A 57,671-nucleotide genomic window follows, 5' to 3' on the forward strand; every position below is an offset into this window, starting at 1 on the left:
AATTCACTATGCCACTTCAACGGTTATGAGATCTGTTAACTCGCATGTTAAGGGCAGCACACTAATCGAAATGATGGTGGCTTCAGTTATTGGAATCATCGCAATCGGGTCTATAGGTTCTGTATTCATTACTAATCAACGAATCTCTTCAGAAAATAGCTTAGAGCTTTTGTTATCACAAAACTTATTTTCCGCCACTCAAATGATGAAGGAGGAAATTTGGCGCGCTGGTTATGACTCAGATTCGGGGATATCGATTAAGTTATCGGGAGCTACAAATACAATTTATGTTAATCAGGTAAGCGTTGATGAGGCGTATATTGGTTTTGCTTATTTGAAGGATGGTGCATCGTCAGCGTATCGAAACATTGTCTATCAATTCAAAGAAAATAAGCTCAACTATTGCTTGGGAGAGTCTGGTGAGCTCTTGGCAATTAATGAAAAACCATTTGGGACGGCTAGTGGCGCAGTTTCAATGAAGTGTGAAAGCGTGTTCTTTGATCGTCAAATTCAAGTTGATGCTTTATTTGTTGAGGCTAAAGAGCTTTCAACAGGATCTTCGGTTTCTCAAAAAGTAGACATTGAGTTAAAGGCGTCTTTGGTAAATGCCGATGTTAGTCATGAAGTGAGAACTTCCGTTGTTCAGAGGAATTGGCAATGAAGCGATGTAAGCAGGGAGGATTTATCACTCTGTTGTTGGTTAGCGTTCTTCTTGTTGGAACATTAATCGCTTCTTTCGGGAATGTTAAAGTTCTCTTTTATCAAATCAAGCGAGCACAAAATGAAGTTCAGGCACGTAAAGCTCATTGGTTAGCAGAAGGTGGTTTAGAGTGTGGTTTCACTTACATCGCTGAAAATGATCTGACGGCTATTCCCAATGATTTAATGGATTATTGTCAGCAATCGAAAGTCGTTACGTTGGAATCAGAAGCCCTCACACCGAATGTATTGGTATCGAGCTCTGAGTCTTTATCGTTGAACAAAGAGATTAGCTTTGAAGACGCTTCGGGATTAGGAGTAATGCAAACCAATTCGAGTTTAGAATTTATTTCTGATCACAACATTGACATTAATCCTGATATTGCTCTTACTGCTGTTGATGGTATTAACGAGTGTGTCTCTGTTCGATTTTTAGATAGTGTCATCTACAAGCAAAAGGGAGGAGGACGTTTAAAGACCATAACTCCAGAGTCACCTCCTTTTCCTTCCTTCAAGTCTTGTCAACAAACCACCAATATTAGTAGTGATGCAATTATCGATTCTTCGGGTTCATTACCTTCAAACTCATTTCAATCAGATTTCAAATTCGATCCGGATATCGATACTTTCTCTAACTACTTTGGAGTGCCAAAAACTTCAGAGAACATTGACCAAATTAAGCTTGATTATCATGTTATCGACCTTATTGACCGGACTACATCTCCTCCTAAACACACAGACTTGGTTGGTGGGAAATATGAAGGTAAGAAATGTAGTAAAGCTATTAATGATGCCTTTTCAAGTGGGGAGAATAAGGTCTGGGTTATAGGTGATTGCGTCGTTTACTCACCTGCTATCAATGTGGTCGAACCTATCCCTGGTGTTATTACGCCACGTTCATTAGTGATTCAAGACGGTATCGTTGCGAACGGCAACGCAAGCGTATTTGATGGGTCTTTTTATCATTTAAATGATATGAGTATATTTGATAATCCTAATTCTCCCGATGTCGATACCGACCTATTAAGTGGTTTGTGGACTAAAGTTCCAGATACAATTCCTATCACTGATTTAGTACAGAGCAATTCGGTTTATATTGGATTTGCTTCTTTTTTTCCTAAAGGCGGGATGTTTTTTGATTCAGCTGGGGGATTATCGACAATTCAAGGTTCAATCAATTTAGATTATACCGGTGAATACAATCCTCATAGTGCTCCTTTGAAAGCGAAATGGAAGCGAGGCTCATGGAATGACTTCTAAACAACAAGGTTTCAGCTTGATAGAGGTGCTTATCTCTTTTCTGCTCATCGGTGTTGCTTCGTTAGGGTTGGTTAAGTTGCAGGTCTACGCGGAACAAAAATCGGATTTTGCTCTCCATAGTGTTGAGGCTCTTCATTTTGCAGAAAGGCAGATGGAATATTATCGGACTCGTGTGTCGGATGTGAGTGGGGCGGTTGGGTTAATTCCTTTTTCGGAACTTAATCAGGCGAACCATTGTCTCAACACCGCAAGTTCAGATCCCTTATCCGGTTTATCAAGCTCTGCCTATGCGATGACTTGTGAGGTGTCCAATGCCAGTGGTGCTTTGTCTGGCGCTTTGAAAAACATTACGGTGACTGTTGCATGGCAAGATCGTATGAACAAATCGCAAAGCATTTATCTAGAAACTATGCTCTCCAAATACAGTGAGTTTGACTGATCCCTAAGCAAACGTTTACTGCATGCCAAGGCTCCCGCTACTCCTTTTACTGATAATTTTCACTCCTCGGACATTGTTTACGTACAGGTTAAATGACTGTATATGGAATGGTGTTTTTTGTGTTTTTATATTGTTGCTGTTGTATGGTATTTTTGCAAAATATGTCTCCATTTATGGAAAATAAGGTGGAACCTTGTGCTTTTTAATGGCGACTTTAATAGAATATGTGCTGCACCAATAGGCCATGGTCCAAACTTATATTAGGCCTAAACAAACAACATCACATATGGAGTTACCATGAGTAACCAAGCCGTAAAAAAAGCACCATCGACTGAGAAGATCAGTGGGATGGACCGCTTTCTAAACTTCATTGAACGCGCCGGCAACAAAATTCCAGACCCAGCAATTCTGTTCTTCTGGGCTCTAGTTATCGTATGGGTAGCATCTGCACTTTTGTCGAACCTTTCATTCGACCTAATCAACCCTCAAACGGGTGCTGCTCTAGAAGTTAACAACCTACTAACTGGTGAAGCGCTTGCTAGCTTCCTAGCGAATATGGTAACCACATTCACAGGCTTCGCACCTCTAGGCATCGTACTTGTTGCTATGCTAGGTGTTGGCGTTGCTGACTCTTCAGGCTTCATTACGACTGGCCTTAAGAAGATGCTTAACTTCACGCCAGCTAAGCTACTAACGCCAATGTTAATCTTGGTTGCTATCGTGTCTCACACAGCAGCTGATGCAGGTTACGTTCTAGTAATTCCTCTTGGCGGTATCATCTTCCACGCTGCGGGTCGTCACCCTCTAGCGGGTATTGCAGCAGCGTTTGCTGGTGTATCAGGTGGTTTCTCAGCGAACTTCATTCCTTCAGGTATTGATCCGCTACTAGCAGGTTTCACTCAAACAGCGGCAAACGTTCTTGACCCTGCATACGTGGTTAACCCTCTAGCGAATATCTTCTTTACTGGTCTATCTTCAGTTCTAATCGTTGGTATCGGTTGGTACGTAACAGAGAAAGTTATCGAGCCTCGTCTTGCTAACACTCCTGTTGATGAAGATGCAGAACAAGCACCTGACCTAGGTACGTTCACGGCGATTGAATCTAAAGCATTCAAATTTGCTGGTTGGGCAATGGTTGCGGGTATTGGTCTGCTTATCGCAGCTTTGGTTCCTGAAAACTCAGCACTTCGTTCGCCTGAAGGTGAGCTAACTGCGTTCTCAGCACCAGTGATGAAGTCTATCGTTCCTCTGATCTTCATCCTGTTTATTATTCCGGGTATCGTCTACGGCCGTGTAGCGGGTACATTCAAGAATAGTAATGATGTTATCAAAGCAATGTCTGAGACGATGGCAACGATGGGCGCATACATTGTAATGTCGTTCTTCTGTGCTCAGTTCCTATCTGCATTCGCTCAATCAAACATTGGTACTATGCTGGCACTTTACGGTGCTGAAGGCTTGAAAGCGATGGACCTTCCAGGTGAAGCAACGGTTGTTGGTATGATTCTACTAACGGCTGCAGTTAACCTTCTTGTTGGTTCTGCTTCAGCTAAGTGGGCACTGATTGGTCCAATCCTAGTTCCTATGCTGATGGTTGTGGGTATCTCTCCAGAGCTATCTCAAGCGGCTTACCGTGTAGGCGATTCAGTGTCTAACATCATCTCTCCATTAATGGTGTTCTTCCCACTGGTTGTTGTTTACTGTCAACGTTACGTTAAGTCGACAGGTATCGGTACTCTAGCTTCTCTAATGATGCCATTCTCGATTGCTATGCTAATCGGTTGGTCAATCTTCTTGCTAGCTTACTGGGCTCTTGGTATCCCACTAGGTATCCAAGCTCCTTACACTTACACAATGTAAGATAAGTAACGCTAAGTAATAAAAGCAAAAGTTAGTAAGATAAAATCATCGAAGCCCGCACCGAAATGTGCGGGCTTTTTTTCGCTGTTTTTTCGTTATTTTTTCTACTTTTTTATATCCAAAACTTTTTATATCCAAAATAAAGGCTCTCAGCTTATACTCCGGATTACGGCTAATTGTTGGCCGGTAAAATTAGGAAATCCAATCCACATGAAAATTCTGCTTTTAGTAGGGTTAATTGTTTTAAATGGTCTGTTTGCCATGTCAGAGATTGCACTGGTAGCAGCAAAGAATAGTCGGCTGAAACGCTTAGCCGAAAAACATCGCTCCGCTCAGGTTGCACTTGAGCTCAAAGAAAATCCAACCCGCTTCCTTTCAACCATTCAAATCGGTATTACGGTAATCGGCTTACTCAGCGGTATTGTGGGCGAGGCGACGCTATCTGCGCCATTGGCCGTTCAACTTGAGCTGTGGGGATTCGACCCAACCCAAGCGAATATCTTATCTACTGCGGTCGTCGTTGTTGGTATTACTTATTTCGCAATTGTTGTCGGTGAGTTGGCGCCAAAGCGTTTTGCTCAATCTCAAGCTGAAAACATTGCTGTGTTAGTCGCGCTGCCAATCTTCTGGTTATCTAAAATCGCGACGCCATTTGTGTTTGCGTTGTCTGCTTCTACCGAAGGTATTCTTAAGTTAATGGGACGTGGTGGCGAAGAAGACAGCGTGACCGAGGACGATATTCATGCACTCGTGAAAGAGGGCTCTGAATCCGGTGTGATAGAGCGTGGTGAGCAAGAGATGATTCGTAATATCTTGCAGCTTGATGATCGCCTTGTGAGCTCGTTGATGACGCCACGTCGAGACGTCAACTTTTTGGATATTGACCAACCGGTTGAGCACATATTCAAAAAATTACGATCGTCAAAGCACAGTGTGTTTCCATTGTGTCAGGATCACCTCAATAAAGTGGTTGGTACGGTGTCGGCCAAAGCCTTGCTGAATCAAGCGGGCAATTTAAGTATTCAAGTGATCATGGGGCTGTCTAAGTCTCCAATCTATGTTCCTGAGTCTATGAAGGCGCTGCGTTTACTTAGCTATTTCAAAGAGTCAGGCACAGAGATGGCATTCATTGTCGATGAATATGGCGATGTGCAAGGTCTGGTGACTCATTACGATATTCTTGAAGCGATTGCAGGTGAGTTATCCAATAACCCGAATGACTTGTGGACAGAGCAAGTTGAAGACGGGTTGCTGGTGGATGGATTAATCCCTATCAGTGAGCTCAAGAACCGCTTAGAGCTGTCAGAGTTAGAAGGGGAAAGCGAAGGCTTCCAAACATTGAATGGCCTTGTAACTTGGCTTATTGGACGTTTACCCGATACGGGAGAAGTCGTTCAGTGTCAGCAATGGCAGTTTGAAATCATCTCGGTCGAGAACAATCGTATCGTGAGTGTTAAAGCGACAAAATTAGTCAATGAGCTAGGCGGTGATGTTAGTTAGATAAGCCGCTAGCGAGAGATTAAACGAACAAGCCCGCGCTTGTTGTTCATTATCTCTTTATTGTTCATAATCACTAAGATTAGGTATGCTTCCCCGCATACCTTTTTTGTTCTTATCCTTTGTTTCTGGAGTTCCCTTTGTCAGACCATCAATTCACCCCTCAAGATGAAATCTTCATGCGACGCGCCATCGAGGTTGCTAAGCAAGCAGAGAAAGAGGGAGAGGTTCCCGTTGGTGCTGTGCTGGTTAAAGAGGGGGAGATTATTTCTGAAGGTTGGAACCGTTCGATTGGTAGCCACGATGCCACGGCACATGCAGAAATCGAAACCTTGCGTAAAGCGGGCCAAGCTTTGGAAAACTATCGCTTACTTGATACCACCTTATACGTCACGCTTGAACCGTGTCCAATGTGTGCGGGTGCCTTGTTACATAGCCGAGTAAAGCGGATTGTCTTTGGTGCACCTGACTTAAAAGCGGGTGCTGCGGGTACGGTATTGAACCTCTTTGAAAGCCAAGCCTCATACCACTATGCCGATGTTGAGCATGGTTTGTTAGAAGAAGAGTGCCGTGAACAGCTACAGGCGTTTTTTAAACGTCGTAGAAAAGAGATAAAAGAGAAGCGAAAGCTTGAGCGTTTGCAGGAAGAGCAGCGTTTAGCAGCCGATAAGACAAGTAACAAGAGTAAGGTCAGCAACAAGAACAAGGTCTGTAACAAAAAATAGAAGCAAGCTTCGGCACTCTCTATCGTAAGAGTGCCACAGAAAACTTACTCGGTACATCTACTCAGAAAGTATCTGCATGAAAGCACGGTTGCGCCAAATGATCTTTTTCTTATTATTTGAAAGCATACGCTTACGACGGTTTGCAGCAACGGTCTTATCAAGGCGTTTCGATTTCAGTTTGTTCTTCATCATTTCAACGATTTCCTATTTGTCGTCTGGCTTTGTAATTATGACTTCAGTTTTAATTATAGTGGTTATTTGTTTATGAGCTCTGTCGCGAACTTAGCGATACCTTTTGAGTAACTATCGCGATGGCCAGTGTCTGAATACAACAGAACATCATGGCGCTTATGGTGTGTCGTTATAAAGTTCGATTGTTACTGCAATATGACACCTCAAGTTTAACGGCCACTTTGTTTGTTTAGTTTCTCAATGCGAACCGGCCGTTACGAACCAGTGGCTCATGTATAAAAAAAGAGCAACGCTATATAGCATTGCTCTTTTTATTTATTTGGAAGACTCAGCTTCATCGACAGCGGATTCAGCCGCACTGATTGTCGATTCAGCGCCCGAGATCTCCAAAGGTGGGATAACCACCAAACCTTCAAGGCTCGCTTCTTCTTCTTTATTTCGCTTGTTCACATGGCCAATAATGCTTTGGTAATAACGGCGAATGTTCTCAACGTAATTCCTTGCTTCATCACCACGAGCATAACCGTAACGAGTTTTACTGTAGTACTTCTTCTGTCTTAGAAGAGGCAGCCTGTCTTTCACATCACCCCAAGCGTCAGGATCTCCGCCTTGTGCTTTGGTTAAGCGACGTGCATCCATCATGTGACCGTAACCTACGTTATATGACGCGAGGGCAAACCAGATCTTTTCATGTTGAGTAATAGAGTCAGGAACTCGATTCACGATACGACGTAAGTATTCCACGCCACCTTGTACCGATTGTTTCGGATCAAGACGATTGGTTACACCTACGCTCTTCGCGGTTGGCAGCGTCAACATCATCATGCCACGAACACCGGTTGGAGAACGCGCGACTGGGTTCCAGTGTGATTCTTGGTATGCCAACGCGGCGATTAAGCGCCAATCAAATTCTTGCGAGTATTGCTGAAATAGTGGTGACCATTTTGGTAGCTTGCTATCCAATGCTCGGATAAAGGCACGAGTATCAACGTAGTCAAAGGTACCAATGTGGCCGATGTATTTCTCTTCCAGTGAAGCCAGTTCACCAGACTGTTTAAGGTTACCGAAGAACTCAATCAGTAACGCATAAAGGCTTTCATCTTCTGAACGCTCTAAGTACCAAGAGATAGGTTGGTCTTCAGTAAGTTCGAAAGCAAGAGCCACATCAGGGTATAAACGCTGAGCCAATGAAAGCTCAATGGAGTCTGCAACGGTAAACAGTCGCTCTCCGGTTGATACTTCTTTTAGCAGGTCATTGATGTCTGCATTACCGACCGCATCGTAGATAAAGTCATCGTGTGTGTTCTGAAGTTGTTTTAATGTTGGTTCAAAGTGTGAGTCTTTCACCACAACTAAAGATGGCGTCAGTGTTTCATTTGATGCTGTTTCTTCTGATTCAGATTGTTCTTTTACAAACTCGGCCTGACGATCGTTTTCAAACTTGATCAGTTGACCGAGGTTTCTTGGTCGCCATTGACCTTTCTTGTACACGACTTGTTGGCTTACATAGTAATAAGCAGGTGCAGCGCGATACGCACGTGTCAGGTTGTTGTTTTGTGTTAATCCGGTCGCGATAAGATCGATTTCGCCTTTCTTCAACGCAGGGAATAGGCCGGATAAGCGGTATGCAGGTTTAACCTCAAGCTTTACACCAAGCTCTTCAGCAAACTCACGAGCCAGTTCGTAATCTAAGCCAGCAGGGCCATCTGGACCAATGTAATAAGAGAGTTGGTTATTCAGTGTGCCGACACGCAGAACGCCGCGATCTCGTATCTGTTCAAGAACACTTTTAGGTTCAGACTCAATCTGACATCCAGTTATCCCGAACAGAGCGATAGCGAGCAAAAGGAATTTAGACGAAAAGATCAGCGTAATTTTATGCATCAAAATGAAATCTCGAAAAGTGGAAGCCCCTTTATACCAAACCCCGCAAGGCTGGCAAAGCAGGTTTATTTAAACAGTTGTAAAAGTGCTGATAAATGCAGCAAAACTGTCATTTATATCGTTAGATGAAAAAAATAACGCAAACGGTTGCTTTTGGTGTTACGTCACAAAAAGAAATGCTTTATAATGCGCTCGCATTGAAGAGGTGGAATCGGCATAGGTTTGTTAACCTTCGGGAATAGCTTCGAAGAAAACAGTTAGGTTGTTCCTATAACCCACTGAATTTATTCCAATATCACCTTAATCAACTGCATAAGAGACCTAAGCACATGAGAATTTTGCGTGGCTCCCCAGCTCTATCTGAGTTTCGTGTTAACAAGCTTTTAGAGCTTTGTCGTGAATTAAGCTTACCTGTAACAGGTATTTACGCTGAGTTTGCCCACTTTGCTGATTTAACGGCAGACCTAGATGCGTCTGAAGTTGAGAAGCTAGAAAAGCTACTGACTTACGGTCCAACGATTGAAGAGCATGAACCTGAAGGTTTATTGCTGCTTGCAACGCCACGTCCAGGCACTATCTCGCCTTGGTCTTCAAAATCAACTGATATCGCACATAACTGTGGACTGGCTAAAGTGTCACGTCTAGAGCGCGGTACAGCTTTCTACATTGAAACTTCTTCTGAACTTTCTGAGCTTCAACTTGTTGAGCTGAAAGCAATCCTGCACGACCGTATGATGGAAGTGGTTTTCACTGACTTCGAATCGGCAGCGGCACTATTTACTGTTGCTGAGCCTGCTCCTTATGCGGAAGTTGACCTATTAACTGGCGGACGTAAAGCGCTTGAACAAGCAAACGTTACCCTAGGTCTTGCGCTTGCAGAAGATGAAATTGATTACCTTCTTGAAAGCTTCACTGAAAAGCTAGGTCGTAACCCGACTGACATTGAGCTAATGATGTTTGCACAAGCGAACTCAGAGCACTGTCGTCACAAGATCTTTAACGCTGATTGGACTATCGATGGCGTTAAGCAAGAAAAATCATTGTTCAAGATGATTAAGAATACTTTTGAAACGACACCAGAACACGTTCTGTCTGCTTATAAAGATAACGCAGCAGTAATGACAGGTTCTGAAGTGGGTCGTTTCTTCCCAGATCCAGAAACTCGTCAGTACAACTATCACCAAGAGAAAACACACATCTTGATGAAAGTTGAAACGCACAACCACCCAACGGCAATCTCTCCATGGCCGGGCGCATCAACAGGTTCAGGCGGTGAAATCCGTGATGAAGGCGCAACTGGTATTGGTGGTAAGCCAAAAGCGGGTCTAGTTGCTTTCTCAGTATCTAACCTTAAGATCCCGAACTTCGTTCAACCTTGGGAAACTGACTTTGGTAAGCCGAGCCGTATCGTTACTGCTCTGGATATCATGCTTGAAGGTCCTCTTGGTGGCGCAGCGTTCAACAACGAATTTGGTCGTCCAAACCTATTAGGTTACTTCCGTACTTACGAAGAGAAAGTAAACTCTCACGCAGGTGAAGAAGTACGTGGTTACCACAAGCCAATCATGCTGGCTGGTGGTCTAGGTAACATTCGTGATGATCATGTTCAGAAGAAAGAGATCCCAGTAGGTGCAAGCCTAATCGTTCTTGGCGGTCCTGCAATGAACATCGGCCTTGGTGGCGGTGCTGCATCTTCAATGGATTCGGGTTCTTCTTCTGAAGACTTAGATTTTGCTTCTGTACAACGTGAAAACCCAGAGATGGAACGTCGTTGTCAGGAAGTTATCGACCGTTGTTGGCAGCTTGGTGATGCGAACCCAATCGCATTCATCCACGATGTGGGCGCGGGCGGTATCTCGAATGCACTTCCTGAGCTAGTAGACGATGGCGAGCGTGGCGGCATCTTTAACCTACGTGACGTACCAAACGATGAGCTGGGCATGAGCCCACTTGAGATCTGGTGTAATGAATCTCAAGAGCGTTACGTAATGGCGGTTGCTGATAAAGACATGGCAACATTCGACGCGATTTGTAAGCGTGAGCGTGCTCCATACGCGGTAGTTGGTAAAGCAACAGAAGAACGTGATCTTAAATTAGAAGATTCTCACTTCGACAACACGCCAATCGACATGCCAATGGACATCCTATTAGGTAAAACACCTAAGATGCACCGTGACGCGAAGACGCTAAAAGCGAACAATCCTGCGATTGACCGTTCTGGTATCGAACTAAACGAAGCGGTTGACCGTATTCTTCGCCTACCAACAGTGGCAGAGAAAACATTCCTTATCACTATCGGTGACCGCTCGGTAACAGGCCTTGTAGCTCGTGACCAAATGGTTGGCCCATGGCAGGTTCCAGTTGCTAACTGCGCAGTAACTGCAGCAAGTTACGACTCTTACCACGGTGAGGCGATGTCTCTTGGTGAGCGCACGCCAGTAGCACTTCTAGACTTTGGCGCGTCAGCTCGTCTAGCGGTTGGTGAAGCAATCACTAACATCGCAGCGACCAACATCGGCGATATCAAACACATTAAATTGTCAGCTAACTGGATGTCTCCAGCAGGTCACCCTGGTGAAGATGCTGGTCTTTACGAAGCGGTTAAAGCCGTCGGTGAAGAACTATGTCCGGCACTGGGTCTTACTATCCCAGTAGGTAAAGACTCAATGTCGATGAAGACCAAGTGGGAAGAGAACGGCGAGCAGAAAGAAGTCACATCTCCGCTATCTCTTGTTATCACTGCGTTTGCACGTGTTGAAGATGTTCGTAAGACGATTACGCCTCAGCTTCGTACAGACAAAGGCAACACGTCACTGGTACTTATCGACCTTGGTAACGGCCAAAACCGCATGGGCGCAACAGCACTTGCTCAGGTTTACAAGCAGCTTGGTGATAAGCCAGCAGACGTAGACAACGCGGCACAGCTAAAAGGCTTCTACGAAGGCATTCAAGCACTTGTAGCGAACGACCAAGTTGTGGCTTACCACGATAAAGGCGATGGCGGTCTATTCGTAACGCTAGCTGAAATGGCGTTCGCAGGTCACTGTGGTGTTAATGCTGATATTGCGACGCTTTTAGCTGCATCAGAGAACAGCGAAGATACGCTAGCAGCACTCTTCAACGAAGAGCTAGGTGCGGTAATCCAAGTTCGTAACGACGACCTAGACGCAGTGCTTTCTACTCTTGCAGCAAATGGCCTAGAAGCGTGTTCACACGTAATTGGTAGCGTTGTTGGTGAAGGGGAAGCATCAGACGAAGTAGTGATTAAGTCAGGCGCAGACGTTGTAATCCAACGTAACCGTACTGAATTACGTACTATCTGGGCTGAAACTACGCACAAGATGCAAGGTCTACGTGATAACCCAATCTGTGCAGACCAAGAGCACGAAGCGAAGAAAGACAATTCAGACCCTGGTCTGAACGTGAAACTAAGCTTTGACGTAAACGAAGACATCGCAGCACCGTTCATCAACACGGGCGCTAAGCCTAAGATGGCGATTCTACGTGAGCAGGGTGTTAACTCTCACGTTGAAATGGCAGCAGCATTTGACCGTGCAGGTTTTGAAGCAACTGATATTCACATGAGCGACATCCTAACGGGTCAAGCGGTACTAGAAGAATACAACGGCCTTGTGGCTTGTGGTGGCTTCTCTTACGGTGATGTACTGGGCGCTGGTGAAGGTTGGGCTAAGTCGGTTCTGTTTAACGACTCTACGCGTGACCAATTTGAAAACTTCTTCAAGCGTGAAGATACTTTCTCTCTAGGTGTGTGTAACGGTTGTCAGATGTTGTCTAACCTGCGTGAACTTATCCCGGGAGCTGAGTACTGGCCACGTTTCGTTCGTAACGAATCAGAACGTTTTGAAGCTCGTTTCAGCCTAGTTGAAGTTCAGAAGTCTGATTCTGTATTCTTCAACGGCATGGAAGGTTCTCGTATGCCAATCGCTGTTTCTCACGGAGAAGGCCGCGTAGAAGTGCGTGATAACGACCACCTAAACGCGATTGAAAACTCAGGTACAGTTGCCCTACGTTACGTTGATAACAACGGTAACCAAACTCAGCAATACCCGAACAACCCGAATGGTTCACCAAACGCTATCACAGGTCTAACAACGACGGATGGCCGCGTGACTATCATGATGCCTCACCCAGAGCGTGTATTCCGTACGGTTGCTAACTCTTGGTCTCCAGAAGGCTGGGGCGAGAACGGTGCTTGGATGCGTATGTTCCAAAACGCTCGTAAGAATGTAGGTTAATCACTTTCTTACAGGTCGCATTAATCTAGACTAGGTTAATCAAAAATGAAAAGCGCAGATCGAAAGGTCTGCGCTTTTTTATTTCCTAAGATTTAGGAACCAGTGCGAAACAATTGAGGTTTGCAGTTTGCTGTTCTAAAAATCTCCACTACGCTAAATGTTATGGAATCAATTTGTTAGGCGAATAATTCTTGCTATCGAGTAAGGAAAGGTTCGTTCGGCTATGCAAAAACTGAATCAATCATCGTGGCATAAGAGGGAACTATGAAAACAACAATTACAAAAGCCGTTGCAGTGGCAGCGATTGTCATGTCGTTAGCAGGGTGTGTGGGTAGTAACGCGGTTACTGGGAAATTAATGAAGTTCAACGTCGAGGTTGTAGATAACCGTTACGCTCGTGCGGGCGTCAACTTCTTGCTTGCTCCGGTTTACGCACTAACCACCGCAGCCGATTACATTGTCTTTAACTCAATCGAATTCTGGGCCGGTAAAAACCCACTCACAGGCGCACCTCATATCTTTGATAGTAAAGTCGACACTATGATTGATGTGAACGATAGCCTGGATGACTCATTGAAAGATGCACCACTTGGTTTCAACAATCGTCAGATTGAATGGGGTGAGATGCAACAGATCGATGAGAACACCATTCAAATGGACATCACCTATAACGATGGCCAAAAGGCTGTTCTGACGGGAGTTCGTGATGGCGACAAAGTCAGCTACTACATGGATGGCACATTGGTTTCAGAGACTTCGATTCAAGCTCTTGAACAGCTAGCCGCAGAAAAAGCATAACCTTCACTGCTTTACCGCTATAAAAGAAAAGCCGCTGGATTTAACCCTAGCGGCTTCGTATTTTTTAGCATCTAGCATCTAGCATCTAGCATCTAGCATCTAGCGCGTAGATTAGTTGTTGCTGTGCAGCTCGCTGTTCAGTTCAACAGCTGACTTGTTCGCAAGACATTCAATTTGGCCTGTAATCGAGTTACGACGGAATAGAAGATCAGAAACACCAGCAAGGTCACGAGCTTTAATGATTTCTACTTCGTTGCCTTCTTTATCTAACATGCGAACCTTAGTACCCGCAGTCACGTATAGACCAGACTCAACCGTACAACGGTCGCCCATTGGGAAGCCAAGACCCGCGTTTGCGCCTAGTAGGCAGTTTTCGCCGATAGAGATAACCATAGTACCGCCACCAGACAGAGTACCCATGATAGAAGCGCCGCCGCCGATGTCAGAACCGTTACCCACAACAACACCCGCAGAGATACGACCTTCAACCATGCTTACGCCAGTAGTACCTGCATTGAAGTTGATGAAACCTTCGTGCATAACCGTTGTGCCTTCGCCCACATGTGCGCCAAGACGAACACGAGAAGTATCAGCAATACGAATACCTGTTGGTACCACGTAATCCACCATTTTAGGGAACTTGTCTACGCAATCTACAGATAGAGCGCGACCCGCAAGGCGAGCTTCGATTTGACGCTCAGCGAGCTCAGGAAGATCGATAGGGCCTTCGTTTGTCCATGCGATGTTGTGCAGTAGACCGAAGATACCGTCTAGTACCGTACCGTGTGGCTGTACTAGGCGGTTAGAGATAAGTTGTAGCTTTAGGAAGCCTTCAGCAACAGATGCTGGCTTCTCGTCAGCCGCAAGAACAACAAGAACAAGTGGCTGTTCAGACGCTGCTGCTTTTTCAGCGAAAGATGCATTTGCTGCATCGTCGTTTGCTGCGAATGCTTTCGCCAGTTCTGCGCTTTGTGCTGCAGAGATTTCGATAGCTTGGTTGCCTTCAGTGTAACCTGCAACTTCACCAACAGCTGCTACTAGAGCTTCGCTTGGGTTTAGAAGTGGGTTAGGGAAGAACGCTTCAATGATTTTATTGTCGCGGTTTTTGGTTGCCGTACCGAAGGCTAGTGAAAAGTAAGCCATGTTGAATCTCCATGTGTTGAGTCTTGATTTTGCTATTCAATAACAGCGGCTCGAATAACAAGCGCTGCCGTTAGCAAAGTTAATTTAATTGCGTTCATCATAAAGAGAGCGCTCTCGTTATGAAAGGGCGTATCGGGATAAAGTCTGTAAAATGATATTGCTTGTCTTTTTAGCGATAGTTTTCATTATCCGGATATTACTCTTAGCGCTTAATGTTTCGTTGATCGGTTGAGTTGCGCCGCGTAGCCTCATTTTCATCTTCGATACTGCTCTATAGCTGCCACTCTTGTTCTCCGTATCAATAGAGTCAGTCACATTTCCTTTATAAATCTATGTTTATTATCACAATTGATCGAGTTCTGTTGATTTATCGTTTGTGCTTACAGTCCGAGTAAATACTCAAGTTTTCAGCTGTGTAATTAAGATAACGATCACTAAAACCCTTCAATATATAAGTATATTTCCAGCCATAACGACATTAAAACGATTAATAAAGGATCTTCTATGAATTTTACTAAGTCTTTACTGGTGCTCTCTATCGGCGTAGCGATGGTTGGCTGTGGCTCAGACAATGACGACAATATTATTGCTCCCGATATGACATTGCGCATAGCACATGTGAATGACACCCACTCAAATTTTGATCCTGTAAAATCCAGTTTTACCATGGGTGCTGATGGCAAGAAGGTCTATAACGAATTTGGCGGTTATCCTCGCCTATTGAAAGCCGCTGATGATATCAAAGCGGATGCGAAAGCCGACAAAGAGCCTTTGTTATTCTTGCATGGTGGTGATGCATGGCAAGGTACTGCTTACTTTAAGCTAAATGAAGGTGCTGCAAACGCAGACTTGTTGTCACAGATGGGGTTAGATGCAATGGTACTTGGGAACCATGAATTCGACTTAGATACCGACAAGCTCGCATCGTTCATCAATACAGTTAGTTTTCCTGTATTAGCAAATAATATGGATGTATCAAAAGATCAGTCTTTAAGTAATGTAGATAATTTATATCCGTATCAACTATTTGCATTTGAAGGCTCAGAAAAAAGAGCAATTACCTCTGTTTCTGATGCAAGTGATGATGAGAAAGTTGTTGCGGTAACAGGTGTTGTTTTGGGTGATATGCCAACGATAGCTACCGGAACTGGTGATGTGACATTTAGTGACCAAATTACAGCAACTCAGGCAACTATAAATGATTTAAAAACCAAGGGTGTAAATAAAATCGTTGTTCTATCACACATAGGAAATGCTGCCGATAAGGATCTGGTTGCCAATACAACGGGTATCGATATCATTGTTGGCGGTCACTCTCATACTTTACTTGGTGATTTTACCGACCTTGATCAAGGTAATAATGGTATTTACGCAGAAATGATCCCACAAAAAGACAAGGTACAAAATACTTGTGTGGTTCAAGCTGGCCAATATGCGGAAGCTATCGGAGACGTTGATGTATCATTTGACATAGACGGCAATCTCATCTCATGTGTTGGGAACAATACTTTATTATCAAATGATGAGTTTTATCACGATTCTCATCGAGAACATCAAATGATTAGTACTGATAAAGATGATGTAACGTCGTTTATTGATAATAATGAAAAAATCACGATAAAAGATGAAGATATTGATTTAAGAACCCGTATCGACGCAACTTATAAGCCAGCTCTCGATGCTGCGTATGGTGATGTTGTTGCAGCTGCACCGACTGAAATCAGTCATGAGCGCCGTCCTGGTGATGCTGGAACTGATAAGCATGGTTCAGATGTTGCTCCTATGATTGCTCAAGGTATGATTTATTGGGCAAATCAGCCGTCGGTAACAACGGTTACCGGTAAAAATGTTCAGATTGGTTTGGTCGGAGCTGGTGGTGTTCGAACGGATATTGCGTCTGGTGATTTCAGGGAAGGCAATGCTACGTTAGAACTATTACCATTCTCGAACTACTTGTCTATCTTAACCGTTAAAGGCGAAGTGATTCGAAATCTTATTGACAGCACTATTGAGCCGACGCTTGCGGAAGGTGCTCATGCTGGTAAGTTCCCTTACGTATCAGGCATGCGATACACGTTTACAGAAGATGTGAAAGGTGTATCAGGCACAGTGACAACTCTTGAGGTAAATACTGGAACAGAAGATAATCCAGTGTGGGCGACAATGAGCGATGTTACTAACTACACTGTTATCGTTAATAACTATAATGCAAGTGGTAGTGATGGTTGGAATGTATTAGGTGATGCTCAATTAACATCTACAGATCGTCAAGACATTGTCATTTCAGGCAGTGGTTTTAAAACTTACAAAGTTAATAACCTGACATACGATGGAAGTACCGAGAAATATAGTGTCAACTATGATGGTGGTATTAAACCATGTGCGGAAGGCTCAAGTGACGTATGTAATACTGATGCAGAATCATTTATTTCTTGGGCTGAGCATAAGAAAGTATTAGAGCCACTAGGGTTTGAAACAACAACGATGGAATATAAATAGTATTGATACGCTCTTATCGGAGCGTCATGTATTGTTAATGAAAGCTTTCAAATACAAGGCCATAGATTAACAATAAAATAAAAATAGCCAGCAAGTAGCTGGCTATTTTTGTATAAAATTTAGTGGAGTTTGACCCTAGATAAACAGCGCTTTATAAGCCTGCTCAATCCCTTCAATTAACATCTGCATACCGATAACTGCGAGTATCAAACCCATCATTCGAGTAATCACGTTCAGTGCACTTGGTCCTACGGCTTTAACGAAGCGTTCGCCGAATACAAATAAGACGTAGGTTAGGGTGCAGAGGAGGCCAAATGCCACGATGGTTATGATGGTCTCGTAAATCCCCTCGGTACTGGCAAAGTTCATTGCGGTGGCTATGGTGCCGGGGCCGGCCAGTATTGGCATGGCTAAAGGTGATACGGCGATACTTAGAGCAGCGTCTCGCTGGGCGTCTGAGTTTACTTTCTCTTTCGCTTTTGAATGTGTTGAATCACCTTGCAGCATGTGGAAGCCAATCAAAAAGACCAGAATACCGCCTGTGATGCGCAGCGCGTACAGCGTGATACCAAAGAGGTCAAAGATCAGTTTGCCAGAGATCGCAAAAGTACTGACGATAACGAAGGCAATGAGTACCGATCGGAATGCGATAGATTTAACCGTTTCCCTGTCATTGTCACCGGTTAATCCAAGAAAGATTGGGGTATTAGCGATAGGGTTCATAATGGCAAAAAAGCCCATGAACACGGTAATGGTATGAATGATGAGCTCTTTCATATTATTCCTTTGAAAAGATGCAGTTAAATACGAATGGTTTGTGTATTTAATCTTAGATACAAATAATTATTAGAAATAGATAGTAGAGCAAGTGTGAATAAAAAACAGCCAGCATAAGGCTGGCTGTTTGGTTTTAGTGATAGGTGTAGAGTTTTGGTTGTCTGTTATTACTTGTTTCTCAGTTAACGGACTCTACTCTATGGATAAACCGTGGCGCCCAACGTTGTCGTTATGCGTTTTGAGATTCGCTCACTGCCACAGCCAATGCAACCGTCGCACCGACCATTGGGTTGTTGCCCATACCGATGAAGCCCATCATTGCCACGTGAGCAGGGACTGAAGAGCTCCCTGCAAACTGAGCGTCAGCGTGCATTCTGCCCATGGTATCTGTCATGCCGTAAGACGCTGGGCCTGCTGCCACGTTATCTGGGTGTAATGTTCTACCTGTACCGCCGCCTGAAGCAACTGAGAAGTAAGGTAAACCTTGGCGAGTTCGTTCTGCTTTGTAGATACCTGCAACAGGGTGTTGGAAGCGCGTTGGGTTAGTTGAGTTACCCGTAATACTTACATCCACTTCTTCTCTGTGCATGATTGCCACGCCTTCACGTACATCATCAGCGCCGTAACACAAGATCTCTCCGCGAGGGCCTTGTGAGAAGCGGCGACGTTCTGTTTCAACAAGTTCACCGGTTTGGTAATCGTATTGAGTGCGAACATAGGTAAAACCATTGATGCGAGAGATTAAGTAAGCCGCATCTTTACCTAGACCATTTAGGATTACCTTCAATGGGTTGTGACGTGATTTGTTGACGTTTAGAGCAATTTTAATCGCACCTTCTGCAGCTGCAAAAGATTCATGGCCCGCAAGGAAAGCAAAACAGTGACTTTCTTCATTTAGAAGACGCGCTGCCAGTGCACCGTGGCCGATACCCACTTGACGTTGTTCCGCAACACTGCCGGGTTTAGTAAATGCTTGAAGGCCTTCACCAATGATATTAGCGGCTTGTTCAGCGTTGCTTGCTTTGCGGAATAGAGCCAGTGCTGAACCAAGGATATAAGCATCGGCAGCGCTTTCAAAAGCAATAGGTTGGGTGTCCATCACCATGGCTTTTGGATCAACGTTGTGGGCTTTACAGTATTGGTTCGCTTGCTCTAAAGAGTCGAAGTTCATTTCTGCCAATACGCGAGTTACTGATTCATTAAATTGAGTGTTCATCATATCTTTCCTCTAAATTGGCAAAAATTATTGTTGGCGTGGGTTAATGGTGGTTACGGCTTCATCGAAGCGACCGTAAGTCCCCGTCGCAAGGTCAGCAGCTTCATTGGCTGGTACACCTTGATTAATCGCCTTCATCATTTTGCCGAGATTGAGATACTCGTAGCCAATCACTTCGCTGTGGTCATCAAGTGCAAGCTTGGTCACGTAACCTTCGGCTAATTCAAGGTAACGAACGCCTTTCGCTGAGGTTGAATAGCTGGTACCGACTTGGCTGCGCTGTGTTTGACCTAGGTCCTCTAATGCAGCACCAATTTCTAGGCCGCCTTCTGAGAATGCAGACTGAGTTCGACCGTAAACGAATTGCAGAAAGATTTCGCGCATGGCTACGTTAATAGCGTCACACACCAAGTCAGTATTCAGGGCTTCAAGAATGGTTCTTCCAGTGAGGATTTCGGCTGCCATCGCGGCTGATTGAGTCATGCCTGAACAACCAATCGTTTCGATTAGCGCTTCTTCGATGATGCCGTTTTTTACGTTTAGCGTCAGTTTGGCTGCACCTTGTTGTGGTGCACAAGTGCCGACACCATGGCTTAAGCCAGAAATAGCGATGACATCTTTTGGGCTAACCATAGCGCCTTCAACTGGAATTGGAGCTGAAGTGTGAAGATCACCCCTTTGAATAGGGCACATTGATTGAATTTCTGAAGAGTAGTGCATAATGTTTTCTCACTTATAGAGCCATTTAGACCTAGGGCGTTGAGAAAACAGGACGTGTTGGAAGAGGTGCGGCTAATTCACTACAGATCTTGAGTATCGATAATCCAAAGGTGTCACGGAGCTTTGTCTTAATAGACTAAGTCCATTTCAAAATGGAGGAATAGCGATACATCCAACAGTATTACCTGTTTTCGATTCTGTAGGAGTCATTAGCACTGTTCGAAAAGAACGGGCGGTTGAAGCAAAAGCTTAGGTGGAACCCCATCACCTGATGACTATAGATTAGATCTTCATCACACTTTTGTGCAAGCGAATGTTTAGAGCGATTTCGACTATAAACAAGCTTCATTATATTTCAATAAGTATAAAAAAACGCCAATAATGGACTCTTATTAGAGGCATTATTGACGTTTTTTAGAAAGGTATCAGCTAGTTATGCTGCATCTTCTTCTGCGTCTTCAACAGCTTCAAGTTTCTTTTCTTTTTTCGGAGCTGGTTTGCGCTTAGCACCTAGTGCGTAAAGAACTTCTTCTTTATTCTTCGCTAGGTACATTGCAAGTTCTTCTTGCTTGCCTTCATCTTCAACTAAATCGCTTTTGCTTAACAGTTCAAAAAGCTCATCAGCCATATCCAGCATTTTGTCGTATGCGTCAGCTTCGGCTTTAGAGGTAAAAGTCATTTTCTCTTCTCCGTTGCGTTCGACCACGTACTTGACGATAACAGCCATGGTTAATCCTCTAAGTTTGATAAATTTCACTGGCTTTTTATACAGTTTCTGATGCAAAAAGTCCAGTTGATGACCTAACTATGCGGCCTCAATCTTGATGTGTAGCCCAGTCTTCACAATAACCCATGAAAGATTTCAGCAGTGGGCTCTGATATTTGTCTTTGTGCACCAGCATCCAGAATCGGCGTTTCATGTCGAGCGGGACATCGAGTGTTTTAACTCGACCGGAATCAATCGCTCGTTGTGCTGCCAACCGTGATAGACAGGCAAGTCCCAGCCCTGCAGAAACCGAATTGATGATGGCCTCGGTGGTGTTGAGCTCAAAGGATTCATACCAATGTTCGATACGCGGTGCGACGGCACGCAGGAAAAACTCGCGAGTTCCTGAGCCTGACTCTCTGAGTATCCAGTGGCTGCCTTCTAAATCTTGCAATGCAACTTTGTCTTGAGAAAGGAGAGGGTGTTGATTACTAACGATAATACACATTTCATCGCTACTGAACTGGCTAGAGATCAACTCCGGATGGAGTGTTTTTCCTTCAATTAACGCGATATCCAGTTCATAATCCACCAACTTTTGGCAGATCAGCGCACTGTTTGAAATGAACAAGCTCTGATCTTGATGCTGAGTTAGCTCGCGAAAACCAGACAGAATAAAGGGTGCGACCTGATTACCAATCGTGTCACTGGCGCCAACCTTGAGATTGCCACTTAATGGTTGGTCATCTCGGAACAAAACATCGATGCCTGCGGATCTGTGAAGAATCTCGTCAGCCAAAGGAAGCAGCTTTTGTCCTTCTTGATTGAGAATTAATCGGTTGTTGACCCGGTCAAATAGAGAGTGACCCAATTGTTTCTCCATTTCGCCCAGCGCCATGCTGACAGCTGCCTTGGATAAAAACAGTGCTTCCGATGCGGCGGTAAGCGTCGAATGCTGGGTAATGGTGACAAACACTTTGAGTTGTTTGATTGAAATATTAGCCATCAGGTTCCTAGTTTTACGCTGCTGGTGGAAAAAGGTTTCGTTCAATATTGATGAACACTTGTTATATATAATTGGATATTGTTTAACGAAGCGCAAGCGTATTATGGCTTCAACAAGCTGATGAGTTCACAAGTTTAGTGAATTAAGTTTAAGAGAGGCTGACATGATTCAACGTATTAAATATAGATTAACAGGAGCTCCAACACCCATGGCAGGGTTAGCACTCGCAATTGCAAGCTTAGGCTGGTGTTGGGATGGTGTTCTAGTCGCACAAGGTATTTTACACACACCGAGTTTGGTGCAGTGGGTCAGTGCTGGTATTGCTGCGGTATTACTTCTTGTTTTAGCGGTGAAATTTTTGATTCACGGTCACTTATTACGTGCAGATCTTGCTCACCCAGTCGTGGGAAGTGTTGTTCCCACATTCGCGATGGGTTGTATGGTGGTGTCTGCTTCGTTGGCTCCAATCTCTCAATTCTTACAAGAAGCTGTATGGCTCGCTTCGGTAGCGTTACATGTCGTGTTCTTGGTGAGCTTCTTATACCACAGAGCTAAAAACTTTGAGATTCACCACATGGTGCCAAGTTGGTTTGTGCCACCAATCGGTATTATCGTGGAAGACGTTTCTTTTTCAGGTAACCCAATCTTAGAACCCGTAGCTCACGCAACTTTAGTCTTTGGCTTATTGGTTTATGCCGTAATGCTACCTCTCATGATCTACCGTTTGATCTTCTCTCATGAAGTGCCTGACGCAGCAAAACCAACCATTGCGATTATGGCGGCTCCAGCAAGTCTATCTTTAGCAGGCTACCTAACGGTGACGGCAAATCCTTCGCCAGTGATCATTGGATTACTCTTTGGCATTGCAGTGTTGATGACGTTTATTATCTACATCGCGTTTTTCAAACTACTTCGTCTGCCATTCAGCCCAGGCTATGCGGCGTTTACCTTCCCTATCGTGATTGGTGCAACGGCATTGTTTAAATTGGCGGCTTGGATGCAAACTGTTGGTGTGGAAATTCACTATGTGGATCAAGTCTTCAACCTAGCGTATCTAGAATTGATTGTGGCAACGTTTGTGGTGGGTTATGTGGCGGTTCGTTATTACATGAATTACAAACCTCACCGTGTTCTAAGCGCAGTAGGCAGTAGATTGTAAGAAGCAATAGTTCAAAAGATAAACGGACCTTAAGTTTTCAGTATTTCATAAGCTTATATTCCTAATCCAAACTCGGCACTTATGCTAATCTGGCTTTATATTGTGGCAAGATTAGCGTGAGTGCACTTTGTTTACTGTTTACCATTCCAATAAAGTCGATACTTTAAAAATCCTTCTCGTTCACTTAATCAAAAGTGACCCTTTAGCCAATCCTTTCGAAAAAGAGCAGATCTTGGTTCAGAGCCCAGGTATGTCTCAATGGCTTAAGATGGAACTCGCCAAAGAGTTTGGTGTAGCAGCAAATATAGACTTTCCTCTTCCAGCAACCTTCATTTGGGATATGTTTACCCAAGTGCTTCCTGATGTCCCTAAACGCAGTGCGTTTAACAAAGAAGCAATGACGTGGAAGTTGATGAGTTTGCTACCCGCTAAGCTTGACCACCCTGATTTCTTACCCTTGCAACGCTATCTTGAAAACGACGAAGATGACTCTAAGTTGTATCAATTGGCAGAGAAAATTGCCGATATCTTCGATGGTTACTTGGTGTATCGACCTGAATGGATGGCGATGTGGGAAACGGGAGAGCCTGTTTCCGAACTTATTGATGACGAAGGGCAGCAAGAGCATCCTTGGCAGCCGATTTTGTGGCAAGCACTCTATGATCAGACCCTCTCTCAGGGGCAATCAAAGTATCACCGTGGTAATTTGTATCACGACTTCATTGAAGCGTTAGCCAATCAACAAGGTCAGCTACAGCATCTGCCGAAACGCTTATTTGTGTTTGGTATTTCTTCGTTGCCTCCTCGTTATATGGATGCTTTGAAAGCACTTGGCGAACAGATCGATGTTCACCTGATGTTTACCAACCCTTGTCAGCATTACTGGGGTGATATTCGCGACCGTAAGTACTTGGCGAGAGTGGAAGCGCAGCGTCGTAAGCAGTTTGCATTGGTTGATGGTTTACCTCAGCTTGAAGGCGAAGTATCGCCATTGAAAGATGGTATTGAAGCCAATGTTGAAGATGAATTGCACACCAGCCAAGCCGTGGGTAATAGTTTGCTTGCGTCTATGGGGAAGTTGGGCAGAGATAACCTGTTTTTGCTATCTCAATCAGACAGCGAAGAACATGAGTTCTTTATTGATGTTGAGAGGGATAACCTGCTGCATCAACTGCAAGCCGACATTCTCCAGTTAGAAGAGCATCAAGACGACCACATCTTAGATTCCAGCAACCATAAACAGGTGGTTGAGCTTGGCGATCGCTCGTTAACTGTACACGCGTGTCACAGCCCTATGCGTGAGGTGGAAGTTCTTCATGATCAGCTGTTGGCGATGTTTGATGCCGATCCGACATTGAAGCCACGCGATATCATCATAATGGTATCTGACATTAATGCTTATAGCCCAGCGATTCAGGCGGTATTTGGTAATGCTCCGGGTGAGCGGTATATCCCTTACTCGATCTCTGATAGAACCGCAGATCAAGAAAGCCCAATTCTGACCGCCTTCATGCAGTTGGTCGCGCTACCGAATACGCGTTGTCTAGCGTCTGAGTTGCTAGAGCTGTTAGAAATCCCTGCGATGATGGCACGCTTTGGTATTGATGAGTTTCAATTCGAGCAAGCCAAGCAGTGGGTTGAAGAAGCGGGTATCCGTTGGGGCGTCGATGCTTCAACGGCGACAGAATTTGATCTACCTGCGACCGAGCAAAACACTTGGTTATTTGGTATTCAGCGCATGTTACTGGGCTATGCGATGTCGGACTCTGCAGGTTTGTTTGAGACAGAGCATTCTCCGATTGCTGCTTATAACGAAGTTCAAGGCATTAACGCCGAACTTGCTGGTAAGTTAGCGCACTTTATCGATCGCATTGCCCATTACCGTCAACGCTTAACTGAAACACAATCTATCGATATGTGGCGTGAAACCTTGCTGCAAATGATTGATGATTTCTTTGCAGTGGAGCTAGAAGGCGAGGTGGTGCTCAAATCGATTCGCGATGCACTTTCGCAATTGAATGAACAGCTTGATGATGCCTTGTATGAACAAGAACTGTCGCCAAGCATTATCTACCAGTACCTCAATAATAAGTTATCTGGCGCGCGCATTAGCCAGCGTTTCTTAGCTGGCCAAGTTAACTTTTGTACCTTGATGCCGATGCGTTCTATTCCGTTCAAAACCGTCTGTTTGTTAGGTATGAATGATGGTGTTTACCCTCGCTCAATGCCGCCAGAAGGTTTTGATCTAATGAACGGACGCACTCGTCCAGGTGACCGTTCTCGTCGTGATGATGACCGTTATCTATTCTTAGAAGCGATGTTGTCAGCACAAGAGTGCTTATACATCAGCTATGTCGGCCGCTCGATTCAAGATAATACCGAGCGAGTGCCGTCGGTATTGGTTTCAGAGTTGATCGAGTACTGCCAGCAGAACTATTGCTTAAGTGAAGACCAAGCGTTGCCAAGCGATGATTCTGGTATCAACCTGACTCAAGCGATCAGTTTTGAACACTCCATGACACCGTTCAGCCCTGCAGCCTTTACTCAAGGTGATGCAAGCCATGTGCTGAGTTACGCCAAAGAATGGCTTCCTGCGGCTAACCGTTCCGGTGAACGCAGTGGTGAATTCAATCGTGCATTGGATGACTATTTGTTGGGCGCAACGTACCCATTGGAATTGGATCTGGTTGAGTTACAGCGTTTTTGGCGTTTGCCAGTGCAGTACTTCTTTAATCGCCGTCTCAAAGTGGTGTTTGAGCCGCCACTTCCTGTGATGGAAGATGATGAGCCATTCGTACTTAATGGTTTAGAGAGTTTCCAACTTAAGGATGCTTTACTGCAAGTGTTGCTGGACCACCCTGAAGGCGCAGACGAAGCGGTTCGATTGTTTGTCTCTGAGCAGAAAGCACAAGGTCGATTACCAGTCGGATCTTTTGGTGATATCGAATTTGAAACCAACCGTGTTCAAGCGGAATACTTAGCCAAAGAGATTCGATTTGTGAGCGGATCACCGCAACAAGATCTCGAAGTTAATATCGAATTTGATGTGTTAGGCGAAGGCAAACCTGTTCGTTTGATGGGGTGGTTAACTCAAAACTATCAATCGGGTCTAGTTCGTTTCCGCAGCGGTAAAATTCGCTCGCAAGATTACTTGGCCGCGTGGATCGATCACTTATGTTGTGCGGTGATGGGACACGGAAAAACGACCCATATTATTGGCTACGACAGAAAAGAAGGCGTGGTTCACCAAACGCTACAACCTATCGGCGATGCGCTTCAGGCGAAGAGTTTGCTGGCTGAGTTAGTACGACTGTTTTATCAAGGCATGACAGCACCACTGCCTTACTTCCCGAAAACCGCATTGGCTGGCGTTGAGGCTGGCTTTAGCCGTGGTAAGTGGGTCGATGACGAAGAAAAGTCCCTTAAGAAAATGGCCGATACTTTTAATGACAGCTTCGCCTTTACGGGCGAGGGCAGAGATACTTACATCTCTCGAATCTGGCCTAAATGGGATGATGAATTGGCTGCTCAGTCGCGAATGTATTCGACACTTGTGCTGCAGGCCGCAAGACTCGCCGCTGCCGATCTTGAAGATCAGGAATAATCGGCAGTGATCAGCAAGATCGCCAATGATACTAACGTCAAAGAGATGTGCTTGAATAAAGGCATGGAAAATAAAGAGTTAGATGCAAATTTGGAGTGCTTGGCTTATCAAAAGGTTAGAGATAATCGAGGTATAAGCTTAGTAAAAGCGATAGATAGTGACTTGCGGGAAGTCAGGGTACAGGAAATAAAGTGGCCGCCAGTAAATCATTATTAGTGTAGGGCGTTCGCTGTACGGCCACAGGTCAGAGGGACCATTATTCTGTGGTTCAAAGTAACGCATGAGTATAAAACTCGAATCGCGCTCCTGAACTCGTGGGCGCATAGTAGCGAGGCGATCTGAATTGATCCGTGAGAGAGATCGCACTAACTATTAACAAATCAGCGTAGGACGCAAATTGAATGACGTTTTCCACGCTAGGTCACATTTGTAACAACACATTTATCAGAAGGCAGTAAGGCATGACGACCACAAGCAGTGTTCAGGTAATCGCTCCACAGACACTCGATACCATGACGTTTCCACTTCATGGCGCGCGTTTAATTGAAGCATCAGCGGGTACTGGTAAAACATTCACCATTGCTGGCTTGTACTTGCGCCTACTGCTCGGGCATGGCACGACTGCACCGCAAGGCGATCTGACTGAAGCCACTCGACATCATGAGCCGCTTACCGTAGACCAAATTTTGGTGGTGACCTTTACCGAAGCGGCAACGGCAGAGCTACGTGATCGTATTCGTGCTCGAATCCATGATGCGCGTATTGCGTTTGCTCGTGGACAAAGTGACGACCCAGTGATTGCTCCTTTGTTACAAGCCATCGAGGATCACGCGGGCGCAGCGAAAACACTGCTCAATGCGGAAAGGCAAATGGATGAAGCTGCGGTCTACACCATTCACGGCTTCTGTCAGCGCATGTTGACCCAAAATGCCTTTGAGTCTGGCAGTCGATTTGATAATGAATTTGTGACCGATGAAAGTCACCTGAAAGCGCAAGTGGTAGCCGACTATTGGCGTAAGCAGTTTTACCCGCTGCCAATTCAACTGGCGGGTGAAGTGCGAAATATTTGGGGTTCTCCCGCTTCGCTATTGGCTGACGTAAATCGCTACCTGACGGGTTCTCCACTAAAGCTAACCGTGGAAGCGATGTCGGGTGACTTGCAAGCTCTGCACGACCAAAACCTAGATAAAGTGAAGCAACTTAAGGCGTTGTGGTGCGAATCCGAAGCGGACTTTTTGGCTTTGATTTCAGGTTCAGATGTCAACAAACGCAGCTACACCAAAAAGTCTTTGCCTACTTGGTTAGAAGCCGTCACAGCATGGGCGAAGAGCGACACTCATGATTACCAGTTCCCAGACAAATTAGAGAAGTTCTCACAAGCAACCCTAATTGAAAAAACACCCAAAGGCACCGCGCCTCAGCACGTAGTTTTCGAGGCTATTGAGAACTTCTTAAACTCCCCTGCAGATCTGAAAGCCCCATTGTTGGCACATGCGATTACTCATTGTCGAACTATGCTAGCCAAGGCGAAACAGCAGAAGCAGTGGTTATCATTTGATGACTTGTTGACTCAGTTATCTGCGTCGATTGATGTCGATGAGCAATCCTTGCTGGTGGAAAGAATTCGCACCTTATACCCAGTGGCGATGATCGATGAATTCCAAGATACCGATCCGCTGCAATACAGTATTTTTAGCCGAATCTACCTAGATAACCCGCAATGCGGCCTGTTTATGATCGGTGACCCGAAGCAGGCTATCTATGGCTTCCGTGGCGCGGATATCTTTACCTATATCAAGGCGAGAAACCAAGTTAGTGCTCACTACACTTTAGGGACTAACTGGCGTTCAAGTGCTGATATGGTCAGCGCGGTAAACCAAGTGTTTATGAATTCGGACAGTCCGTTTATCTACGACCAAGACATTCCATTTTTGCCCGTTGCTGCCAGCCCATCGGCCGATAAACGCCAGTGGGTAATGAACGGAGAAACTCAGCACGCGCTCACATTTTGGCTGCAAGAGGCGGAAGACAAGCCCTTACCTAAAGGCGAATATCACAAGGCGATGGCTGAGGCGACTGCGAGTCAAATTCAAACCATTCTGACCGCCTCTCAAAACCAACAAGCCTATTTTGATAACGGTAAAAAACAACATGCCGTGAATGCGGGTGATATTGCTGTCTTGGTTCGAACCGGTAGTGAAGGGCGTCTAATTAAGAATGCGTTGTCGGAACAAGGCATTGCGAGTGTGTACTTATCGAACCGAGACAGTGTGTTTACCAGCTTGGTCGCGCAAGATATTCAACGCCTACTTCAAGCGGTGCTCACGCCTGAAAACGACCGTGCATTGCGCGCGAGTTTGGCCTCAGAGTTATTTGCTCTGGATGCGGCTTCATTGGACGAACTCAACAACGATGAAGTGGTGTGGGAAAACGTCGTTAACGAATTTCGAGAATACCGTAAGTTATGGCTACAGCGCGGCGTGTTACCAATGTTGCGCAGCGTGATCAGTAAAAGACATCTCGCGGAACGCTTACTGGAAGAAGAAAATGGTGAGCGCTCACTCACTGATTTGATGCACATTGGCGAATTGTTGCAACAAGCAAGACAAGAGCTCGACAGCGACTATGGCTTACTGCGTTGGTTGGAAGAAGCGATTTCCGATGCTCAAAATGGTTTAGGTGGCAGTGAAGACGACATTCAACGCCTTGAATCAGAAAGAAACTTGGTTCAAATCGTTACCATTCATAAGTCGAAAGGCTTGGAATATGACCTAGTATTTTTGCCGTTCGTGGCAAGCTATCGTGAAGCGAGCGAAGGTAAATTCTACGACCATGACTCAGATAGCACGGTACTTGATATTACGGGCAGTGATAGTGCTTTAGCACAAGCGGATAAAGAGCGACTGGCGGAAGACTTGCGCTTAATTTATGTAGCGCTGACTCGTGCGGTTTATGGCTGTTTTATTGGTATGGCTCCTTTACGTAAAGGGCGCTCAACCAAAGAACCGACCGGTGTTCATTTGAGTGCGATGGGCTACTTGGTTCAAAACGGACAAGAGCAGGGTATTGCTGAGTTGAATCAAGCTTTGTCAGCGATTGAGGGTAAGAATTCAAGCGTATTACTGTCTGAAACTCCGACTGCTCATGAGCACGTTTTTGTACAGACAGAGCAAGTGAGTGAAGACTTACATGCTAGTGAACTGAAGGCTTCAATTGACCGAGCTTGGCGAATCACCAGTTACTCGGGGTTAGTAAAACAAGGCAGTCACGGCGCGAGCCATGATGCGACAATTGAGGTGTCAGGTTTTGATATTGACTCGGCTGATGAACAAGACGAGTCGGAACTGATTGAACCTGAACGTTCTATATTCACGTTCCCTCGTGGTGCTCGCCCGGGTACTTTCTTACACACCTTATTTGAGGATGTTGAATTTACCGAGTCAGCAACCAGCGAACATAACACGCAAGTAATCACTCACTTATTAGAGTCAGAACAATACGAACTAGAGTGGTTACCTGTGCTTCAGCAACTGGTCTATACGGTGCTTAACACCGCATTAGATGGTAAAAACCTAAAGCTAAGCGAGAAAGACTCGACTCAACGATTAGTCGAGATGGAGTTCTTGTTGCCGATCGAAGTGTTGGCCGCGTCGGAGCTCAATCAGACCATTCAATATCATGACCCCTTGTCGGCCAAAGCGGGCGACCTAGGCTTCCAAACAGTACAAGGCATGCTGAAAGGCTTCATCGATTTAGTGTTTGAGCATCAAGGTAAATACTATGTACTCGACTGGAAATCGAACCATCTAGGTGATGACGTTGCCGTCTACCATGGTGAGGCATTGAAATCGGCGATGGCCGACCACCGTTATGATCTGCAATATCAAATCTACGCGTTGGCTCTGCATCGCTTCTTACGTAGCCGCGTTGCGAATTACAGCTACGAACAACATTTCGGTGGGGTTTATTACTTGTTCTTACGAGGAATGGACGGCCAATCTCAACAAGGTATTTTCTCGGCGAAACCAACACTGGCTTTGCTCGATGAAATGGATCAATTGATTGACGGTAAAGTGATAGACAGACGTTCAGCACAATTGAATGACAATGAAACTGGACAGATGGGGCTTCTATAATGACAACAACGACCACTAATACCAGCATAGAGACAGCGAATTCTGTTAAGCCAGTTTCACTTATCCCTGAGCAGCTCATGGATGTATTAAAGTTCCTCGCCGATAAGGGCTCAATCCGTCAACTGGATTATCAGTTTGCCCGTTTTATTGCTCAGCAAGCCACAAGTAACTCTCAAGAGATCGGCTTTCTCGCTGGAGTGGTGAGCCATGAACTAGGCAAGGGACATATTTGTACCCAGCTTATACAAGCTCAAACGGCAGGCCCTGAACTAACGACAGATCTAGCCCAGCTGCTCGGTTTGTACGGTGAAACGGCACTGCAATTGAATCAAAAGTTGTTGGGGATTGATTGGGGGACTGTTCTGCAATCATCTAACCTCGTTGGCACAACCAATGACTGCGTTAAGCCGCTGATGTTTGATGGACAGCGTGTCTACTTACAACGCTATTGGAACTACGAAGTTGTGTTGGCTGAAACGTTAAACCGTTTAAGTAAGCCAGTCGAGTTCAACACTGAGCAGAAAAAGTCGCTGACAGAAACGTTGAATCAATTATTCGCACGCAGTTATCACTTCCTGTTTAATGCATTAGCCAAGGCTGAAGCAAACCAACAAGCCTCTCAGGTGCTGCGTCAGCAGTTAGTGTGTGACCATCTAGATATAGTGAATGAACAGGCTTTAGATTGGGGTTCTATCGATCAAGCGATTGTTCAAGCCAAACAAGTGACTGATTTAGATATGCTGGATAGTCTAGTGCCGTTATCTGTCTGTTTGAACTGGCAAAAAGTAGCGGCAGCGGTGGCGTTAAGTCGTCGCTTCGCAGTGATTTCTGGTGGGCCGGGTACCGGTAAAACGACCACGGTAACTAAGTTGTTGTCGGCTATGGTCGAGCAATCACTCAGCCAAGGTAAAACACCGACGATCAAGCTGGTGGCACCGACAGGTAAAGCGGCGGCGCGTTTAACTGAGTCGATTGGTAAAGCGATAGAACAACTTCCACTAGCTCCTGACGTAAAGGCCAACATACCGACGGAATCGAGTACTTTGCACAGACTACTCGGTGCTATTCCTAATCGAGCAGAGTTTAGACACAACCGACGTAATCCACTTCACCTTGATATCTTGGTGGTGGACGAAGCATCGATGGTCGACTTATCCATGATGTATAAGCTGGTGGATGCACTCCCTGAACACGCAAGGCTTATTTTGCTTGGGGATAAAGATCAGCTCGCTTCAGTCGAGGCTGGTGCCGTGTTGGGTGATATCTGCTCATTTAATTCAACAGGCTACAGTACAGCGCAAGGTAACTTGATTGCGGAAATGACAGGCTTTGACGCGATAGCTAAGCCCAGACAGGTCAAAGCTGGATCGGTTAACCCTCCTGCGATTGCAGATAGCTTGTGTATGCTGCAGAAGAGTTACCGTTTTGATGCGCGTTCAGGTATCGGACAGTTGGCAAAAGCGATCAATAACGGTTCTGCGAATCAAGTAGATCAAGTGTTTGCGAAAGGGTTTGAGGATATCGAAAATCATCCCTTGTCGAGTGACAGCTATAACTTGATGTTGCGTACTTTAGTCAATGAGTATGGTGCGTATCTGAACCGAATGAATGTACCTTTAGAAGAATTAGAAACTCAAGAAGCGAGAGCTAAATCGGTGCTCGACTTGTTCAGCCAATGTCGATTGCTGTGTTCCATTCGTGAAGGTGACTTTGGTGTTAAAGGCCTCAACCACAGAATCGAAAGGGCGCTTGCCGCAAGACGCTTGGTGAATCCGCACAACGATGAATTGTGGTATCACGGGCGACCAGTAATGGTAACGCGCAATGATCATGGCTTGGGCTTATACAATGGTGATATTGGTATTTGTATGCTTGAGGCTGATGCAAGTAGCTCTTCTTCAACTGAAGATAACTCTGCACCTCGATTGAAAGTGTACTTTGAATTGCCCGATGGCAGTGTAAAAGCCGTACTACCAAGCCGAGTGCCTGATCATGAAACCGCTTTTGCGATGACGATACACAAATCTCAGGGTAGTGAATTTGATCTGACTTTGATGATCTTACCGCCAGATTTTAGCCCGATTCTAACGCGAGAGCTTATCTATACGGGTATTACGCGTGCCAAGAAGCGACTGATGATGTTCAGTGATACCAACGTATTGAAGCGTGGTATTAAGGTGAAAACAGAGCGAGTCAGTGGTTTAGGCAGTCGCTTAACCAGCTAATAGCCAGTGGTTTTAGCGAAGGCGTAGTTGGAAGTAAAACGACGAAATAGCAGGGTAGAGTGTATACACAAAGCAACCATCCCTGGTTGCTTTGAACGTTATTAGGAATCAGAGCCTAAAAACGCTCGAGTAAACGATATATGGTTTATCTTGTACTTTGCTTGGCAATTCAAAATAAACTCTTTTAGGTTCTCGCTAACAGGGAACACGCAGTGTACGTCTAGCCCTTCTAAGAATTGGTTATCAGCCATATCCCAAAAACTTTGCAGCGAGTTACAAACAATGGTTCTCATATCAATGTTGCTCTTTTTGCTGTTTATACTAACGGCAGAGCTACTGCTAGCGTGCTGACCGTTAACGGGTATAGCAATCCGTGCAGTTACCATCTCAAGAAGTCGATATGACTATCGAGATGGCAATTCCTATAAAAACATTTGTTAATATTATTAAAGCGCTTAAATTCTATACAATTATTCGTGTGAGTGAAAGTGCATACTTAATAAATCTCATATAGAAAACGATTACATTTGCAATTATTTTCCTTTTGAAGTGAGATTTTAGTCCAAAACTTTATTTACACATTTAACGCTAAGATCTTTGAGTTTCTCTGATAGTTGTATAGACCCTGTTTTTCCATCGGTAGTTCATCTACACCGATCTCGTAAAAACCCTGTTCACGGAACCAATGAAGGCTATGTGTGGTAAGAACAAAGATCTGGTCGATGTCACGCGATTTGGATTGATGACGCATGTAATCCAGCAGTAATTGCCCACGGTTTCCATCGCGGTAGTCAGGGTGGATAGCAACACATGCCATCTCTGCCATGTGATCTTCGGGGTAAGCATATAATGCAGCGCAGCCAATAATCAGACCGTCTTTTTCAATGATGGTAAAACGATGGACTTCTTGTTCTAACTGTTCTCTTGAGCGACGAACAAGAATACCTTGTTCTTCAAGCGGGCGAATAAGATCAAAGATACCACCGATGTCATCAATCTGAGCTTGTCTAACTTGCTCGGCACTTGCCATGACTACTTGGGTTCCAATACCATCGAAAGAGAACAGCTCTTGGATCAGTGCGCCATCGACTTTGTAGCTGATTAAGTGACAACGAGGCACACCAGCACGACAAGCAGAGATTGCACCTTTCAAGAATCGAAGTGTTCCTGTGCTCATGTCTTCAGCTGGGTCTTGAGATTGAGTTAAGCGTTCTAGAATTTGTTTTGCGTCTGTGGGGAAAAGTTCGGCGAGTACATTACCGTTTTGATCCGTTACCCCTTGCTCCGAGCAAAAGCCAATCAACTTATCGGCCTTCAAACGAATGGCCACTTGAGTTGCGACTTCTTCAGAAAGCAGGTTAAAGCTTTCTCCTGTTACCGAGCTGGCAATAGGGCCAAGCAGGACGATGGAGCCTTGGTCGAGTGTGCGATTAATCCCTTCTATATCAATTCGACGAATGCGCCCGCTGTGGCAGTAATCCGTACCATCATCGACACCTAGTGGCTGAGCGGTAATAAAGTTGCCACTCATCACATTGAGTTGAGTGCCTGCCATTGGGGTGTTGTTCAGGCTCATTGAGAGTCGAGCTGTGATGGCGAGTTGTAATTGGCCAGCAGCCTGCATCGCAACACCTAGGGAATACTCATCGGTGACTCTAATATTCTTGTGATAAGGCGTATGACAATCTTGTTTTGCTAACAGTTGGTTGATCTGCGGTCTTGCCCCATGAACAAGAACAATCTTGACCCCAAGGCTGTGGAGTAGGGCAATATCACTAATAATGTTGCCAAAGTTTCTATCGGCAACGGCTTCGCCTCCCAGCATAATTACCATGGTTTTGCCACGGTGAGCATTTACGTAAGGGGTTGATTGTCTGAAACCTTTTACTAGCGCTGTACTTCTTAATTTCACAGAACAAGTCCATTTGTGTTTATTTATTCGTTAATTTAGCATTTAAATTCAAAAGTAAACAACATATTTTTGGAATAAAGCGCAAACTATTCTCATCTAGGGTTCATTATATAAACTGTCTCAGTGTAGAATGCGCATAGCATCTTTATGAGTAGTCACCGAATGCAACAAGCTCCAGCAAGAAAGAACAAGATCGATGAGATAACCAAAGGCCTCTACACTGAAGCTGAGCAGCGCAACCAATCTAAATTGAAGCGTAAGATCATTGAACGCAGCCTAATGGCATTAGCTATGATCGGAACGTTTGCGGTCGTGTCTCTTTTTGGTGATGTTATTAATCGAGTACAAGATGCGGCAACACCCGATCACTTGCTGTATGGCACTTGGGTCGAGCAAGATGTCGCTCATTATGCGACAGATGAATTTGTGCTTAATGCCAACGGTGTCTCAGTCGGTGGTTCAGTCATTTCGACTAACTTTGAGTTTGATGGTAACTACTTTGAATACAAGGCGGGGGATAAAACGTATCGCTTCCGCATGACCAAATCTGATCATACAGAAATGGTGCTCGATTCTGATGGGCACTACAACCCAGTCTTTCGCCTTAAAGGCTATATCGATAATTCCGTTCGATAGGTTATCTTACTGTAAACTCTTACAATCTAAGATTGTGTTATCTGACCGTTTTTGTCATCCTCGATGCATAGAATTTTTAGGATGACTCTTGTGATTAAAAAATGGCTTCCCCTTGTTGCCGCCTCTTTACTATTTGGCTGTGCTCAACCCACCGATCGTGCTCAACAACACCTTGATGATGAATTTCCCCGTGCCTTAAATAAGGTCGATCAGGTTGAATCCAATAAACCAAGAGACTACACCGCATTTTCAGAACAAGCTGAGATGGTGGTTTCTAAATCCCCTTCAATGGCAAAAATCTATGAGCCGCTTTATCAGCAACTTAACGAGTGGGCGATGCAAAGTGGTGATCCGAGCGAGCTAGCCAACTTTGGTGTTCAAACCGCGCAACTTGGTGGTGGCGATAAGCAAGGCAATGTTTTGTTCACGGGCTACTTTTCTCCTGTGATGGAACTGCGCCACGAAGCGAATGAAGAATACCGATTCCCTGTTTATGGGCTTCCTGATTGTGATAAAGATTGTCCGACTCGTGAAGAGATCTACAACGGTGCATTAGAAGGCCAAGGTCTTGAATTAGGTTACGCTGCAAATCGTATCGACCCGTTTATGATGGAAGTGCAGGGCAGTGGCTTTGTCCATTTTGGTGACGACGATACGCTTAAATATTTCGCGTATGCGGGTAAGAACAACAAAGCTTACGTGAGCATTGGCCGTGTTTTGATTGACCGAGGCTTAGTTCCACGCGAAAAAATGTCTTTGAAAGCCATCAAAGAATGGGTAATGGCAAATGAGCCTTCCGTGGTAAAAGAGCTACTTGAGCAAAACCCTTCTTTTGTTTTCTTTAGTTCTAGAGAAGATTTATCGGTAATGGGTAGCGCAGGCATTCCATTGCTACCAATGGCCGCTGTAGCGGGTGATCGCTCTATCTTACCAATGGGAACTCCGATTCTTGCAGAGGTACCACTATTAAATGCTGACGGTACTTGGAGCGGTGCACACCAACTAAGACTGTTACTAGTTTTAGATACCGGTGGCGCGGTTAAGCAGAACCACTTGGATCTCTACCACGGCATGGGGCCAAGAGCAGGTACTGAAGCGGGTCATTACAAGCATTTTGGTCGAGTGTGGAAGCTTGGTTTAGATGGCAGCGCAACCGAAGCACCTTGGGCTTTACCTCCTGAGAAGGTCGAGTAAACGACCATAAAATTGGGCATTGAAAGCGAATCGCTAATCCCCTAGACTTTTTATTCAAGAGTGCGTATAAAACGCACTCTTTTCTTTTTCTCAGAAATAAATTGGCGGCAACAATGCGTGAATTGACCACTCCAGCTTCAGAAAACTATGACCAACGATTCGGTGGCACTCGTCGCCTATATGGTAATAGTGAAGTCGACATACTTAGAGCCGCACACGTGTGTGTTATCGGTATTGGTGGCGTGGGGTCATGGGCTGTTGAAGCGCTTGCTCGTACTGGTTTAGGTGAGCTGACGTTGATCGATATGGATGACGTGTGCGTGACTAACATTAACCGTCAAATCCATGCTATGTCGGGTACGGTTGGTAAGAGCAAAATCGAAGTGATGGCTGAGCGCGTTAAGTTGATTAACCCTGAGTGTAAAGTGAACCTGATTGATGACTTTATTGGCCCTGACAATCAGGCTGAGTATTTGTCGAAAGAGTTCGATTTTGTTCTCGATGCGATTGATAGCATGAAAGCTAAGGCTTCGTTGTTGGCGTATTGTCGTAGCAACAAAATCAAAGTGATCACCACGGGTGGCGCGGGTGGCCAAGTTGACCCTACTCAAATCAAAGTGGCTGATCTGACTAAGACGATTCAAGATCCGTTAGCGAAGAAACTGAAAGACACATTACGTCGTCATCATAATTTCCCTAAGAATCCAGCACGTAAGTTTGGTATCGATTGTGTGTTCTCGACTGAGCAACTTAAATACCCTCAAGCTGACGGCAGTGTATGTGCAGCGAAAGCGACCGCAGAAGGGCCAAAACGAATGGATTGTGCGACAGGGTTTGGCGCAGCAACGGTGGTAACGGCTACGTTTGGTTTTGTGGCGGTTTCACGTATCGTAGAAAAGATCGTTCAAAAGCATTCTAAATAAGTAAGCACTCGATACGAAACAGCAAGCTTTTGTGCACCTAACAATTTACTGGATAATAAAATGATGTCATTCCCAAGCTCTCCATTCGGCAAAGAAATCAACAGCAATGATATTGTCGCAAAGATGCAGACTTTCCGCGGTTGGGAAGACCGTTATCGTCAAGTGATTCAATGGGGTAAGAAACTGCCAACCATGCCTGACGAGCTGAAAAATGATCAGGTTGTCGTATCTGGTTGTGAAAGCCAAGTGTGGCTAGTTTCTCAGAACATCGACGGTGTTTGGTATTTTTGTGCAGATTCGGATGCGCGTATTGTGCGTGGCCTCATTGCTTTAGTGATGGCCGCGTATGACGGTAAAACATCAGAGCAGATTCAAGCGTTCGATATCGATGGATACTTCGAAGAGGTCGGTTTAATTACTCACTTGAGCCCTTCCAGAGGGAATGGCCTCAAAGCTATCGTCGAGCAGATCAAGAATCTCTCCGCTTAAGTGCCTATCAGTTAAGGGCATCTACGCTTAGGATCTTTTTCGCTTAAGAGCTCTTCCGTACAGATAAGCAAGCGACAATATTTAAAAGAAACGGTGCCCAGCGGCACCGTTTTTCGTTTTAGCGGATAACTGAATAAGTCGATAGAAGAGTTAGAAGTGGAACTCAGCGCTTACCGCGTAGCCATTCTCGATAACCTTTGCTTCGTACATTGTGTATTCAAGAGCAACACGAGCAGGGCCAATCATTACACCCGCCCCCACACCGTAGTACACGTCGTTGCTATCGCCTAAGTTACTTTCAAAGTGTCCAATACCTGCACGGCCATAAATGTCAAAGATAGTGATTGGCAAAGAAACTTTTGCACTAGTTAGCCATGCATTCGAGTACACGTGTTCGAAATCTTTGTGCGTATCGACAAAGTCAGCGTAACCAGCTTCGATAGAAAGAAGGTCGTTGAATGTGTAACCCAAGTACAAGTTGTATCCGCTATTCTCATCGGTCATATCGACGTTTTCGTTTTCTACTTGGTACTCAGAATATAAGTAGCTCGCACCAATATATGGGTCAGCTGAAGCTTGTTGAGCGGCAGTTAGCATTACTAGAGGAAGAACGATTGTTTTAAGTTTCATTGTGTTGTCTCTATCTAAAAAGTTTGTATTTAAAGTGCTATTCCGTCAGCTCTAGGTCACCCATGATAAATGGTGGTTCTTGTTATTAATGGCGGTGCTTGTTATTAATTGCGATAGTCAGTTTGTTATCTGCGGTTAACGAGAACGGGGTGCATTGTGTCTTTTTTTAGAAATGACTCATCAATGAAGTCTTAGAAATCAATAAAAACGAATCAGAGAGATATAAAGGAAATATAAAGTTATTACTTATCAATTATTTAACTTAGTGGGTGTTTGGTGGGAAAGTGGAACTAATTTGGAAGGAGGAGTGTCTGGTTTAAAAAATCAAACCAGACACCAAAATTGTTAGCGGAGAATTAGAGCATATCGACGGCTTTTTCTATCGCTGCAATGAGCTTTTCAACATCATCGATATTGTTATAAATACCAAATGAGATCCGTACAGTCCCTTTTACATTAAGCGCATCCATTAATGGGTGTGCACAGTGGTGACCTGCACGAACTGCGATACCTTGCTGATCCAATAGCGTCGCAATGTCTTGATGGTGAACGCCATCCATTACAAAAGTAATCACACTTGAATTGGCTTTATAGCCAAGAACCTGGATATCATCCAATTGGTTGAGTGCTTGGTAGGTTTTCTGTTGTAGCTGGTGGATGTGAGTTTCCACGTCATGCTGTTCAAACTGATGTAACCACTCTATCGCTGTACTTAATGCGATGGCTCCTGCCACGTTTGGCGTGCCAGCTTCAAATTTACCAGGCAGTTCAGAAAATGTGGTGCCAGAAAAGGATACGCGCTCGACCATTTTGCCACCACCATGCCAAGGTGGCATCGCTTCTAACAATTCAAGCTTACCGTAAAGTACGCCAATGCCTGCTGGAGCATAGAGTTTATGTCCTGAGAAAACGTAGAAATCAGCGCCTAAAGCAGCAACATCAACGGGCTCATGAACAATACCTTGCGCGCCATCGACCACAACGATGGCATTTATTTTATGTGCTTTCTTGATGACGGCTTCAATCGGTTGACGAGAACCAGTGACGTTGGTTATATGCGCCAGAGCTACAATCTTGGTTCGTTCATTCAAAAGAGTGTCAAACGCAACAAGGTCAAACTCACAATCTGATGTCATCGGTACTTTGATGACCTGAGCACCAGTTTGTTCAGCGACAATTTGCCAAGGCACGATGTTGGCGTGGTGCTCCATTTCACTGACCAAGATCTCATCGCCAGGTTGAAGCGTGCTTCTAGCGTAAGTTTGTGCGATCAGGTTAAGTGCTTCGGTTGCACCGCGAGTCCAAATAATCTCTTTTGACGATGTCGCGCCAATAAACTGAGCGACCTTGTCTCTGGCTGCTTCAAATTGACTGGTCGCGTTCGCTGTTAAGCTATGACTACCACGGTGAACATTGGCATTTTGCTTGGAGTAATATTGGCTAATGGCATCAATAACTATCTGAGGTTTTTGTGTCGTCGCCGCGCTGTCTAAGTAAATCAACGGTTGTTGGTTAATAGTTTGTGATAGCGCAGGAAACTGCTCTCGGATGTGATTAATATCAAGCATCTATTCTTACCTAAATCTTGGAAATTGGTGCTAGCGTTATGCTGAGCGGTATCGTTATTTTATCGCGACTTGTTAACCGTTGCTGACTAATCTTGATGATTCCAGCTATTTTCTCGTTCTTTAACCTGATCGAAGAGCTTTTGGTTAACCGGAACTTCTATCTGATGCTTACGCGCGGTTTTTATTAGGTGTCCGGTAATGAAGTCGATCTCTGTCTTTCGTTGGTAAAACACATCTTGCTTCATTGAGGAATTGTTCTTTGCTGTCGCTTGAATAACCTTGTTGACGCTTGTCTCTAATTCGTCAAATGAACAAGTAATACCTTCAGCCTGCATCACTTGCGTGAGTTCTTTAATTATAGAACTCATAGCTTCGCTAAATCTTTTGTCAGCAAGCTCTCCGTTTTTGATTTGTTCCAACCCAGTCAGTGGGTTGATGGCACAATTGATGGCGAGCTTAGTCCAGAGTGCGGTTTTTATTTCTGGGTTCCAACTTACAGCAGGTAAGGCATGCTCCAACACATCAACTAAAAAAGTGCACTGTTGACCCTTGAGGTTAAAAGCACCCAATTGAGTTTGGCCGATTCCTGTGTGGGATACATTGTTGCGATTGGGTTTGAATGCCGCTTGGGTGGTGGTCGCCAATACTACCGGGTGAGCATCAATTTGAGTTGCTACCTGATCGACCGCGCCCATTCCATTGTGCATGAAGATAAGAATGGTATCAGGGTCGAGATATTGAAGCAGTGGGGTGGTGGCTTCTTCTACTTGCCAAGCTTTGACCGTGAAGATGACTAGATCACTTTCCGATAGCTTTTCGATATTGTGATTACTGAAAGAAAAAGAAGCTTGCTCATCCAATGATAGTTTCATTGAGTCGTCAGCCGAGCGGCCCCACAAAGACACATTATGACCCGCTTGAAGTAGTTTTATCGCCCACAAAGAGCCAATAGCCCCAGGCCCAACAATCGTGATGTTCACAGCAATACCGAGATAAGAAAGTGATGCTGCAAGGATAGCGAGGCATTAAATGAAAGCAATAAAAAATGGCACCCGAGGGTGCCATTTAGGAAACTTTCTTAACTCGTGCTATTAGAACTTGTAAGTTACTGCTAGGTAGTGACCTACACCTGAAGAGTCAACAGTTTGAGTCCATGGTAGTGCTTCACCATCTGAAAAACCGTAGATGTCTTTGTATAGCTTCAAACCGTAACCAACAGCGAATTGGTCTGAGTGCCAGTAGATACCGTTAAACATAGCACCGCCGTTTGACGTGTTAGTGTTGAACTTGTTACCAGCCTTGTCTTCCATACCGAATTGGTAATCGATGTAACCTTGGTAAGAGATGAATGAACCGTTCTCGAAGAAGTAGAATGGTTTGAACCAGTTAGTCGAGATTTGAAAACCGTTCCAGTCTTTGTCGTTACCGTAGTAAGAACCATATAGGTTTAGGCCAACTTTACCGAACCATGGAACCATGATGTCAGAGCCAAGACCGATCTTCTGGTTGTTTACACCAGAGTTACCACCCCATTCCATAAGAGATGCAACGTAAAGCTCTTGAACTGGACCGAAAGAAAGGTCTTTACCAGTTAGTCCGTCTAGAGACATACGAGGTGCGAACTTCATAAAGATTTTTTCTGCACCAGCTTTGTCGCTGCCTGGATCTGAAGTTAGGTTGAATACATCAACGTAACCGTAAAGATCGAAGATTCCCGAGCGGCCGCCAAATTCCATTTCTAGGTAATCGTGAGTTGACTCTGGGCCAGCGCCTTTCTCATCGATTGCAGCCATAAGGTTGAACTGCATCCACTTGTAATCATTTTTGTGGATGTCGCCGTCAGAATAATCAGCCGCCATTACTGGAGCAGAAGCTGCTGCAAGTAGGCCAAGAGTTAAAAGTGATTTACGCATAATGGAACTCTCTATGTTTGAAATAAGTAACCCGCTAATCCGTGCGTGTTTATATGTCCGAATGCCGAGCATAATAGCGATTTTGTTCTCAAATAAAAGTGAGACGGAGTGAAAACTATAATTATTATGGTGAGATTGATCACACTAATGATCTAAATGATGGAACTTTAAGATGGCAATGCATCTTGATGCACCACTAATTCTATTGATTTTGTGAAATTCGATTATTTTATGGATAAATTGGTGAATTACTGCCCTAAGCAAACGATTCTACTGAATAGAGTGACATGCATATCAAAATCAACAGTATTCCTTTCCAAGGCTTTTCGCGCTGAAAAGTGACTAAATAGACTAACCCTCCATTCTGTGTTTGATCCATTTTTGACCAACTTCGTAATGGTGTTGGAATCAATTGATGAACAACTCATTTGATGAGTAATCTGGAATTCGAGCCTCATTACTTTTCAAACAACAGATATATTTGAGACAGTTCACTGCACTAAATACCGAGAGAGTGTTTAAAGATTTTTACTGAGCTTATCTTTTTGTGTGACGAACTGGTCTAACTTTTTGGAGAGAAGACCGATGAAATATTCACCATTATTAGCGGTAGCAATTTCAGCGCTGTTCATTGTTGGGTGTGATGACGACGATGAACCAACAACACAACTGCAAGCCGTGCATGCATCACCCGACGCGCCCTTAGCTAATGTTATCGTAAATAGTCAGGCTCGCTGGACTGGCGTTGATTATGCTCAAGCGTCTGGTTACGCCTCTGTCGACCAGGGGCAGACATCAGTACAAGTCGATGTGCAATTACCTGGTGATGCTGTCGCCACCGTGATTCCTCAAAGCCAATTCGATTTGAACGGTGACTTAGATTATACCGTCATGGTGGTCGGCGACGCCGATGGCTCTAATAATCCTGTAGAGGCTTTAGTTGTTACACGCCCTGCAGAGGGAACGGCAACAAGCTCAAGTTTAGATGTACAAGTTGTACATGCAGCAACAGGAGTTGGTGATGTAAACCTGTATGTTACCGGACCGAGTGATCCGTTAGGTGCGCCGCTTGGGACTTTGGGTTACAAAGATTTTACTGATGTGCTGAATATTCCAGCTGGTCAGTACCGTGTAAGATTAGAAACAGTGAGCGGAAGTGCTATTGCTTTTGATTCAGGAGAGATAACGCTTTCTGGCGGCAGTGAACTTACTATAGCTGCTGTGCCAAGAGCTGATTCAAACAGTGCATCACCAGTGAAGTTGATGGTGATGGATGGGAAAGGGTCGTCATTAATTTACGATATGGCAGAAACTGCTGAAGTAAGAGTCGGGCATTTAGTTGATGGAGCGCCAGATGTAGATGTGTATGTTAATTCAGTTCAGTTTGCTCCGCTTGATGCTTTGATGTTTAAAGAAGTTCGTGGATTCTTAGACTTAGCGGCAGGAAGTTACGATATTGATATCTACGAAACCGCGACGACGTCTCCGACATTTATCGATGTAGATGGTCTCGCTGTGTTTGCCGGAATGGATTACAGCATTTATGCCGTGGGGACTGTGTCTCCATTGAACTTGGAAGCACTTGTAATCCCTGAGAACCGTCGTCCGGTAGCGACTAGCGCAGTATTGAATATTACCCATGCGGCGGCAAACCCAATTGCAGCTTCGGTAGATATTTACTTGACCGAGAATACGGGTATTGCTGGCAGCACCCCTGCGCTGAGCGATGTGAAATTCAAAGATTATGTGAATGGTATTTATGTTGCAGCGGGAACCTATTATGTAACTATTACCGTTGCAGGTGACCCATCAACAATAGCGGTTAATTCAGCACAGGCGATATTAGCTGATGGCGTGGTGTATCAAGTCGTGGCAATTGACGACTCAATGGGTACTGGTTTTAACCTAATTGTGAGTGATACAACAGACTAGCTCTTATTAGATTGATAGCGACAAAGTAAAAGAGGGTAGCGCGATGCTACCCTCTTTCTATTCTGTTTCTTTTTATCTTATTCGTGGTTGTTTTTAGCTTTTTCTAATAAATCCGTGAAAAAGTGACGCAACGAGTAGAGCATGATCAAACTCGGTATCACCATTAATGACGTCAGTATAAAGAAGGTTGACCAATCATTGAGGTAATCGACGAGCTCACCACTGAATGAAGCCAGTGTTGTTCGACCGAAATTGCCCAAGGACGCTAACAAGGCATATTGTGTTGCGGAGAAGGCTTGCCCAGTTAATAGCGTCAAGAAAGACACAAATGCGACAGTAGAGAAAGCGGTAGTAAAGTTATCGACAATAATTGTTGCCAAGAATAAGTTTTCATTTGGCCCTACTTGAGCTATCCATGCAAACATTAGGTTGCTGGCTGCCATTGCTACGCCGCCAATCATTAGCCCACGTACAATACCAAATTTCACATTGAAGACACTGCCTAATAAGGTGAAGAATATTGTTGCGCCCCAGCCAATTAACTTGGAGTAGTGGCCGATTTGTTCATTGCTAAAGCCAATCTCTTTATAGAAGGGAATCGACATTCTACCTAAGAAGGCTTCACCAATCTTAAATAGGAATACGAAGAGCAACAGAGTAATGGCAACTTGAACACCGTTACGCTTAAAGAAATCGTAGAACGGCTCTAGTACCGTTACGCTAAACCAAGCGACGACTTTTGAACCCACCACCTTATTATGTCGCTGCTGTGCTTCTTGTTGTAGCGCTTCACGTTGTGTTGTTGGTTCACCGACAAATAAAGTGAATAGCATCAGAATAATCACAACGCCAGCCATGCCGTAGTACACGCCATTCCAACCGATAGTATCGGCATTGATAAAGGCGAGATAACCCGGAAGAGAATAACCCGTCCACCATCCCATCACGGCCATTGCGGATGCTTGCGGCAGTTTTGATGCTTCGGATTTTGGGAAGGTATCAATACGAAATGCATCAATTGCGATGTCTTGTGTGGCTGAGGCAATGGCAATAGCGAGCGCTAACATTGAGGTAAACGCCAAATTATCTGCGGGATTGACGCCTGCGATGAATAAGGTGCCGATTAAAACAATGGTTTGGCAGAAAAAGATCCAACTGCGGCGTTGGCCGAGTATTGCGTGAAGCACCGGCAGTTTTACTCGGTCTACCAATGGTGCCCAAAGAAAGTTAATGGCATAGACGGCAAATACACTACCGAAATAACCGATCGCAGCACGAGTTAAGCCAGCATCTTTTAGCCAGCCAGACATGTTAGAGCCGATAAGAACCCAAGGAAAGCCACTCGAACAACCCAGCATAAACACCCAAAGTAGACGTTTATCTAGATAGCTACGGAAGGTCTGCATCCAAGAAAGAGAGGGAGTGCCAGATGACATGGGGCGTCCTTGTATAGAAAAACGCCCTTAAGAGGTTAAGGGCGCTGTATGAGATTACTTAAGAAGTGTTACTTTGTTGATGATGATAGGGTCTGATGGGATATCTGACATACGACCGATTCGCTTAGTTGGAATGGTTGCCATCTTTTGTACGACATCGAAACCTTCAGTCACCGTACCGAAAACAGCGTAACCAGGGTTGCCACCTTTTGCATTCAAGAAGTCGTTATCCGAAAAGTTGATAAAGAACTGACGAGTCGCAGAATCTGGCGCGTTAGTACGAGCCATTGCGATCGTTGCTGTATCATTCTTTAGACCGTTACTGCCTTCATTTTTGATTGGAGCATAAGTCGCTTGTTGATTCATATCTTGATCAAAGCCGCCACCTTGCGCCATAAATCCAGGAATAACACGGTGGAAGATAGTGCCTTCGTAGCTGCCATCTTCAACGTATTTTAGGAAGTTAGCCACACTAATCGGTGCTTGCTCTTGGTTTAGCTCGATAGTGAAGTCGCCTAATGTCGTCTCTACGTTCACTTTAGGGGCAGCCCAAACGCTCACGCTAACCAGCATTAATGCAATAGAAGTTAGAATACGGCTCATTAGAAACGTTCCTTCATGTAGTTTTGTAGTTCAGGATCGTTCGCGATTTCAGTAAGAACCAAGTTAATCACATCGTTTAGAACCATTGAGATGTCATCGTTTGAAGCGCTTAATGCTCCAGTACGAGTTGCAGTACCGTTGAATGTTTTAACGAGCTTACCTTCAGGTGTCTCAGCCGTGACTTCAAGTGTCACTTTACCGTCCATTTGGTTTTCCATAATGGTGTGTTCTACGGTAACAAGTGCTTCTTGAATCTCTAAAACAATTGAGTTTTCACTGTTTACGCTTGCACGGAAACCTTGAGAGTCCAGTTGTTTTGCTAATGCGTCCTCTAGAGAAATACGCATGTTCTGTTTCGCGTGAATCGGCTGGATATTTGAACGGCCACTATCAACCAAGGCTACATACTGAGCGGCACGAACATCTTTGCTCGTTAGTGTGTATGTTTTGTCTTGAACGATATTGCTTGAGCTTAGTGAAGCTTCTGGCATTACGTTGATCTGTTCTTGCTGAGGGGCTGAACAGGCAGTCAGAGCCATGATAGAAGCAGCCAAAATCAGTTTTTTCATTCCTTTATCCTTTCTAAATTCACACCAGAAGCTCGGTATCTTAAATTCTTATGAAGCAGTCTACTGCCTATTTATTAAAATTAGCAGGCTCTCTTGTTGCCTGTAATATCTCAAATTTTTGGTTCAATTCAAGCGTTTCGACGTTAGCTTCACCAAATAATCTTGCTAGTTTGACATCGTATCCGAGGTGTCGGTTACCAATAACAATTAATTTACCTCCGTTACTAAGAACATGCTTTGCATCACAGAACATTTGCCACGCAATGTGATCAGTGATCGCTTGCTGCTGGTGGAACGGAGGGTTGCACATAACTAAGTAGGTGCTGTTTTTCTTAAAGCCATCTAAACAGTTGTTTGCGATGAACTGGAAGTTACCTTCTTCGCCAAGATTGTCTTTTACATTTTGGCGCGCAGATTCCACCGCCATGAAGCTTTCGTCTACACAGGTAATACGAGCTTGTGGGTTTAACTGACCTGCTTTCACACTCAGTACACCATTGCCACAACCCAAATCAATTATGTGACGCAATTCTGGATCTTGTGGAATGTGTTCCAACATATAACGAGCGCCTTGATCGAGTGCCTCGCCTGAGTAAACATTTGGTAAATTTTTCAAGCGAATATCTTCACCGTCCACATCCCATTCAACATAAGGCTCTACCGTTTGAATCGGTTGGCAGTTTGGAGACGAGAACACAAGGCGATGCTTTTTCTTAGCTAGAGAGGTTTTGGTTTCACCCAGATACTTTTCAAACAGGTTCAGTGTTGAAGTGTGGATTTCTTTAACTTTATTCACACCAATTACTTGGCAGCCTTCAGGCAGTGCTTGGCGCAACTGACTCAACTGCCATACAAGGTGGCGGTTGGTTTTCGGCAATTGCATGATCACAAGGTCGATACCGTGTGGGATATCGTCCATGGTGTTTAAAAAGTTCACACGATTGCTCTGATTACGCTGCAAGTTTTTTAGCGTTCCGCGATGAGAGATAAAAGAGTCACTCATCATGGTCACGTCATGATCTTTTGAGAACCAAGCGGATAGGGCGCCAAAACTGTCGTTCATGATCAGGATGTGTTTACCAGGTTCAAGATTCATCTCTTCAACATGGCTAATCAGGTATTCGTCGCCGGCATCCCAAGCTTGAAGGGTTTCATTTGAACGGTTGGGGAAACGATTTAGGGTTAAAGTTCTATCGTGAAGGGTAAGTTCAGTTTTCATTGCTTGAGATACTTATGTAAGAAATAACAAAGATATTGTCTCAAATGCAGCCTGAACAAGATATAAAAAACTCGACTAAACCCCACGAGTCAGCGATGAAATACTCAGACAGTCGGTTAGTTAGGGTTTATACTGGAGCGACAGATAATGCCAATACGCTATTTAAGGAATCACAATGATCCAAGAAGTTATCGAAACAAAATTGCACAATGAGTTTTCACCAAGTCATTTAAACGTGGTGAATGAGAGCTATATGCACAATGTTCCGGCTGGTTCTGAGAGTCATTTTAAAGTGATTGTTGTCAGCGATGTGTTTGAAGGTTTGCGTCTTATTGCTCGTCACCGAGCGGTAAATAAAACACTTTCAGAAGAACTGGCGAATAATATTCACGCGCTATCCATTCACACCTATACAAAAGATGAATGGATGAAGCAGCTAGATAACGTGCCAGATAGCCCTATGTGTATGGGCGGTGGCAAGTAATAGATTCAATACATATAAAGAGAGGTGGTTATACCGCCTCTTTTGTCATCAAAACTATGTGTTTTTAGGTTTTATATCACTCAGATTGATGTCAAATTGAGCTGTCAAAAATACCTACAATGAGTAATGTTTTTATTAACAGTGTTTCAACATAACTCGTAAAATATTAGTTTGTGACAGAGTATTAATCTCTTGTTTAAAACACGATTCAAAAGCCATTTTATCTGTGCGGCTCGTCAAATTTATACATATTTGAGAGTCCATATGCTTCAAATCTCACCAAATAAAGGCCGTATTCAAGTTATTGGTCATGGCATCAAGTTGTCAAAAAATGCTAGAATACGGCACCTGATAAATCTCACATAATTAGTGTGATGAATTTATTAAGATAATGTTGCGATTTTGGTATCTCAAATCTACCGAAACCGGACACTGTAATGTCGTGTCTAAGGGCGGAATAAAACGTCCCGAATTTACGCAATTAAAAGAATCTTTTTCCCGATAAAGTAGTGCAAGTGCGTATGATTACAATAAAGAAGGGTTTGGATCTTCCTATCGCAGGAACTCCATCCCAGGTGATTAATGATGGTAAGTCCATCACTAAAGTCGCCTTGCTTGGCGAAGAGTACGTTGGTATGCGTCCTACGATGCATGCTCGCGTTGGTGATGAAGTGAAGAAAGGCCAAGTTCTTTTTGCAGATAAAAAGAACCCAGGTGTTGTATTTACTTCTCCAGCAAGCGGTAAAGTTATTGAAGTGAACCGTGGTGCTAAGCGTGTTCTTCAATCAGTAGTGATTGAAGTAGCAGGCAATGAGCAAATCACGTTCAATAGCTATGAAGCTAACCAACTAGTAGGCCTTGACCGTGAAACGGTTAAAGCTCAGTTAGTTGAGTCTGGCGCATGGACCGCTTTGCGAACTCGTCCGTTCAGCAAGGTTCCAGCCATTGATTCTGAAACTCAGGCTATTTTCGTAACTGCTATGGATACTAATCCGCTAGCAGCTGAGCCAGAATTAATCATTAACGAGCAGTCTGATGCTTTCGTTGCTGGTTTAGATCTTCTTTCAATTCTGACTAACGGTAAAGTGTACGTTTGTAAAAAAGGTACTAGCTTACCTCGTTCAGCTCAGTCTAACGTTGAAGAACATGTTTTTGATGGCCCACACCCTGCAGGTCTTGCAGGCACGCATATGCATTACCTATACCCGGTAAATGCACAAAATGTAGCGTGGAGCATTAACTACCAAGATGTTATCGCATTCGGTAAGCTTTTCCTTACTGGTGAGATTTACTCTGAGCGTGTTGTTTCTCTGGCAGGTCCAGTGGTAAACAACCCACGTCTAGTTCGTACTCAACTTGGTGCTAGCCTTGAAGAGTTGACAGACAGCGAGTTAATGCCAGGTGAAGTTCGTGTGATTTCTGGTTCTGTACTTACGGGTACTGAAGCAACAGGTTCACATGCTTACCTTGGTCGTTACCATCAGCAAGTTTCTGTTCTACGTGAAGGTCGTGATAAAGAGCTATTCGGCTGGGCTATGCCTGGTAAGAACAAGTTCTCTGTTACTCGTTCATTCCTTGGTCACATGTTTAAAGGTCAGTTGTTCAACATGACAACGACAACAAACGGTAGTGACCGCTCAATGGTTCCAATTGGTAATTACGAGCGCGTAATGCCTCTAGATATGGAACCAACATTGCTGCTTCGTGATCTATGTGCAGGCGACATTGATAGTGCTCAAGCACTTGGTGCGCTAGAACTAGACGAAGAAGATGTAGCATTGTGTACCTTTGTATGTCCAGGTAAATACGAGTACGGTCAACTACTTCGTGAATGCCTAGATACGATTGAGAAGGAAGGGTAATTTTCATGGGCCTTAAAAAGTTTCTTGAAGACATCGAGCATCATTTTGAGCCAGGTGGTAAACACGAGAAGTGGTTTGCGCTTTACGAAGCAGCAGCTACAGTGTTCTACACGCCAGGTCTTATCACAAAGAAAAGATCACACGTTCGTGATAGCGTTGATTTAAAACGTATCATGATCATGGTTTGGTTCGCGGTATTCCCAGCAATGTTCTGGGGTATGTACAACGCGGGTGGCCAAGCTATCGCTGCACTTAACCATATGTACGCAGGCGCTGAATTAGTTTCTGTTATCGATGGTAACTGGCACTACTGGCTAACCGAAATGCTTGGAGCCTCCTTAGGGCCCGATGCAGGTGTTGGCAGCAAGATGCTACTTGGTGCGACATACTTCCTACCTATCTACGCAACGGTATTTATCGTTGGTGGTTTCTGGGAAGTTCTGTTCTGTATGGTGCGTAAGCACGAAGTAAATGAAGGTTTCTTTGTTACTTCTATCTTATTTGCGCTTATCGTTCCGCCAACTCTTCCTCTATGGCAAGCAGCACTAGGTATTACCTTCGGTGTTGTTGTAGCGAAAGAGATCTTCGGTGGTACGGGTCGTAACTTCCTGAACCCTGCACTTGCTGGCCGTGCGTTCCTATTCTTTGCATACCCTGCACAGATTTCAGGTGACGTAGTTTGGACTGCTGCAGATGGTTTCTCTGGTGCAACTGCTCTTAGCCAATGGGCTCAAGGCGGTGGTAGCGCACTAATGAACGTAACATCTGGTGAAGCAATCACTTGGATGGACGCATTCATTGGTAACATCCCAGGTTCTATCGGTGAAGTATCGACTCTAGCACTTATGATTGGTGCAGCGATGATCGTTTACATGCGTATCGCTTCATGGCGCATCATTGCTGGTGTAATGATCGGTATGATTGCTGTGTCTACGCTGTTCAACGTGATCGGTTCTGATACTAACGCAATGTTCAGCATGCCTTGGCACTGGCACCTAGTTCTAGGTGGCTTCGCGTTCGGTATGTTCTTCATGGCGACAGACCCAGTATCAGCTTCATTTACCAATAAAGGTAAGTGGTGGTACGGCATCCTAATCGGCGCAATGTGTGTAATGATTCGTGTAGTTAACCCTGCATACCCAGAAGGCATGATGCTTGCGATTCTATTCGCAAACCTATTTGCTCCTCTGTTTGACCACGTTGTAATCGAGAAGAACATTAAGCGGAGACTAGCGCGCTATGGCAAGTAATAACGATAGCATTAAAAAGACGCTGTTTGTTGTTATCGCATTGAGCCTAGTGTGCTCAATCATCGTTTCAACAGCTGCAGTTGTTCTTAAACCTAAGCAGCAAGCTAACGCAGTTCTGGATCAGCAAACTAAGATCCTTGAAGTTGCGGGTATTGAGCTTGCAGGTGATATTCCAGCACTGTACGCAGAGAACATCGAACCTCGTCTAGTTGATTTCGCTACTGGCGATTTCGTTGACGGCGATGCTGCTGCATACGACCAACGTAAAGCGGCAAAAGATCCTGCTGAGTCAATTAAGCTTTCAGCTGAAGATGACATCGCTAAGATCATTCGTCGTGCTAACACGGGTACTGTATACCTTGTGAAAGATGGCGCTGAAACTTCTAAAGTTATCATCCCTGTTCACGGTAACGGCCTATGGTCAATGATGTACGCATTCGTTGCGGTAGAAACTGATGGCAACACAGTTTCTGGTATCACTTACTACGAGCAAGGTGAAACTCCTGGACTTGGTGGTGAAGTTGAGAACCCAACTTGGCGCGCTCAATTCGTTGGTAAGAAATTATTCGACGAAAACCACAAGCCTGCTATTCAGGTTGTTAAAGGTGGCGCTCCTCAAGGTTCTGAGCACGGTGTAGATGGCCTTTCTGGTGCAACACTGACTAGCGTTGGTGTTCAACATACATTTGACTTCTGGTTAGGTGATATGGGCTTTGGTCCGTTCCTAGCAAAAGTTCGTGACGGAGGTCTGAACTAATGTCTAGTGCAAAAGAAATTAAAAAGAGCATCTTAGCGCCTGTGTTGGATAACAACCCAATCGCGCTACAGGTTCTTGGTGTGTGTTCTGCTCTTGCGGTAACCACTAAGCTAGAAACAGCATTTGTTATGACTATTGCGGTAATGTTCGTTACTGCTCTGTCTAACTTCTTCGTTTCTTTAATCCGTAACCACATTCCTAACAGTGTGCGTATCATCGTTCAGATGGCAATTATCGCATCATTAGTAATCGTGGTAGACCAAGTGCTTAAAGCATACCTATACGATATATCTAAACAGCTATCTGTATTCGTTGGCCTAATCATTACTAACTGTATTGTAATGGGTCGTGCTGAAGCATTCGCAATGAAGTCTGCTCCAATCCCATCGTTCATCGATGGTCTTGGTAACGGTCTTGGTTACGGTTTCGTTCTTATCACTGTTGGTTTCTTCCGTGAGCTTCTAGGCTCTGGCAAACTATTTGGTATGGAAGTACTACCTCTAGTGAGCAACGGTGGTTGGTATCAGCCAAACGGCTTGATGCTTCTAGCACCTTCAGCATTCTTCCTAATTGGTTTCTTGATTTGGGCAATTCGTGTGTTCAAACCAGAACAAGTAGAAGCGAAGGGGTAAGGTAGTCATGGAACATTATATTAGTCTGCTAGTTAAATCGATTTTCATCGAAAACATGGCGCTTTCTTTCTTCCTAGGTATGTGTACATTCCTAGCGGTTTCTAAGAAAGTTAAAACTTCTTTTGGTCTTGGTGTTGCGGTAGTTGTAGTACTTACAATCGCTGTTCCTGTAAACAACCTTGTTTACACACACATCCTAAAAGAAAATGCACTTGTTGCCGGTGTCGATTTAAGTTTCCTTAACTTCATCGCATTCATCGGTGTTATCGCTGCACTTGTACAAATCCTAGAGATGGTTCTAGACCGTTTCTTCCCACCTTTGTACAACGCACTAGGTATCTTCCTTCCTCTGATCACAGTTAACTGTGCAATCTTTGGTGGTGTATCTTTCATGGTAACTCGTGACTACAACTTTGCTGAATCTGTTGTTTACGGCTTCGGTTCTGGTGTGGGTTGGATGTTAGCTATCGTTGCTCTTGCGGGTATCCGTGAGAAGATGAAGTACTCTGACGTACCTCCAGGTCTACGTGGCCTTGGTATCACGTTCATTACTGTTGGTTTGATGGCGTTAGGCTTTATGTCTTTCTCTGGTGTTCAACTGTAGGGTAAGCACCCAGTAATAAGGAATAACAAATGCAAAGCATTATTCTTGGCGTAGCGATGTTTACCATTATTGTATTGGCTCTAGTATTAGTGATTCTTTTCGCTAAATCTAAGCTAGTACCATCAGGTGACATCACTATTGCTGTAAACGGCGACCCTGAGAAGGCGATCGTTACTCAACCTGGTAGTAAGCTACTTGGTGCTCTTGCTGGTGCAGGCATCTTCGTATCTTCTGCTTGTGGTGGCGGTGGCTCTTGTGGTCAGTGTCGTGTAAAAGTTAAGTCTGGCGGTGGCGATATTCTACCAACAGAACTTGATCACATCACAAAAGGCGAAGCTCGTGAAGGCGAACGTCTTGCATGTCAAGTTGCTATGAAAACTGACATGGAGATTGAGCTAGACGAAGACATCTTTGGTGTTAAGAAGTGGGAATGTACCGTTATCTCTAACGATAACGAAGCTACTTTCATCAAAGAGTTAGCACTTGCTATCCCTGAAGGCGAAGAAGTACCTTTCCGTGCCGGTGGTTACATTCAGATTGAAGCTGAACCACATCACGTGAAATACGCAGATTACGATATTCCTGACGAATACCGTGGTGACTGGGATAAGTTCAACTTGTTCCGTTACGAGTCTATCGTTAAAGAGCATTCGATCCGTGCTTACTCTATGGCTTCATACCCAGAAGAGAAAGGCATCATCAAGCTTAACGTGCGTATCGCAACTCCGCCGCCAAACAATCCTGATGTAGCTCCTGGTGTGATGTCTTCATACATCTGGTCTCTTAAAGAAGGCGACAAATGTACTATTTCTGGTCCATTTGGTGAGTTCTTTGCTAAAGACACAGACAATGAAATGGTATTCATCGGTGGTGGTGCAGGTATGGCGCCAATGCGTTCACATATCTTCGACCAACTTAAGCGTCTTAACTCTACTCGTAAGATGTCTTACTGGTACGGTGCACGTTCTAAGCGTGAGATGTTCTACATTGAAGACTTCGACGGCCTAGCGGCTGCAAACGCAAACTTCGTGTGGCACTGTGCACTGTCTGATCCTCAACCTGAGGACAACTGGGACGGTTACACTGGTTTCATCCACAACGTATTGTACGAAAACTACCTGAAGGATCATGAAGCTCCTGAAGACTGTGAGTACTACATGTGTGGTCCACCAATGATGAACGCGGCTGTTATCGGCATGCTGAAAGATCTTGGTGTAGAAGATGAAAACATCCTACTAGATGACTTCGGTGGTTAATCCATTTAAGTGATTGATATTATGGCTGACTCCTACGAGTCAGCCATTTGTTTTTCTAAAGCTCGTTTTGACAACATACTGGCTTATATAAGAAAGAGTAAGGTATTTTTAAGACCTATATTTACTCTTATTTTTCCTTATATAAATCCTCAACATTAGACAGGAGTAAGCAAGTGAGAATTTGGCTTGTTGCATTAACTTCTTTGATTTTTCTTGCTGGCTGTGAAAAGCCGATTGAGCAAGTGCATTTAAGTGGCCCAACGATGGGTACTAGCTACAATATTAAATACATCAATGGTGATGAGTTCCCTGAGTCTAAAGAGATTCACACCGAGATTGATCGCTTACTTGAAGAAGTAAATGATCAGATGTCGACTTACCGTGAAGACTCAGAGTTAAGCCGTTTTAATCAGCACAAAGGTGCAGACGCATTTGAAGTTTCTGAGCAAACTGCGATTGTAGTGAAAGAAGCGATTCGTTTGAACGGTCTTACTGAAGGTGCGCTGGATGTTACCGTTGGTCCTTTAGTGAACTTGTGGGGTTTTGGCCCTGAAGCACGTCCAGAGGTTGTTCCAACAGACGAAGAGCTTGCTGCTCGTAAAGCGAAAGTGGGTATCCATCACCTAAGCATTGAAGGCAACAAACTGACCAAGGATCTACCGAACCTGTATGTCGATCTTTCGACAATTGCAAAAGGTTGGGGTGTTGATGTTGTCGCTGACTACCTTGATTCGATTGGCATTCACAACTATATGGTTGAAATTGGTGGTGAAATTCGCTTGAAAGGTCTAAACCGTGACAATGTGGGTTGGCGCATAGCGATTGAGAAACCAAGTGTAGAAGAGCGTACTATTCAAGAGATCATCGAACCGGGTGATATGGCGATTGCAACCTCTGGTGACTATCGTAACTATTTCGAGCGTGATGGTGTTCGTTACTCACACATCATCAACCCAGAAACAGGTAAACCTCTTCATCACAAAGTGGTTTCAGTGACTGTTTTAAACCCGTCTTCAATGACTGCAGACGGTTTATCTACAGGCCTTATGGTCTTAGGTGAAGTAAGAGGAATGGAAATCGCTAACCAGCATAACATCCCAGCGTTTATGGTGGTTAAAACAGCAGATGGCTTTGAAGAAATTGCTTCAGAAGCATTTAAGCCATACTTAGGTAAATAAGGTAAGCGAGAGAATTATGAATACATTTCTGATTACATTTGGTGTTTTTCTTGCCGTGATCACAGCAATGTCGATTGGCTATATTGTCCAAAAGAAAGTTGTGAAGGGTAGTTGTGGTGGTTTAGGTGCTGTCGGTATCGACAAAGTCTGTAATTGCCCAGAACCTTGTGATGCGCGTAAAAAGCGCGAAGCACGCGAAGCTTACCGCGTTGAGAAACTGGCTGAGCGTCAAGAAAAAGAAGCGGCTTGGAGTAAAGATCGTATCGCTTAATCGGTGATAACGGTTGATGCTAGTTTTCCTTAATTAGTCTTTAACTAATGGGTTGTCTAGCTCTCTAAACGCAAAGAGCTCAAGGGATTACCTTGAGCTCTTTTTGTTTCTATAGACTTAAACGCTAAAAGTGAAACGCCTATAAGCCTGTCTATAAAGGGTTTAGCTGTTATATCTGTCTATCTATATAACTACCTATGAACCCTTATTGCGAGTGCATACAAGCTGGTTTCTACCTTGTTCCTTGGCCGTATAAAGCAGTTCGTCGGCAGCTTTTATCTGTTCATCTAACTTGCCGTCTAAATCAGTGACACCAATACTGATGCTGACTTTAATACTTTGGGATTCATGAATCACTTCATGCTCTTCTATTGCCACTCTCATCGATTCTAGGTTATCAACGAAGCTTTCAAACGACCCACACGACTGAATACAAAACTCTTCACCGCCGAAACGAACGGCCACATCATCGTTGAAGTGATCCTTAATGATGCCGCCCACAGCAACCAGTACCGCATCGCCACCATCATGGCCGAAGGTATCGTTCACTTTCTTAAAGAAGTCGATATCCATCATCGCGATATTTCGTTCTTCACAGCCTTTGCATGGTTGATTGAACAAATAGCGACGGTTCCATAGCCCCGTGAGTGCATCTTCATTGGCATGACGAAACAGTTCATTGGTCGCTTCCTTCATATCGAGAAGCTGGTGAATACGGCAGAAAAATTCTTCTTGGTTAAATGGCTTATAGAGGAAGTCGTTGGCGCCCGCTTTAAGGAAGCGCGCAGTCATAGTGCGATCGTCGCTACCTGATAGACCAAGAATAGCGAGTTGGTTGCGGTCGTGGTTTACTCGAATGTCACGGGTCATCGAAATACCATCTTTTTTCGGCATGTCATGATCGGTAACGACAAACGTGATATCAGGATCCTTGCTGAGAAGCTCTAGTGCTTGTTCGCCATCTTTCGCTTGAATCGTTTGAATATATTGATGTTCGAGGAGCTGAACGACATATCGGCGAACCACAGCTGAATCATCAACCACCAAGGCTTTATGGTGGCGATTATTCGAGATTCGATTAACCAGAGGAAGTAAGTAACTGACCGATGACATACTGTCTTTAAGGATGTAATCAAGCACACCTTTGGCGAGAACCTGTTCTCGAAGTGTGTTGTTGAACATACCGGTTAGTACAATGATTTTTTGTTGGTAGCCGAGTACCAAATCAATGATTTCACCATCTTGACCATCGGGTAGGCAGTAATCTAATACAGCACACAAGAAATCCGTCTCTTGCTCTAAGATCGCTTTCGCTTCCTCAATTGATTCTGCGAGTGCGACTTCATAGCCACTGTTTTTTAATTGCTGGTATAGATAGTTTCGGAATGCTCGACTGTCCTCCACCACTAGTATTTTTTCACTCAAAAGCTATCCCTACTTATAGACTAAATACTCCTTACAATACTATCAGAAGAGTGGACTGCTGTTGAAGTGAAACCTCTTGTGCTGGACACGAGATCATTTTAAATCGAGGAATAATTGATTACACTGT

Annotated in this window: 47 protein-coding genes and 1 riboswitch; of the genes, 28 read left to right on the forward strand and 19 right to left on the reverse strand. The window is 44.5% G+C overall.

Annotated elements, in window-relative coordinates:
* Window positions 1-25: 25 nt before the first annotated feature.
* The 6 genes from BCT49_RS18840 (at window position 26) to tadA (ending at window position 6,480) form a co-directional block, all read left to right on the forward strand.
* Window positions 26-661: a PilW family protein gene (locus BCT49_RS18840; protein ID WP_102437508.1), complete on the forward strand. Its 636-nt coding sequence runs from the start codon at window positions 26-28 to the stop codon at window positions 659-661.
* Window positions 658-1,959 carry a hypothetical protein gene (locus BCT49_RS18845; protein WP_102437402.1) on the forward strand — a complete coding sequence of 434 codons (1,302 nt, stop codon included), beginning with the start codon at window positions 658-660 and terminating at the stop codon, window positions 1,957-1,959. The genes BCT49_RS18840 and BCT49_RS18845 overlap by 4 nt, the downstream gene beginning before the upstream one ends.
* Window positions 1,949-2,398 carry a prepilin-type N-terminal cleavage/methylation domain-containing protein gene (locus BCT49_RS18850; protein ID WP_102437404.1) on the forward strand — a complete coding sequence of 150 codons (450 nt, stop codon included), beginning with the start codon at window positions 1,949-1,951 and terminating at the stop codon, window positions 2,396-2,398. The genes BCT49_RS18845 and BCT49_RS18850 overlap by 11 nt, the downstream gene beginning before the upstream one ends.
* A 297-nt stretch (window positions 2,399-2,695) precedes the next feature.
* Window positions 2,696-4,258 (forward strand): AbgT family transporter, encoded by a 1,563-nt coding sequence (locus BCT49_RS18855; RefSeq protein WP_010438945.1) that lies wholly within the window; start codon window positions 2,696-2,698, stop codon window positions 4,256-4,258.
* Between the two features lie 210 nt (window positions 4,259-4,468).
* The gene (locus tag BCT49_RS18860; protein WP_102437406.1) at window positions 4,469-5,758 is read left to right on the forward strand and encodes a hemolysin family protein; all 1,290 of its coding nucleotides are present in this window, start codon (window positions 4,469-4,471) and stop codon (window positions 5,756-5,758) included.
* A gap of 137 nt (window positions 5,759-5,895) precedes the next feature.
* Window positions 5,896-6,480: a tRNA adenosine(34) deaminase TadA gene (gene tadA, locus BCT49_RS18865; protein ID WP_102437408.1), complete on the forward strand. Its 585-nt coding sequence runs from the start codon at window positions 5,896-5,898 to the stop codon at window positions 6,478-6,480.
* Between the two features lie 57 nt (window positions 6,481-6,537).
* Here tadA and BCT49_RS26305 read toward each other — a convergent pair whose 3' ends face one another.
* Both BCT49_RS26305 and mltF read right to left on the reverse strand, forming a co-directional pair.
* Complete coding sequence (locus BCT49_RS26305) at window positions 6,538-6,672, reverse strand: hypothetical protein (protein ID WP_017106613.1); 135 nt, start codon at window positions 6,670-6,672, stop codon at window positions 6,538-6,540.
* Window positions 6,673-6,987: 315 nt separating this feature from the next.
* Window positions 6,988-8,556: a membrane-bound lytic murein transglycosylase MltF gene (gene mltF / locus BCT49_RS18870; RefSeq protein ID WP_102437410.1), complete on the reverse strand. Its 1,569-nt coding sequence runs from the start codon at window positions 8,554-8,556 to the stop codon at window positions 6,988-6,990.
* A gap of 329 nt (window positions 8,557-8,885) precedes the next feature.
* On the opposite strand from mltF, the gene purL reads away from it, so the two are divergent.
* Window positions 8,886-12,812 (forward strand): phosphoribosylformylglycinamidine synthase, encoded by a 3,927-nt coding sequence (purL, locus tag BCT49_RS18875; protein ID WP_102437412.1) that lies wholly within the window; start codon window positions 8,886-8,888, stop codon window positions 12,810-12,812.
* A gap of 264 nt (window positions 12,813-13,076) precedes the next feature.
* On the forward strand, window positions 13,077-13,610 hold the full coding sequence (locus tag BCT49_RS18880) for a DUF3332 domain-containing protein (RefSeq protein ID WP_017106616.1): 534 nt from the start codon (window positions 13,077-13,079) through the stop codon (window positions 13,608-13,610).
* Window positions 13,611-13,721: 111 nt separating this feature from the next.
* On the opposite strand, the gene dapD is transcribed toward BCT49_RS18880, so the two are convergent.
* Complete coding sequence (gene dapD / locus BCT49_RS18885) at window positions 13,722-14,753, reverse strand: 2,3,4,5-tetrahydropyridine-2,6-dicarboxylate N-succinyltransferase (protein ID WP_102437414.1); 1,032 nt, start codon at window positions 14,751-14,753, stop codon at window positions 13,722-13,724.
* A gap of 504 nt (window positions 14,754-15,257) precedes the next feature.
* Here dapD and BCT49_RS18890 point away from each other — a divergent pair.
* Window positions 15,258-17,252 carry a bifunctional metallophosphatase/5'-nucleotidase gene (locus tag BCT49_RS18890; protein ID WP_102437416.1) on the forward strand — a complete coding sequence of 665 codons (1,995 nt, stop codon included), beginning with the start codon at window positions 15,258-15,260 and terminating at the stop codon, window positions 17,250-17,252.
* Window positions 17,253-17,387: 135 nt separating this feature from the next.
* Here the strand turns inward: BCT49_RS18890 and BCT49_RS18895 are convergent, their stop codons facing one another.
* From BCT49_RS18895 to BCT49_RS18915, 5 genes are all read right to left on the reverse strand, one after another.
* Window positions 17,388-18,029: a MarC family protein gene (locus BCT49_RS18895; RefSeq protein WP_017079911.1), complete on the reverse strand. Its 642-nt coding sequence runs from the start codon at window positions 18,027-18,029 to the stop codon at window positions 17,388-17,390.
* Window positions 18,030-18,258: 229 nt separating this feature from the next.
* Window positions 18,259-19,248 (reverse strand): GGGtGRT protein, encoded by a 990-nt coding sequence (locus BCT49_RS18900; RefSeq protein ID WP_054548056.1) that lies wholly within the window; start codon window positions 19,246-19,248, stop codon window positions 18,259-18,261.
* A gap of 24 nt (window positions 19,249-19,272) precedes the next feature.
* A complete protein-coding gene (locus BCT49_RS18905) occupies window positions 19,273-19,965 on the reverse strand; it encodes an iron-sulfur cluster assembly scaffold protein (RefSeq protein ID WP_102437418.1) in 693 nt (230 codons plus the stop codon).
* 193 nt (window positions 19,966-20,158) lie between these two features.
* A riboswitch (Fluoride riboswitch) is annotated at window positions 20,159-20,243 on the reverse strand.
* 155 nt (window positions 20,244-20,398) lie between these two features.
* The gene (locus BCT49_RS18910) at window positions 20,399-20,692 is read right to left on the reverse strand and encodes a YebG family protein (RefSeq protein ID WP_004735185.1); all 294 of its coding nucleotides are present in this window, start codon (window positions 20,690-20,692) and stop codon (window positions 20,399-20,401) included.
* An 88-nt stretch (window positions 20,693-20,780) separates the two neighbouring features.
* Window positions 20,781-21,677, reverse strand: a complete 897-nt coding sequence (locus BCT49_RS18915; protein WP_102437420.1) for a LysR family transcriptional regulator — start codon at window positions 21,675-21,677, stop codon at window positions 20,781-20,783.
* A 163-nt stretch (window positions 21,678-21,840) separates the two neighbouring features.
* Between BCT49_RS18915 and BCT49_RS18920 the strand changes: the two genes are divergently transcribed.
* The 5 genes from BCT49_RS18920 to recD all read left to right on the forward strand — a co-directional run bounded on the left by BCT49_RS18920 (window position 21,841) and on the right by recD (window position 32,801).
* The gene (locus tag BCT49_RS18920) at window positions 21,841-22,836 is read left to right on the forward strand and encodes a TDT family transporter (protein ID WP_198595880.1); all 996 of its coding nucleotides are present in this window, start codon (window positions 21,841-21,843) and stop codon (window positions 22,834-22,836) included.
* A 127-nt stretch (window positions 22,837-22,963) separates the two neighbouring features.
* On the forward strand, window positions 22,964-26,440 hold the full coding sequence (recC, locus tag BCT49_RS18925) for an exodeoxyribonuclease V subunit gamma (protein ID WP_102437436.1): 3,477 nt from the start codon (window positions 22,964-22,966) through the stop codon (window positions 26,438-26,440).
* 6 nt (window positions 26,441-26,446) lie between these two features.
* Window positions 26,447-26,656, forward strand: a complete 210-nt coding sequence (locus BCT49_RS18930) for a hypothetical protein (RefSeq protein WP_102437438.1) — start codon at window positions 26,447-26,449, stop codon at window positions 26,654-26,656.
* Window positions 26,657-26,901: 245 nt separating this feature from the next.
* Window positions 26,902-30,576, forward strand: a complete 3,675-nt coding sequence (recB, locus tag BCT49_RS18935) for an exodeoxyribonuclease V subunit beta (RefSeq protein WP_102437440.1) — start codon at window positions 26,902-26,904, stop codon at window positions 30,574-30,576.
* Entirely contained in the window at window positions 30,576-32,801 is a 2,226-nt protein-coding gene (gene recD, locus BCT49_RS18940) for an exodeoxyribonuclease V subunit alpha (protein ID WP_102437442.1), read from the forward strand. The genes recB and recD overlap by 1 nt, the downstream gene beginning before the upstream one ends.
* A 101-nt stretch (window positions 32,802-32,902) precedes the next feature.
* On the opposite strand, the gene BCT49_RS18945 is transcribed toward recD, so the two are convergent.
* Both BCT49_RS18945 and argA read right to left on the reverse strand, forming a co-directional pair.
* Entirely contained in the window at window positions 32,903-33,094 is a 192-nt protein-coding gene (locus tag BCT49_RS18945; RefSeq protein ID WP_046224581.1) for a hypothetical protein, read from the reverse strand.
* A 281-nt stretch (window positions 33,095-33,375) separates the two neighbouring features.
* Window positions 33,376-34,713: an amino-acid N-acetyltransferase gene (argA, locus tag BCT49_RS18955; protein ID WP_102353002.1), complete on the reverse strand. Its 1,338-nt coding sequence runs from the start codon at window positions 34,711-34,713 to the stop codon at window positions 33,376-33,378.
* 162 nt (window positions 34,714-34,875) lie between these two features.
* On the opposite strand from argA, the gene BCT49_RS18960 reads away from it, so the two are divergent.
* From BCT49_RS18960 to csdE, 4 genes are all read left to right on the forward strand, one after another.
* Window positions 34,876-35,349 carry a DUF2850 domain-containing protein gene (locus BCT49_RS18960; protein WP_102437444.1) on the forward strand — a complete coding sequence of 158 codons (474 nt, stop codon included), beginning with the start codon at window positions 34,876-34,878 and terminating at the stop codon, window positions 35,347-35,349.
* 81 nt (window positions 35,350-35,430) lie between these two features.
* Window positions 35,431-36,543: a murein transglycosylase A gene (gene mltA / locus BCT49_RS18965; RefSeq protein ID WP_198595881.1), complete on the forward strand. Its 1,113-nt coding sequence runs from the start codon at window positions 35,431-35,433 to the stop codon at window positions 36,541-36,543.
* Window positions 36,544-36,656: 113 nt separating this feature from the next.
* Window positions 36,657-37,466 carry a tRNA cyclic N6-threonylcarbamoyladenosine(37) synthase TcdA gene (gene tcdA / locus BCT49_RS18970; RefSeq protein WP_102437446.1) on the forward strand — a complete coding sequence of 270 codons (810 nt, stop codon included), beginning with the start codon at window positions 36,657-36,659 and terminating at the stop codon, window positions 37,464-37,466.
* A 60-nt stretch (window positions 37,467-37,526) separates the two neighbouring features.
* The gene (csdE, locus tag BCT49_RS18975; RefSeq protein ID WP_102437448.1) at window positions 37,527-37,955 is read left to right on the forward strand and encodes a cysteine desulfurase sulfur acceptor subunit CsdE; all 429 of its coding nucleotides are present in this window, start codon (window positions 37,527-37,529) and stop codon (window positions 37,953-37,955) included.
* Window positions 37,956-38,105: 150 nt separating this feature from the next.
* Here csdE and BCT49_RS18980 read toward each other — a convergent pair whose 3' ends face one another.
* The 4 genes from BCT49_RS18980 to BCT49_RS18995 form a co-directional block, all read right to left on the reverse strand.
* Entirely contained in the window at window positions 38,106-38,585 is a 480-nt protein-coding gene (locus BCT49_RS18980) for a porin (RefSeq protein WP_102437450.1), read from the reverse strand.
* Window positions 38,586-38,941: 356 nt separating this feature from the next.
* A complete protein-coding gene (gene csdA, locus BCT49_RS18985) occupies window positions 38,942-40,153 on the reverse strand; it encodes a cysteine desulfurase CsdA (RefSeq protein ID WP_102437451.1) in 1,212 nt (403 codons plus the stop codon).
* A gap of 86 nt (window positions 40,154-40,239) precedes the next feature.
* A complete protein-coding gene (gene panE / locus BCT49_RS18990) occupies window positions 40,240-41,133 on the reverse strand; it encodes a 2-dehydropantoate 2-reductase (RefSeq protein WP_102437453.1) in 894 nt (297 codons plus the stop codon).
* A 111-nt stretch (window positions 41,134-41,244) separates the two neighbouring features.
* The gene (locus BCT49_RS18995; RefSeq protein WP_102437455.1) at window positions 41,245-42,066 is read right to left on the reverse strand and encodes an outer membrane protein OmpK; all 822 of its coding nucleotides are present in this window, start codon (window positions 42,064-42,066) and stop codon (window positions 41,245-41,247) included.
* 585 nt (window positions 42,067-42,651) lie between these two features.
* On the opposite strand from BCT49_RS18995, the gene BCT49_RS19000 reads away from it, so the two are divergent.
* Window positions 42,652-43,998, forward strand: a complete 1,347-nt coding sequence (locus tag BCT49_RS19000) for a DUF4397 domain-containing protein (RefSeq protein ID WP_102437457.1) — start codon at window positions 42,652-42,654, stop codon at window positions 43,996-43,998.
* Window positions 43,999-44,075: 77 nt separating this feature from the next.
* Here BCT49_RS19000 and BCT49_RS19005 read toward each other — a convergent pair whose 3' ends face one another.
* From BCT49_RS19005 to BCT49_RS19020, 4 genes are all read right to left on the reverse strand, one after another.
* Window positions 44,076-45,434 carry an AmpG family muropeptide MFS transporter gene (locus tag BCT49_RS19005; RefSeq protein WP_102437459.1) on the reverse strand — a complete coding sequence of 453 codons (1,359 nt, stop codon included), beginning with the start codon at window positions 45,432-45,434 and terminating at the stop codon, window positions 44,076-44,078.
* A gap of 54 nt (window positions 45,435-45,488) precedes the next feature.
* Window positions 45,489-46,037: a peptidylprolyl isomerase gene (locus BCT49_RS19010; RefSeq protein ID WP_102437461.1), complete on the reverse strand. Its 549-nt coding sequence runs from the start codon at window positions 46,035-46,037 to the stop codon at window positions 45,489-45,491.
* Window positions 46,037-46,606, reverse strand: a complete 570-nt coding sequence (locus BCT49_RS19015) for a YajG family lipoprotein (RefSeq protein WP_102312286.1) — start codon at window positions 46,604-46,606, stop codon at window positions 46,037-46,039. The genes BCT49_RS19010 and BCT49_RS19015 overlap by 1 nt, the downstream gene beginning before the upstream one ends.
* Before the next feature lie 67 nt (window positions 46,607-46,673).
* Window positions 46,674-47,825: a methyltransferase gene (locus BCT49_RS19020; RefSeq protein WP_102437463.1), complete on the reverse strand. Its 1,152-nt coding sequence runs from the start codon at window positions 47,823-47,825 to the stop codon at window positions 46,674-46,676.
* A 175-nt stretch (window positions 47,826-48,000) separates the two neighbouring features.
* On the opposite strand from BCT49_RS19020, the gene bolA reads away from it, so the two are divergent.
* From bolA to nqrM, 9 genes are all read left to right on the forward strand, one after another.
* Window positions 48,001-48,309 carry a transcriptional regulator BolA gene (bolA, locus tag BCT49_RS19025; protein WP_076654632.1) on the forward strand — a complete coding sequence of 103 codons (309 nt, stop codon included), beginning with the start codon at window positions 48,001-48,003 and terminating at the stop codon, window positions 48,307-48,309.
* Between the two features lie 521 nt (window positions 48,310-48,830).
* On the forward strand, window positions 48,831-50,171 hold the full coding sequence (locus BCT49_RS19030; RefSeq protein WP_102267172.1) for a Na(+)-translocating NADH-quinone reductase subunit A: 1,341 nt from the start codon (window positions 48,831-48,833) through the stop codon (window positions 50,169-50,171).
* 5 nt (window positions 50,172-50,176) lie between these two features.
* On the forward strand, window positions 50,177-51,421 hold the full coding sequence (locus tag BCT49_RS19035; protein ID WP_102437465.1) for an NADH:ubiquinone reductase (Na(+)-transporting) subunit B: 1,245 nt from the start codon (window positions 50,177-50,179) through the stop codon (window positions 51,419-51,421).
* Entirely contained in the window at window positions 51,411-52,178 is a 768-nt protein-coding gene (locus BCT49_RS19040) for a Na(+)-translocating NADH-quinone reductase subunit C (protein WP_102437467.1), read from the forward strand. The genes BCT49_RS19035 and BCT49_RS19040 overlap by 11 nt, the downstream gene beginning before the upstream one ends.
* A complete protein-coding gene (locus tag BCT49_RS19045; protein WP_004735210.1) occupies window positions 52,178-52,810 on the forward strand; it encodes an NADH:ubiquinone reductase (Na(+)-transporting) subunit D in 633 nt (210 codons plus the stop codon). The genes BCT49_RS19040 and BCT49_RS19045 overlap by 1 nt, the downstream gene beginning before the upstream one ends.
* A gap of 7 nt (window positions 52,811-52,817) precedes the next feature.
* Entirely contained in the window at window positions 52,818-53,414 is a 597-nt protein-coding gene (nqrE, locus tag BCT49_RS19050; RefSeq protein ID WP_004735211.1) for an NADH:ubiquinone reductase (Na(+)-transporting) subunit E, read from the forward strand.
* 29 nt (window positions 53,415-53,443) lie between these two features.
* Window positions 53,444-54,670 (forward strand): NADH:ubiquinone reductase (Na(+)-transporting) subunit F, encoded by a 1,227-nt coding sequence (gene nqrF / locus BCT49_RS19055; RefSeq protein WP_102437469.1) that lies wholly within the window; start codon window positions 53,444-53,446, stop codon window positions 54,668-54,670.
* Window positions 54,671-54,843: 173 nt separating this feature from the next.
* Entirely contained in the window at window positions 54,844-55,848 is a 1,005-nt protein-coding gene (locus tag BCT49_RS19060) for an FAD:protein FMN transferase (RefSeq protein ID WP_102437471.1), read from the forward strand.
* A 16-nt stretch (window positions 55,849-55,864) separates the two neighbouring features.
* Entirely contained in the window at window positions 55,865-56,119 is a 255-nt protein-coding gene (gene nqrM, locus BCT49_RS19065) for a (Na+)-NQR maturation NqrM (RefSeq protein WP_017104444.1), read from the forward strand.
* Between the two features lie 195 nt (window positions 56,120-56,314).
* On the opposite strand, the gene BCT49_RS19070 is transcribed toward nqrM, so the two are convergent.
* Complete coding sequence (locus BCT49_RS19070; RefSeq protein ID WP_102437473.1) at window positions 56,315-57,544, reverse strand: GGDEF domain-containing response regulator; 1,230 nt, start codon at window positions 57,542-57,544, stop codon at window positions 56,315-56,317.
* Window positions 57,545-57,671 lie beyond the last annotated feature (127 nt).

Origin of the sequence: Vibrio lentus (assembly GCF_002875945.1) — a bacterium.
In the GTDB taxonomy this organism is placed as follows: Bacteria; Pseudomonadota; Gammaproteobacteria; order Enterobacterales; family Vibrionaceae; genus Vibrio; species Vibrio apostichopi.

Bases quoted from the DNA above. Each gene is read 5' to 3' on its own strand.
- BCT49_RS18840 (WP_102437508.1), top strand. From the start codon at position 26: ATGAGATCTGTTAACTCGCATGTTAAGGGCAGCACACTAATCGAAATG.
- BCT49_RS18845 (WP_102437402.1), top strand. From the start codon at position 658: ATGAAGCGATGTAAGCAGGGAGGATTTATCACTCTGTTGTTGGTTAGC.
- BCT49_RS18850 (WP_102437404.1), top strand. From the start codon at position 1,949: ATGACTTCTAAACAACAAGGTTTCAGCTTGATAGAGGTGCTTATCTCT.
- BCT49_RS18855 (WP_010438945.1), top strand. From the start codon at position 2,696: ATGAGTAACCAAGCCGTAAAAAAAGCACCATCGACTGAGAAGATCAGT.
- BCT49_RS18860 (WP_102437406.1), top strand. From the start codon at position 4,469: ATGAAAATTCTGCTTTTAGTAGGGTTAATTGTTTTAAATGGTCTGTTT.
- BCT49_RS26305 (WP_017106613.1), bottom strand. From the start codon at position 6,672: ATGATGAAGAACAAACTGAAATCGAAACGCCTTGATAAGACCGTTGCT.
- mltF (WP_102437410.1), bottom strand. From the start codon at position 8,556: ATGCATAAAATTACGCTGATCTTTTCGTCTAAATTCCTTTTGCTCGCT.
- purL (WP_102437412.1), top strand. From the start codon at position 8,886: ATGAGAATTTTGCGTGGCTCCCCAGCTCTATCTGAGTTTCGTGTTAAC.
- BCT49_RS18880 (WP_017106616.1), top strand. From the start codon at position 13,077: ATGAAAACAACAATTACAAAAGCCGTTGCAGTGGCAGCGATTGTCATG.
- dapD (WP_102437414.1), bottom strand. From the start codon at position 14,753: ATGGCTTACTTTTCACTAGCCTTCGGTACGGCAACCAAAAACCGCGAC.
- BCT49_RS18890 (WP_102437416.1), top strand. From the start codon at position 15,258: ATGAATTTTACTAAGTCTTTACTGGTGCTCTCTATCGGCGTAGCGATG.
- BCT49_RS18895 (WP_017079911.1), bottom strand. From the start codon at position 18,029: ATGAAAGAGCTCATCATTCATACCATTACCGTGTTCATGGGCTTTTTT.
- BCT49_RS18900 (WP_054548056.1), bottom strand. From the start codon at position 19,248: ATGATGAACACTCAATTTAATGAATCAGTAACTCGCGTATTGGCAGAA.
- BCT49_RS18905 (WP_102437418.1), bottom strand. From the start codon at position 19,965: ATGCACTACTCTTCAGAAATTCAATCAATGTGCCCTATTCAAAGGGGT.
- BCT49_RS18910 (WP_004735185.1), bottom strand. From the start codon at position 20,692: ATGGCTGTTATCGTCAAGTACGTGGTCGAACGCAACGGAGAAGAGAAA.
- BCT49_RS18915 (WP_102437420.1), bottom strand. From the start codon at position 21,677: ATGGCTAATATTTCAATCAAACAACTCAAAGTGTTTGTCACCATTACC.
- BCT49_RS18920 (WP_198595880.1), top strand. From the start codon at position 21,841: ATGATTCAACGTATTAAATATAGATTAACAGGAGCTCCAACACCCATG.
- recB (WP_102437440.1), top strand. From the start codon at position 26,902: ATGACGACCACAAGCAGTGTTCAGGTAATCGCTCCACAGACACTCGAT.
- recD (WP_102437442.1), top strand. From the start codon at position 30,576: ATGACAACAACGACCACTAATACCAGCATAGAGACAGCGAATTCTGTT.
- BCT49_RS18945 (WP_046224581.1), bottom strand. From the start codon at position 33,094: ATGAGAACCATTGTTTGTAACTCGCTGCAAAGTTTTTGGGATATGGCT.
- BCT49_RS18960 (WP_102437444.1), top strand. From the start codon at position 34,876: ATGCAACAAGCTCCAGCAAGAAAGAACAAGATCGATGAGATAACCAAA.
- mltA (WP_198595881.1), top strand. From the start codon at position 35,431: ATGACTCTTGTGATTAAAAAATGGCTTCCCCTTGTTGCCGCCTCTTTA.
- tcdA (WP_102437446.1), top strand. From the start codon at position 36,657: ATGCGTGAATTGACCACTCCAGCTTCAGAAAACTATGACCAACGATTC.
- csdE (WP_102437448.1), top strand. From the start codon at position 37,527: ATGATGTCATTCCCAAGCTCTCCATTCGGCAAAGAAATCAACAGCAAT.
- BCT49_RS18980 (WP_102437450.1), bottom strand. From the start codon at position 38,585: ATGAAACTTAAAACAATCGTTCTTCCTCTAGTAATGCTAACTGCCGCT.
- csdA (WP_102437451.1), bottom strand. From the start codon at position 40,153: ATGCTTGATATTAATCACATCCGAGAGCAGTTTCCTGCGCTATCACAA.
- BCT49_RS18995 (WP_102437455.1), bottom strand. From the start codon at position 42,066: ATGCGTAAATCACTTTTAACTCTTGGCCTACTTGCAGCAGCTTCTGCT.
- BCT49_RS19000 (WP_102437457.1), top strand. From the start codon at position 42,652: ATGAAATATTCACCATTATTAGCGGTAGCAATTTCAGCGCTGTTCATT.
- BCT49_RS19005 (WP_102437459.1), bottom strand. From the start codon at position 45,434: ATGTCATCTGGCACTCCCTCTCTTTCTTGGATGCAGACCTTCCGTAGC.
- BCT49_RS19010 (WP_102437461.1), bottom strand. From the start codon at position 46,037: ATGAGCCGTATTCTAACTTCTATTGCATTAATGCTGGTTAGCGTGAGC.
- BCT49_RS19015 (WP_102312286.1), bottom strand. From the start codon at position 46,606: ATGAAAAAACTGATTTTGGCTGCTTCTATCATGGCTCTGACTGCCTGT.
- BCT49_RS19020 (WP_102437463.1), bottom strand. From the start codon at position 47,825: ATGAAAACTGAACTTACCCTTCACGATAGAACTTTAACCCTAAATCGT.
- bolA (WP_076654632.1), top strand. From the start codon at position 48,001: ATGATCCAAGAAGTTATCGAAACAAAATTGCACAATGAGTTTTCACCA.
- BCT49_RS19030 (WP_102267172.1), top strand. From the start codon at position 48,831: ATGATTACAATAAAGAAGGGTTTGGATCTTCCTATCGCAGGAACTCCA.
- BCT49_RS19035 (WP_102437465.1), top strand. From the start codon at position 50,177: ATGGGCCTTAAAAAGTTTCTTGAAGACATCGAGCATCATTTTGAGCCA.
- BCT49_RS19040 (WP_102437467.1), top strand. From the start codon at position 51,411: ATGGCAAGTAATAACGATAGCATTAAAAAGACGCTGTTTGTTGTTATC.
- BCT49_RS19045 (WP_004735210.1), top strand. From the start codon at position 52,178: ATGTCTAGTGCAAAAGAAATTAAAAAGAGCATCTTAGCGCCTGTGTTG.
- nqrE (WP_004735211.1), top strand. From the start codon at position 52,818: ATGGAACATTATATTAGTCTGCTAGTTAAATCGATTTTCATCGAAAAC.
- nqrF (WP_102437469.1), top strand. From the start codon at position 53,444: ATGCAAAGCATTATTCTTGGCGTAGCGATGTTTACCATTATTGTATTG.
- nqrM (WP_017104444.1), top strand. From the start codon at position 55,865: ATGAATACATTTCTGATTACATTTGGTGTTTTTCTTGCCGTGATCACA.